Here is a 55,702-nt window from a genome sequence, read left to right on the forward strand (position 1 = left end):
TGACGATGCTCAGAACGAAGGTGTAGCCCGCGAACAGCGCGATCTGGAGTATCGATGGCCCCCAGGCGCCCAGATACATGTCACCCACCGACTTTCCGAGTTGGTCCGCGAGCACGATCAAAACCAGGGAGGGAGGCACCAGTTGGGTTATGGTGCCGGACGCTGCGAGCACGCCGGTGATGTAGCGCACGTTGTAGCCGTAGCGGATCATGACCGGCATCGAGATCAACGCCATCGCGATGACCTGCGCCGCCACTGTGCCTGTGATGGCCCCGAGGATGAAGCCGACGATGATCACGGAATAGCCGAGACCGCCGCGAACGGGGCCAAACAGCTGCCCCATCGAATCCAGCATGTCCTCTGCGAGGCCACATCGTTCGAGGATCGCGCCCATGAAGGTGAAGAATGGGATCGCCAGCAGCAGCTCGTTGCCCAGAACGCTGCCGTAGATTCGCTCCGGGATGGCCTGGAGGAAGCTGAACCCGAAAAATCCCAGGTGGATTGCCAGGAATCCGAACGAAAGGCCGAGGGCGGCCAGCGTAAATGCGACCGGAAAGCCGATCAGCATCGCCAGGACTAGGCCGCCGAACATCAGCGGCGGCATCATCTCGATCGTGATCATTGGGTCGGCCGTTCGTATTTCGCATCGATGGTGGCTTCACCGCGCAAGGCGGCCGCGCGCTTGATGACCTCCGAGATACCCTGCAAAGCCACCATGAAGAATCCGGCCGGCAGGACGAACTTGATCGGCCACCGCAGAAGGCCACCTGCATTGTTGGACATTTCGCCGATGACGAACGAGTTGTAGAACATCGCCCAAGACAGGTAGCTGAGGAGCAGGCAGGCAGGCACGAGGAAGACCAATGTCCCGATCAGGTCCAGCCACAGCTGGCCGCGTTCGGAGAGCATGAGATAAAGGATCTCGACGCGGACGTGCTCGTTGCGCTTGAAGGTGTAGGACGCGCCGAACATCACGATGACGGCGAACATATACCACTGCGTCTCTAGCCAGCTGTTCGAGCTGTAGCTAAACGCATACCGGATCATCGCATTGACAGCACTCACGACACAGGCCGCGAGCACCAGAATATTGCAGACGTTGCCGACCTTTTCGTTCAGCCAGTCGATAGCCGTACTCATCGCCAACAATGGGCGCATCGATGCCTTGTCCCGCTCACTGAGTACTATCCCCCAGGCGAACAGAAACATGGCGCGGCATCAGCTGCCTGCCACGTCTGCGCGGGAGCTAGTCCATCCCTCCTGATGCTTCCGCCCGTTATTGTTGTCGGTTTTCGGCAAGACATGTTCAGGTCTCACCCGCCGCGTGAAGCAGGGCCACCTTTACCGTCGGCAAATTCCCGGTCAACAGGAAAATGGACAGTTTGCCGCAGCAATGTCTAAGTTAGCGTCACTAGGCTTAATTGGGTTGACGTTCGGGGCTTGCCGGCGAGGCGACCGGCGGAGGATAACCTCCAGCGAGATATCACTGCTCCAGAGGAGGATTTCGTGATCGGCGCATTCCTGGTCGTCTTGTCGATCGCTCTCCTCTGGGTTTTCCTGCCTCGCAACGGGCAGTCACATCGGTGGATGGAGCTGCCATTCTTTGAGACTGGAGTCCCCCTGGTGATCATCATGGCCTTCTCAACTGGTCTGACGATGGTGATCGACCGCATCTTCTGACCGGTGTCGGCTATCGAGGCGCGCCTAACCCTCGACGTCGTACTGCCTGCAGAGGTGATCCCCAATCTGGACCAGCATGGCAACGCATTCAGGATAGCCCGGCCGATCAGAGGTCGCCTGATCAGCGCTGGCCCGAAACTCCCAGGATTTCCCGTCGCGGAGGATGGAAATCGTCATTCCATCGGACAGTCGGCGTGAACCTTCAATTCAGCCTTCGCCATGGCGATGAGTTCGCTTTCAGATTTTACGGGCTTGCTCATTTCGTTGGCCCTTGCTTACCTAGCGAACAACGCCGGCCGCATCATCGCCGTCGGGCATCACCCAGTCGAGGGCTAGTAAGCAAGCTTCGAGCAGAACAAAAGCAATGAGGCCGCCAACCAAACCGAAAAACACGAGGGAAAAAGTCCCCAGTAGAAGTGCACAGAAGATATCTGCAAGTACCTTCGAAGTGCGATCGGACTGGGTCTGGCTGGCTGTGAAGTACGGCATCTCATCCTCCGGAATTGACGCCAATTTATCCACATCAGTCCCCGGCCGTCTATTCCAAACGGCGGCTTAGCGGGTCCAACTAAGCCATCAATCGACAAAGGCCGCTCTCGGCAGCTCCACACTCCAACTCTCGGAAGCGCACCACGTGCCTATTTAGGCAAGTACCCACGGGCCACAAGCCGACGTTCTTGCCTGGGCTTCACGCAGCCATCTCAGGGGAATGCGCGGGCAAGCTCCGTTACACATGCCGCCGTGTTCGCAGAGGCTCCTTGAGCTCGCAAATTGCGGTGTGCTTTCCTGACTGCGCGCACAGGTCGCGGTGCCCATAGGTATCAAATTGTGTCAAAAGGCAAAAATGCCGCATGACACGCCTCTCATCGCCACCATCGTCACTGGACTTGGACTAGCCTTCGTACTTGGAACCATTGCCCAGCGATTCCGCGTGCCGCCGTTGGTCGGCTATCTCCTCGCGGGTGTCGCGGTCGGCCCCTTCACGCCGGGTTATGTCGCCGACCAAGCGCTTGCCACCGAGCTTTCCGAACTCGGCATCATCTTGCTCATGTTCGGCGTCGGGCTGCATTTTTCGCTACAGGATCTGATGAGTGTCCGCAACATCGCCGTGCCAGGTGCGGTCGTGCAGATCGCGGCCGCGACGGTGATGGGGCTTGGTCTTGCCGTTCTGATGGGCTGGAGCATTGGCGCCGGTCTCGTGTTTGGATTGGCCTTATCGGTGGCCAGCACCGTGGTCCTTCTTCGGGCTATTCAAGAGCGGCGATTGATGGAAACGGACCGAGGCCGCATCGCCGTTGGATGGCTCATCGTTGAGGACCTCGCAATGGTACTCGTGCTGGTGCTGTTTCCGGCGATCGCGAGCCTGCAAGGTGATTCGGATGGCAAACCTGCTTTCGATCCGCTCGCTGCGCAGCTGCGCCTCGGTTTGACCGGCGTCATGATGCTGACGGTGGTCAAGATCGTTGTGTTCATCGGACTAATGCTGGTGGTCGGACGCCGGCTCATCCCGGCGGTTCTGCACTACATTGCGCATACGGGCTCGCGCGAACTGTTCCGCCTGGGTGTGCTTGCGATTGCGTTGGGCGTCGCGTTCGGAGCTTCGAAGCTCTTCGGCGTCTCGCTTGCACTGGGCGCCTTCTTCGCTGGCATGATGCTACGGGAATCTCCGCTCAGCGCACGCGCCGCGCAGGACTCGCTCCCCCTGCGCGACGCCTTTGCGGTGCTGTTCTTTGTCTCCGTGGGCATGATGTTTGACCCTCTTAGCGTCATCCGCGAGCCCTGGCCGTTGCTCGCGACGCTTGCGATCATTATGCTCGGCAAGTCAGCCGCGGCATTCCTGATCGTGATCCTGTTCCGGCATCCAGTCCCGACCGCGTTGACGATTTCGGCGAGCCTGTCGCAAATCGGCGAGTTCTCCTTCATCCTTGCCGAGCTCGGTGTCGCCTCGCAGGTTCTGCCGAAGGAGGGCCGTGACCTGATCATGGCGGGCGCGATCCTTTCGATCATGCTCAATCCGCTGATGTTCGCGGCCGTGAGCTGGTTCGCGCCGCGTTTCGAGCCGCGCACGGACAAGCCGAAGGCCACGGCCGCCGTGCCCCAGCCTGTCCGCATGACGGACCTAACCGACCACACGATCGTAATCGGCTACGGCCGCGTCGGTGCGCTGGTTGGCGATGCTCTAATGCAGCGGAAAAGGCCTTTTCTCGTTGCCGAAGTCGGAGAGCGCGTCCTCGAGAAGTTGAAGCAGAGCGGCATCGAAACCGTCATGGGCAACGCCGCGAAACCCGAAATTCTCAGTGCGACCAACCTTTCCCGGGCGAAGCATCTGGTGATCGCGATCCCCGAAGCGTTCGAGGCGGGACAGATCGTGCAGCAGGCGCGTGCGGCCAATCCGGACATCCAGATCATCGCGCGGGCACATGCGGATGAGGAGGTCGCTCACTTAAAGGGACTGGGCGCGGATGTCGTGATCATGGGTGAGCGCGAAATCGCCCGCGGTATGATCCAGGAGCTGGAGAAGAGATATCCAGATGCTGGACAAGCTCCCCGTAACGTGGTGGCCGACTAGCACTGGCAGGTAGATTAAGCCATGTCAGCAATGGGTCAGAAGCATCGATTTGACGTTTGGCTGCAAACTTCCGGTCAGCCCTTGTGAGCCGACATGCGGGGGGACCGCGTCGACGGAAGCGTTGGGCCAATCGCTGGCATTGTAGTCGGCGCAATGCCTGGGCTTGCGATTCCGGAAGAAGCCTTCATCTCGGTAAAGCTCTGAGCGAGAGACCTGAGGCGCGCGGCGACCTACAGCTCTCCGGGCGCAACTTCCGCTCCGGTTCATAGGCCGGCCCCCGCGGCTCCGCTTTGGAACGGCCCTTGGGCCATTCCGAATCGATGCGAAGAAGGGGATCAGGCCTTGGCCTTGACCGGGAGCCGAAAGGGCGCCCCCAACCGGTTGAACGCGTTCATGGCCGCGATCGTGATCGTGAGGTCCACGAGATCCTTTGGCGCGAAAGCCGCGCTTGCGGCCGCATAGGCCTCGTCGGAGGCGTGCGTCTCGCTGACGAGCGTAACTTCCTCCGCCCATGCGAGGGCAGCCCGGTACTTGTCGGGAAACAGGTGGGGCACCTCGGCCCAGACTGGAACGAGGGCGACTTTTTCAAATGACATCGTGGCCAAGAGGTCCCGGGTGTGCAGGTCAATGCAGTGCGCACAGCCGTTGATCTGCGAAACCCGCAGGAAGACGAGGTGGATCAGTTCGTGGGGCAGGTCGGTATCCGTGGTGATGTAGTGATGGATGCTGAAGAGCGCCTTTGCACCGTGGGGTGCCACTTCGTTCCAGACCAGCCGCTTGTTCTCGCTCATGACGTGCCTCGTTGTTCGGAACGCCGGAGATTCGACGCTCGGAGCCATGACGGGCCAAGCGGTCAGGGTGTGACATGGCACTCGGCGGTTCCATTCAAAGCGGCCGATGTCACATCCACGCAGGTCCGATCGTCTTATTCTCGGGTTCGGGATGCGCGAGCGACGGTGACAGCGGATATGATCTGCGAGGAAACTGGGCGGATGGAGGCGATGGACGATCAGCGGACCACCGAGTTCGAAGCGGAGCGCAGGCGCCTGACACGCTTGGCCTATCGGATGATGGGCTCGCTCACCGAGGCGGAGGACGTCGTTCAGGACGCATGGCTACGGTGGGTCGGGGTGGAGGGTGGCGTCGATTCGCCTCCCGGCTATCTGACCCGCATTGTCACACGCCTGTGCCTCGACCGACGCCGCTCCGCGCGGGCGCGCCGGGAAACCTACGTCGGCCCCTGGCTGCCAGATCCTCTCGTGGGTTCCGTGGACCCGAACGAGACGGTCGCCGACGACGTCACGGTCACGTTGATGCTGGCCCTTGAGCGCCTGTCGCCTCTTGAGCGGGCCGCTTTCCTTCTCCACGACGTCTTTGACGTGCCGCTGACCGAAGTGGCCATCACCATCGGCCGCGAGCCGGCAGCTGTTCGTCAGCTCGCGGCGCGCGCCCGCAAGCACGTGCAGGCCGCACGTCCCCGCTTTGACGTCGAACCCGCGGATGCGGATCGGATCACCCGAGCTTTCTTCGCCGCAGCACGCGACGGGGACGTGGCGGCGCTTTCGGCGCTGCTGGCAAGGAACGTCGAGATCCATACCGATGGCGGCGGCAAGGTCCTTGCTTTCCGCAATGTCATTCGGGGGGTCGAGCGGGCCCTGCGCCTTTTTGCGAGGCAGCGGCGCAAATACGTCGTACCGCCGAAGCTGCTTCGTGTCGTCACCATCGACGGCCTGCCAGGCTACGTTAGCCTCGATGGAAGCGGCGTACTGCAGACGACTGCGCTCGACATCCGCGAGGACGGGATCACCGCGATCTACATCGTCAAAAACCCGGACAAGCTGTCGCACTTAGCGACAGAAATGGACTTTCCAGCTCGCATCTCGCCGATACCGCCAGATTCATGAACTGCCCGAGTGACTGCGGCAACGTGGAGAATCGTTCGATGGGCTGCATATGAGGCTCGCCCACGGTCGACGTCCGCTCCGGGTCACTAGCGGCGGTCGAGGCAAGCGCAGCCCCGCGTGCGGTCCACCGCCGATAGCCGACATCACAATGGCCTCAGCCCCGTTCGGCTGAGGGCCAGAACGAGACATTGCCGGCGGTCAGCGAGTGGGCGTCCGGGGTGTTGGCTCGTTCCGGCGGTGTGACAAATCTTCCCGCACCGCTGCATCGTTCTAACTTTGCAAGATCAAATTCTCGCCAACTGCAGCGCAGCCTCAACGCCGCCTTCCAGGATCTGCTCTGCCTGGATGGTGTCGGGGACGGCCCGCGCGAACTGGAGGGTGCCCACCATGAGACCGAAGATGGCGGTCGCGCGACGGCGGCTCGCTGCAGAGTCGGCACCTGGGAGTAGTGCAGCCAGTGACGAAACGTAGCTTCGCAGCGCTTTCTCGTAGTCCTGCCGAGTGGACAGGGGCTGGCGGGCGACTTCCGGGAGCAACGCCGCCGAAGGGCACCCGTTCGCCGGGTCTTCGAGGTGAGCGCGGTTGAGGTATCTCCGGATCGCGCCCTCAAGGGCTAGGCCCGTCCGCCGATCCTCATCGAGGCGATGTTGTTGGTCGCTGAGCGCGCTCGCCAGCGCCTCGCGAACGAGTGCGTCTTTAGACTCGAAGTGCGGAGAGAATGCGCCTTTGGTCAGACCGGCCTCGCCCATGATCCCGGCGATCCCGGCGGCGGAGATACCGTCCTGGCGTATGCACTTCGAGGCTACATCGATGATGTGTCGTCGCGTCGCTGCCTTGTGTCCTTTCTCGAAACGCATCTTCTCTCCACTCCATCAATATCCGTTAAGCTGCGGCCGCTTCCAATAGGACCTGGAGGTCGCGATCAAGTTGCTGGGCAACTGCATTCACATGTTCGCTGCCAAACTGACTGAACAGGGATGCCGGCCGATCATATTCAAACGCGACACCGCCATCTTCATTCTCGCGCAGAAGGACGCGAATGGGTGCATAGAGCCCCGCCGACAATCGATGGCGGGTCATCTTGGATGCGGTGAGCGGATTTCCGATATCAAACTGGATGGATCGGCGTGTCAGCCCAGCAACAGCTAGGAGCGCGCCGTGGTCACGCTGCCCGAAAATAGTGAGCGGCGGACATGCCTCCAACTCTCGAAGCGCGCGCTCACTTTCACCGTATCGCAAGAGAGTGAATATCCCGTCATCGATGCGTGGCGCCAAGGTCGCGAGCTTGGCTCCAACGTCCTCGAAGGGCTTTGTTGAGCGGATGGTAACGTGCTCGACCGGAATGGCACGCGTTGAGTGCAGTGCATTGGACATCTGGTGATCCTCTAATCTTTAGTCGCTGTCTGCAGGACCCCTTCGCCCCGCGATGCAACCATGACACTAGGTTGAACCGGACTTGGCACCCAAGATGCCTTCGATACCGCGGGCAAGGTTTAGAAGCCGCTGATCACTTCTTAGGGGGCCATCCAGTTCGAGCCCAATCGGCAGCCCGGCGCGAGACAGGCCGACAGGAAGGCTGATAGCGGGCAGTCCCACGCTGCTTGCCGACACGGTGTGGTTCGCCAGAGCGAGGTAGCTGACGTTCTGCCCCGCGATGTGGACGGTCGCCTGTTCCCCGATCGAAGGCGCCGTGCAGGGCGTGGTCGGTTGCAGAATGGCCAACGCCCCATGAGCGACGAACGCCGTGTCGAGGCGACGCTGAATTTCCGGCCGACTCACGTTGAGCGCTACCTGATAGGCCTCTGCGGAGGTAGCACCTGCACCACCTGGCAATACGATGTGCTCCCACGCCTGCCGAAGCTGAGGCTTAAGGCTTTCGTAAATGGCCTCAAACGTCGTTGGAAGCGCGTGGCGCCGAAGAAACTCCGAAATCGCGCCCATCGTCTCATGAGCGAAGATGCCCCATGTAGCCGATTGGACGAGGGAATTGAAGTCGTGGCCAAGGTCAATTTCCACCACCTCGGCGCCGGCGTCCTGCAGTTGCCGCACCACCGCACGGAATCGGGACTCGACTTCGGGGTCAACCAGATCCAGGAACTGTCGCGGGGCGAAGGCAAGCCGGACTCCCTTCAAGCCGTAGTCGCCCTCTGGGGACTCCGCAGCCTGTTCGCCAGTCACGACGTCGTCAACCAGAATGCAGTCCTCAACGCTTCGGGCAAATACGCCCGTTGTGTCGAGTGTATGGGAGATCGGAGCAACACCGTTGCGCGGCCAACGCCCCGTGGTCGGCTTGAAGCCCACAACTCCACAGAACGATGCGGGCACCCGGATGGACCCCACGGTGTCACCGCCCAAGGACGCGGGAACGAGTCCAGCAGCCACGGATGCGGCGGAGCCGCTTGAGGAGCCCCCTGACATGTGATCCCGCGCGTGCGGATTCTTCACCTGACCATAACGCGCGTTGTGACCGGTCAAGCCGTAAGACATCTCGACAAGATTGTTCTTGCCGAAGATCAACGCGCCCGCCTCCCTAATGGCCCGGACAGCGTCGGCATCTTCGCGCGGCACAAAATGAGCCAGACTTTCGATTCCCAGACTAGTTGGTAGCCCTTTCGTCAAATAACTGTCCTTCACCCCAAGCGGCATGCCAAGGAGCGGGGCCGCCAATCCGGCCGCACGCAACTTGTCTGCGGCCCTCGCGGCCGCCAGCACCTCCGCCTCGTTGATGATGATGAAGGCGTTCAGTTCGGCAAGCGCTCGGGCGCGCTGCAAAAGGGCCGCGGTGTAGCCCTCGGAGGTGATGTCGCCGTTGCGAACCGCTGCTGCAGCGGCTGCGAGCCCAAGCGAGCTGACATCTGCGGTTTGTCGTGATGAGGCAGTGGTCGTGTCGTCCATGAAATCCTCGTCAGGAGCTGTTTGGCGGCACCCAGCCGCCGCCCAAGAGCGGTCCAGCTCAATGCCATTACGGTCATAATATAAAATTACGAGCGTAATTCAATGAAGACGGCGATTTGCTAGGGACACAAGCGCGTGAAGTGCCGATGGACGATTGCGGGCAATGATTGGTTCAGCGACTTCTGCATTGGGTCATGAACAACAAGACTCACTCTGAGCACAATAGGTCCGCTATCGGGTGCACAGCGACCAGTTGAGCTTGCGCCCCGAACCATGATTCAAGCCCTCCACGTCATCAGGGGCTCGAATCATGCGCTACGAACTCGCGGACCATGAATGGACCGCCATCAAACCGATGTTGCCGAACAAGCCGCGTGGCGTCCCTCGGGTGAACGACAGACGGGTCCTAAACGGCATTTTCTGGGTCCTGCGATCAGGAGCGCCTTGGCGTGATCTACCTACGGCGTTTGGCCCGTACACCACTTGCTACAACCGCTTCGTCAGGTGGCGGCGGGCCGGTGTCTGGGGCCGCATCATAGAAGCGCTTGCCACTGCCCATGATGCCGCTGTCCAGATGATCGATACCTCTATTGTCCGCGTGCATCAGCATGGAGCCTGCATCACAAGAAACCAACGCCAATCGATGGGAAGGTCCCGCGGCGGCTTGACGAGCAAAATACATGCCGTGGTCGATAGCAATGGTTTGCCGGTACGCCTCGCGGTGAGCCCAGGTGAGGCGCATGACGTTCGACTTGCCGGAAAACTGCTCTCTCGTCTGAAATCCGGGTCAATGCTGCTTGCCGACCGAGGCTATGACGCGGATTGGATCAGGGACCTTGCCATGAAGAAGGGCGCGTGGGCCAACATTCCACCGAAAAGCAACCGCAGCGCTCCGATCTGCTTCAGCCCCTATCTCTATCGTGCCCGCAACCAGGTCGAGCGGTTCTTCAACAGGATCAAACAATGTCGTCGGGTGGCCACGCGCTACGACAGGCTGGCCGCCAACTATCTTGCCTTCGTTCAGCTCGCGTCAATAAGGCTATGGCTGCGTCTTTATGAGTCCGCGTCCTAGTGGCGTCTCAGCTTACAACGAGGCGCGTAGATTTTCACTCTGCCGAGCGGCTTGTAGTTCGCTGCGGAGCGCTCGGCTCTCAAGTACAGCCAAGCGGAGATGGGCAATGGCTACAACAACCCACGAAGAAACGCACACGGTTCATGTCTCGCCGATTGCGACTTTGGCGCGGGCAAGAAGCGTATTTGTCATTCCTAGAGAGAAGCCTGTCTAAGCGGCGCCAGCCTTCTTCGCGCTCTCATCCGCCGCGCAGGACGCGATCGCATCCTGATTCGCGGGACCGCCGCAGCATCGGGAGGCGCCGGCAGGGCCATCGACCCCACCGCGCGTGCAGACGCCGGTCTCAGGCAGCTCGAGCTGGACGCGCCCGGCGGCCTCTCTGTCTCCCGCGATGCCGGCAGCGATAGAGCGGACCTGTTCGTAGCCGGGGATCATCAGAAAGTCGGGGGCGCGGCCGGACACCTTAATGCCCGCGAAGTAGAAGCCGCGATCATTCTGGCCCCCCTGTCAATCTTTGACCCACATCAGACACGCACGTCAGTGTGTTCCAAGGCCTGGAGTGTCGACAGCATGTTTGGGAAGTGCGCTCGTCAAGCAGACCACCGTCTGTTCAACCGCCCAAGAACAGCTCGTTACGGTGCCTTGGCATCGCGTGCCAGCCGCTGCGCCTTTAAGCGCTCGCGATTTTCCTGGAAGGACCGCTGCGCCTTTGCGTAGTCGGTCGCTGGGGTCAGCGGCTCGCGAGCTTTGAATGCTTTGTTGGCCTCGCGAATGGCCCGATCGCGGGCGAACTCTCTTTCTCTCATCATCTCTCAAACTCCAATTGAGCGGCGGCGCTTAGGCGCCATTCACGCTCGGTTATCGCTCGCCGCGGTCAGCAGATCGACTTGCCTTTCGGCGGTCGACGCGAACGCGGCTAAACTCTTCAGGCCCGTCAAGCAGGTGTCGCTTGCTCGCAGCTTTAACGTCGGCGGTCATGTTGGCACTGATCATATCGTCTATCGTCTCGCCGGCCATCTTGCGGGCGCGCCGCTCTTGCCTGTGTCCGGATGGGTCCGCTTCTTTCACCTTGAGACCACTTTCGACCAGCTCACACACCGCCTGCGACAAGGTGAGCCTCTCGGCTTGGCGCTCCGCCCACTTGACGATCGCCGCTCGCAGCAGAGGTGTCGGCCGAAAGACCATTGAGGCGGCGCGATTGCTACGGCTCTTCAATTTCGCGCTCATCTGCACCGCAGGTTTGTGGTGGGAGGTGGGATGGTCGGCGTCGCTTTACGTACCAGGGACAACAGGTGGCGCCTGCATCGGTTCCTCAACGTGGAGGGACGGACTGGCGCACTGAAGGACAGCTGAGCCTCGCACGCGCTCGCAATGCGCCAAGCCGGGTGAGCTGCTCGTTCGCCTACAACATCGGCAGCTTGATCAAGCCGTCTTCGATCTGGCCAAGCGCGAACCGCTCGCGGGCTAGTTGCTCGAACCGCTTGCGGTGCTTGTGCAGATAGTTGAAAGCCTGATTTTGCGACGCGAAGTTGGTCTGAAGGCGGCACATCTGCCGCACCGTGCCGATGGCCAGCACAAAGGTGACAGAATGTCCGTTACGCGAGTTGACTTCGGGAGCGATCCGCACATCGTTCAGCATATGCCGTCTTCCACCTTTTGACGAAGCCCTGACTTCTATCGGTGCTGATAGCGGCTGAACTCGGCAGCGCTATCCAGCATTCCCTTTGCTGCGCTTCTTCTTTGGTGGCGGCAGAGCTGTCCGCGCACTCGCTTCCTCCAACAGCCTGGCTTCCCGCAACGCGCGAAGCCGCTGCATGTTCAGACGGACTTCGACGGCCCGGCGGTTCGCATCTGCCAGAGCTTGCGCGCCTTCCTCCCGGGCCACACGCTGCCGGTTGGCGCGCGCGACGCTATCAGGGGAAGGCTCGCCCGTCCTCTTGCCAGTCATGTCTCATCCAATCGAAGCGTGCAACGCCCGCTCAACCCTGTGATCGAGCGGGCCGCACTGCCGTCTCAGTACATCCGTGAAACGGCGCTACGATATCAAGCCAGCGAGAGGTTCTCAGCGCTGACCTTGCCTCGCATCTTGTCGGTCTTGATCTCGAAAGCGACCTTCTGACCCTCTCCGAGTCCGGAAAGACCAGCGCGTTCGACAGCGCTGATGTGAACGAACACATCGTTGCCGCCGTCGTTCGGCTGAATGAAACCGAAGCCCTTTTGGCCATTGAACCACTTAACAGTACCTGTCGTCATTTTCTTCTCCAAAGCGCGCAAGCGCGTGCCGCGTGACAATCACACGGTGATCTTCAACTTCGTCGATGTCTTTGGAAAAGGAGCCCGCGGGCGCATTCAACAAGGCACAGCGGCTAATCGAACAACTCCTAATATACATCACTTTTCGGATTCTGCAAGGTGGGAAGCCATTTTGTTTTCGTCCGGCCCTTTCTGGCTTTCCGGTGTCCGTAGGTCTTCATGAAGGCCTTCTTGATTGACAGCGGTCAATTAAAGTGGGCACGTTGATGTCACCAGGCTGCATCGCTGCTGCAAGCAGATCAGCACGTCAACTCCGTGACGAATGTCGCCGCCGCTATCCTCAAAATCGCAATGAAGCTCCTGCGCATTTGGCTGCATGCAGGAAGTACCGCATTTGCAGCCACAAGGGAGGACAATCGATTGCAGGTACTTGTCAGAGACAACAATGTTGAGCAGGCCCTTCGTGTTCTCAAGAAGAAGATGCAACGCGAGGGCGTGTTCCGCGAGATGAAGCAGCGGCGCTCCTACGAAAAGCCGTCGGAGAGAAAAACCCGCGAGAAATCGGAAGCTGTTCGTCGAGCGCGCAAGCTCGCCCGCAAGCAGGCGATTAGGGAAGGACTGCTGCCCGCGCCGCCGAAAAAGAAGCCTTTCGAGCGCAAGCCGCCCTTGCCAGAGGTCAAAGCACGCGTTTCTACGACCTGAAATCGATGCCTCGCAGCACGATGCCCGGTGGCGTGCCTTCGAACTCCGTCGCGCGATATTTGCTTGCGGCACATGCTTCGATACGATCCCGCAGGCGGGTGAACTGGGCTTCGCGCTGCTCGGGTCTGACTTGCGGCCCGCCCTCGAGATGGTCCATCGCCGAGGTCGAGATCGCGCAGGGAACCTCTTTGGCTCCATCGTGCATCGAGAACCGAACAATCATCCGGTCGTATTCGTGGCCGATGAAGCGGCCGCTGGTTAGTGTCATGGCTTACTCCGTTAGGCTGATCGTGCGTCGGCATTATCGCGCGCTCAAATCACCGCCCGCGACGGCGCCGCTTCCCGTCGCGCCGGATGGCACGGGTCGCTATGCAGGCAGCGCTCGTTCGCCTCAGTCCTCCCCCGACAACCGGACGAAATCGTCGAACAGTGCTGCCACTAGCGCGCGGTGGCGCGTGTCCTCGGGGGGCAGGCTTGCAGCATAGAGGTTGAGAAGATACCGCGCTTTGGCTGCGGCCTCGGGCCACGACGCGGCCGCCACTGTCAGCAGGCGGTTCTCCAGATCGGCCTCGCGCTCGCGCAGCTCGCGGACATTGTTCTCGACCTCGGCCAGCGCTCGGCGCAAATCGGTCGCTTTCTGCGCGGCCATGCCGCGATGCTTGTCGAGATCGACAGTGTGGTCAGTCATTGGTGACACCCGCATCCCGGTTGGGCCCTGCGGACACAAGCCATTCGATGCCGCGGATGCGGAAAGAATGCCCGAACGCGATGGTTTTGCCGCGAGCGGATAGTCATGCACGCTTGCCCTTCGCAGTGAAGTTGATGCCGACCGGGACGACCATGCTCCCATGGTCCGACAATAGCCAGCACTATCCTCATCCCGCGGTAAACGACCTCGTCACGACGCGACCGTCGCCTGCGACGCATTTAGCGCTCGCTAAAGGCGCCGCGGGGGCGTAGGGTCGCTGCCATCACCGCACTTCTCAACGGCTTCGACCGGTGACTGAGGGTCACGTGTGCTCCCGCCGAAGGATTCGCAGGAGCGTTCGATGCAGCGTTTTCGCTTTTCGGAATGGATCGTGCCGCCGGTGATCGTTCCGTTGTTCCTACTGCTTCTCGTGTGCGGAGCCGCTGTCCTCAATGGTTAGGGCAACCCGGGTGCCGTATCTGGTCAGTGGGACCAACGAATACGGCAGCTCCAATCTCGGGCGTGGCAGTGCATCAGTCGCGCTGCGGCTCGCCAGAAGATTTCTGCGTGAAGGCTACATGGACGTCAGGGTCTGCACTCCGCGGGGCCGCGTGCTGCAGTCGGATGAACTCGACGAACTCAAACCACCAAAGGAGAGCGACATGGCGAAGGGACAGCAACGCGGCAATCGCGAAGCCAAGAAACCGAAAAAGGAAAAGGTCAAGGTGATCGCCGCAGCGCCGAGCCGCAAGGAAGCGGCTTGGCAGCCTGATTTCGGGCCTGCAAAGAAGAAGTAGCATAGAGCCGAGCAGACGAATCCTATCTCGCTAGTCAGGCGAGCGGATCACTGAACTCATTGCCCACGCCCCCTTCAATGGCTCCGATCGCAGGTCAACCTTTAGGCGACACCGTATTTTTGGGCGTCTATCGGCTCGGCGGCGATCCGGACTCAGAAAATAGGAACGGCTCGTCGAGGACTCGCGTTGGCCCTGCCATTGGTACTCTGCCCAAGAAAAGTAAATGCAGAGGCAGCGCTGTATTGTATTGGGGGCTTTGTTCTCGATCGCAGTGATCGCGGGGATCTGCGCTGTGGCTCTGCCGAAAGCTTCGTTTGACCATGGAGGCGTGCCGCACACCGATCCATCTATTGCTTCTGGAGTCTGAGAACAGCCCATACATGCGGAACGAGCGCTAGGTACTCTAGATCCTCCTCGCCCACGCACTCTCCGTGTTTGCCGTCGTTTCTCCGGTCACCAAACCTATGCGTACGGCGGCACGTTCACGAGGGTCCCAATCAGACGGAGGAGGGCCTGGTGCTCCGGTCCTTTCGGCTCGCTGCGCAAAAAATCGCCGAGTTCGATGTGCGTCAGTCGACCGCCAGAAGGTGCATTTGGCTGATGAATGACGAAAGCCTGGCCATTGGCGGGCTCGCGCCCGAGAAACCAGGCATCGCCGTTGGTACTTCGATAGAGCTCACGTCGTTCGCTCATCTGAGGCTCCCTGTAGGGCTAGTTTTGTAATCATCCGGCCTTCCCGAACCGTTTTCGTTGTTGCCGATGGCGGATCACACCAGGGGACACATTTCAGGTAAGGCCGATTCCTCTGCTTACCTCGCGGACTTCTCCCGGCGCGAGGCCGCCGGTTAAGGGGAGTGCCGCAGCTTCGTCGCATCCGCCGAACCATCCACGATCGATCACTTTGGCAGTCCACCCCTCTGGGATGGCATCCAAGACCAGTTGAACGGCCTCTTCCTCCGTACCGGCCGCTAACCAAAACCGGCACTCGCCATCGTCAGTAATGACCCGAAGAAGATGCGCTTCCATGCATGTGAACAGGCTGACGCATGCTTGGTTGCTATCCACGCGCTTGCTCGCGCGGCAGCGCCCGCTGTCCTAAACCAACGCCACAACACGTCATCAGGAGGGGGGATGCCTTGAGCTATTTGAGGTTCGGCAGACGCATCACGAACCATTGCGAGAATGCGCTCCTTAACTCTGCGATGTCCATCTCTTCAGGGAGATCGACCATGTTTGATCCTACCCTCCCGAGCTGAATTGCGAGGCTTTCTTTTTTAACATATGTTAAAGTAGGGCAGACGGCGGTGATACCGACATGCCTTACGACAAGCAGGCTTTCGCGAGTTACTTGCGACGGAAGCAGGAGCGCCACCGCGCGGCCGAAGACATGACCCGCCGGATGATCAAGCGCTCAGTAAAACAGATTGCCCACTCCAAAGAACTGCTTTCGAAAGAAGTACCGAAGGTTTGGCACCCCGAGGGCCCGGAACACCAGGTATCCCACGTTTGCTCAAAGACCAGCTAACTTGGATCAAGAAATGTCGATTGCTTCTGGAGGGCCACGGGCGAATTAAACCTATGATGTGGCACAACAGCTGCGACGCAGCCATTGTCCGAAACATGATCGACCAACTCTTCGCACGTGCCCAACTCGCCATTGAAGAGAGCCGAAGCCTCCAGCAGTTGAGGCGCTCGCTCCACGAGCAGAACGAATACCAGCGCGGCGAGCTTCGTAGGGCGATGCTGGAAAGCGCTTCATGTCGTAGCGAGAGCAAGGCTTACCGCGAAAACAGAGAGTAAGGCAGCCTCGTTCTGACAGCTTGGTGGCTGGTGAGGCAAAGATTGCTGAGCCCTGGTTCACGCCAACGCTGACAGATTACCCGCCGGCACCGCAAGGCAAGTTGCACCTGTCGGTCCCCTAGGATCGGTCCAAGCCGGGTTTCGCTAATGCCGCGCCAGGCGATAGCTGTCCTGAAGGAGCGCACTTCTACCTAGCAGCCGGCGGCTTCAACGGCAGAATCAGGCTCCGCGTTGTAAAGTGCCGGTACTGGTTTCAGCACCTCCATGGACGCTCGAACAGGTGGAACCTAATCGATCCCATGGGAGCGGTTAGTCACCAATTCGCAGGTATTTTGAAACATCTCGGCCTGCTGGGCTTTAGTCCGCATCGCCCGTCTGGGTACGTGCCACACGCGGGCGGGCGGCGGAGAGATGCGCCCTGCCGCCTTTTCTTGAAGCGGAAACGTCGAATGTGTGCCAGATGTGACGCGGTCGATCTTCAGTTAGTCGATCTTAATTCCGTGCTCTATCGCGCGACAGAAGTGCTCGCGCAGACGCTCCTTCGATACGACATCAGTGAACTGACGGACGAAAAGGCGACCCTTCATTCGGAGCATCGGGTTTCCGCCCGCTATAGAATGTTAGCTCACCATTTGGAGGCTGCCTCGTCTCTCACGGAGGAATTGGGCCTCGCAAAGGCAGACGTTGACGCTGCGAGGGAGCGTTTCGACCGTTATCTGACTTAGCAAGTCGCCCAAACAAAATCGGGCGACCTAGTCGAGACGTGCTAACGGCAGGGATGAAGACACCTCTCATCGTCGCACTACTCATCCTGTGGTCGTCAGTCACGGCGGCTCAGACACCCATCTCTAGGCCAAGACCGGATGACGAGTCCGTGCGGGAGCAGATCAGGCAAGCCAGCCAAGAAGCCCAAGAAGGCGGCGAGCGGCCAGCGCGAGATGCTGATGCCGATCGAGGGCAAGAAGCCGGCAAAGGACGTGGCAGCCAAGAAGCCGGCCGCCAAGCCGCGCGGAAGTCGGCCTGAGACGCGTGCGAGCAACGTGAACCGATTGGAACTAACGGCTTCGCGAGGCGTCGAATCTCCGCCCCCGGCACTTCCCCAAAAGCCCCGCCGGGGGAAAACCTATCCACTAGGTTGGCGGTCCGAATGCGCAGCTATAGCGCAAGGACCGTTTGCGCCTGGAGGAGTGAGCAATGAGCAATCGCATATCGGACCGGAGAGCGCTGACCGCCGCGGAGCGCCAAGCTCGAAAGGTGTTTCGAGATGCAGGCGCCAAGGAGACCGCATCGGAGTATGAGCGCGACCAACAGGCATTCCATGCGAACCGGGAGCGCCTGAAGGCGGAGCGGCTGGCTCGCGAGTTGGCCGTCGAACACAAGCTCAAGACCTGATCGTTGCGTCCTCAGTGAAGCTAGTAGTTGCGTCTCCGCTGCAGCGAATGTTCGAGAAAGAAACGCAGCATCTCCCTCGTCGCATCCGGTCCGTCCGGATCGGTGTAGGAGCCGGCGGGGCTGCCTCCCGACCATGCGTGTCCGGCTCCGTGGATTTCCCAGTGTTCGAGGATTCCGCGCCCGCGGGCGTCGGCGTGGACGGTGCGGGTGTAGGCATGCCCTCCGGGTACCCGCCCGCGATGCACCTTCGCCTTCGTGCGGGATCCGCCGATCAACTGTCGGACGATCCGAGCGCCGTTTTTGGAATGCACCGTGGTGTCGCGATCGCCGTGGAAGACGATTGTCGGCACGGGCGGGCCGTCGCCCGGCGCTGCCTCAGGTCCGCCGCCTTGCTTCATGGCCATCAGCGCGGAGGGAAGGTCGCTGGCTGCTCCGCAGGCCAGTCCGGAATGAATGCCGATCGCTGCGTACAGATCGCCGTACGTCGATCCCATGACGGCCGCGGCCGCGGCCCCAGCGGAGAGTCCGGCGATGTAGACGCGTTCCGGATTGACCGAATGGTCGCGCATGATCTGGCGGGTGATGCCGGCGATGAGCGAGGGCTCGCCTCCGCCGCGCTGCTGGTCGGCCGGCCGAAACCAATTCCAGCATTTCGCCTGGTTCGCTTCCGCCCGCTGCGCGGGATAGGCGACGAAGCAGGTCTGTTCTTCGGCGATGAAGTTCATCCGCGTGCCGGCGGCGAAATCCTCCGGCGACTGCGTGCAGCCGTGGAGCATGACCACCAGCGGAATGGGCTGGCCATGATAGCCGCTCGGGATGAAGAGCCGGTAGGCGCGGCTTCCCGCGGCATTTGCGTACACGCCTTCAATGAACCTGGCGCCGTCCGGCACGATATCCGCCATGGACGGCGGGACGCGCCCCAGCGATCCTCGGAGTCCGAGCCCTTGGATGCTGTTGGCAAGGTCCACTGGCGGCCCGGCCGTGCGACGCGGACGCCTCGTTTCGGTGGCGCTCGCCTCGGCGTCGATGGTCGTCGGTTCCATTCCTGCGGCAGGGGCGGGGTGACCGGTCGTCGGTGCGGTAGCGCCCCGCTCTTTCTCGCCCCGAAGCATGCGCTGAAGCAGCGCGGTGGCCTCGACGAGTTGACCCGAGCGCGTGAGGCGTGTGGCTTCGCGAATGATGTCCTGATTCAGCATGACCTTACCTCGTCCTGTCGGCGAGAGCGGACTTGACCGCCGGACTGGCATGCAGGGCCCCCAGCACAGAGACCGAGGCAATCGTCGCGCGGGCCAGCTCGGGCGTGACGTCCTGGGCGATGGTGGCAAGACCCAGAACGTTGATGTGCAGCATCTCGCCCGCCCTCCGCGCCGCCTCGAGATCCTCGCGGCTGTAGTTTCGCAAGCCCAGGTCCAAGCTCTTTCGCGCCGTGGATTTCTTAACCACGTCGGCATGCCGCTCGAGCTGGTTGCGGATCGCGGTCCGGATGAAATCTGTGCGGTTCGAGTAGAAGCCTTCCTGCACCATCAAATCGACCTGACCGAGATCGACAAAACCTAGATTGATCGTGATTTTTTCCGTGTCGGACGGCCTTGGCCGGATTTCGTGAACGCTGCTCGGCATCATCTCACCATCCGGCTGACATCCATATGGATGGTATATGGATGGGAAGCCTTGGGCGTCAAGGGAGGTGTTCACACGCGATCGCGGCAGGCGGCGGGATGATCCAGAGCGCGCTGGCGTAGCTCACGCGTCTGCGGGCGGCCGCCTACGTGAGGACGGCCGGACGGGCGAAGCCGGCTAGACGGACTCCGTCGGGCACTCCGGGCACGTATCGCCGATCGAATCCAGGACACCGCGGACCTCGGCTACGGCCTCGGCAGGGGAGATGCCCGGCGGCGGATCCCGACGTGCGATGTCAAGGGCGCGCTCGCGCGCGTGCGGGTCGGCGCGGTCCTGCGCCCAGCCATGCTCCTCGCATTCGCGGATGGCGCCGGCCTCCTGCAGCACGCAGATCGCCCAGCCGCGCAGCGTCCGGAGTGCCGGTCGTCTTTCCCTCGTCATCAGCATCGAGATACTCCTGCCGGGACGAATCCTTCCGCCCGCCCGCTCGTTTCGGGCGGTTAGCACGGGTCAGGGAAGGACAATCCGAACAGGTGTCGCCAGTCGAATCCAGCGCGCAACTCAGCGACGGCTGCTTCCGGCGACATGCCGGGCAGCGGATCCTGGGGGGCGATATCGAAGGCGCGCTCGCGGGCGTGTAGGCGGCGTCGTCCTGCATCCAGTCGTGCTCCTCGCAAGGATGGTGCCGGCTTCCAGCACGACAATGATCGCCCAGCGTCCGGATCGCCGGTCGCCGTCCCTTCGTCATCAGCATCGAGATCGCTCCTGACCGGACGAATCGTTCCGCCAGCTTGCTCGTTCCGAGCGGTTAGAAGCCGCGCAAGGCCTCGGCCACCTAGCGGCGGGATTAACCAACCGCCGCAGGCCGCGGTCAGGCCGCATTCAACCTCCGCGCGTAAGCTTTAGAGTCAGGGTTGTGCGATATTTGAGTCAGACATATACGTTGTAGAGTCAGGGAAATGCGTTACCCGACAAAGCAGCGAGCCCTCAAATATCGATCGTCGCGCTCAGCGAATGTTCCTGAATGAAATCGCGGCGCGGCTCGACGACGTCGCCCATCAGCTTGGTGAAGATGTCGTCGGCCTCGTCGACCTCCTTGACCTTCACCTGGAGCAGCGAGCGTGCCTCGGTGTCGAGCGTCGTCTCCCAGAGCTGCTCCGGGTTCATCTCGCCGAGGCCTTTATAGCGCTGCAGGCTGATGCCCTTGCGACCCGAATCGGTCACGGCCTCGAACAGATCGACCGGGCCGTGGACCACGTGCTCTGAATCCTTGCGCCGTAGCTTGCCGGAGCGGGCGTAAACGTCCTGGAGCTTGGTCGTGTATTCGTCGAGCTTGCGCGCCTCGGCCGAGCCAAGCAGCGCATCGTCGATGACGGCGGCTTCCTTGACGCCGCGCACGGAGCGCTCGAATAGGAAGCCCTGGCCCTCGATGAATTGTCCGACCCAGCCGCGCTCGACCTCCTCGGCCTGGTTGTCCAGCCGGCTCGCGATGTATTGCGCGGCGGCCGCCGCCTTCTCGGGATCGCCGTAGATCTCCTTGTTCAGCACGCCGGTGATGGCGGCCTGCTCGACCACCTTGCGATTATAGCGGCTGTGCAGGTTGCGCAGGACGCTGCGGACTACGCGGGCGTCATCGACCAGCGCGCGCAGATCGCGCCCGGAGCGGTCGCCGCCGGTGCCGGGGATGTACACGCAATCATCGAGGCCGGCGTCGATGAGATAGTCTTCCAGCGCCCGCTCGTCCTTCAGGTACTGCTCGGACTTGCCGCGTGAGACCTTATAGAGCGGCGGCTGGGCGATATAGAGATAGCCGCCATCGATGATGTCGCGCATCTGCCGGTAGAAGAACGTCAGCAGCAGCGTGCGGATGTGGGCGCCGTCGACGTCGGCGTCCGTCATCACGATGATCTTGTGATAGCGCAGCTTCTCGACCGAGAACTCGTCGCTGATGCCGGTGCCGAGCGCGGTGATCAGCGTGCCGATCTGCTCTGACGACAGCATCTTGTCGGGACGCACGCGCTCGACGTTCAGGATCTTGCCGCGGAGCGGCAAGACGGCCTGGAACTCGCGGTTGCGGCCCTGCTTGGCGCTGCCGCCTGCCGAGTCGCCCTCGACGATGAAGAGCTCGGACTTGGCTGGATCCTTTTCCTGGCAGTCGGCGAGCTTGCCCGGCAGCGAGGAGACCGAGAGCGGGCTCTTGCGCGTCAGCTCGCGCGCTTTTCGCGCAGCTTCACGGGCCGCCGCGGCCTGGATCACCTTGCCGACGATCATCTTGGCTTCGCTCGGGTGCTCCTCGAACCAGGCGGCAAGCGCCTCGTTAAGGACGTTCTCGACCACGGGGCGCACTTCCGAGGACACCAGCTTGTCCTTGGTTTGCGACGAAAACTTCGGATCGGGCACCTTCACCGAGAGAACGGCGGTGAGCCCTTCGCGGCAATCGTCGCCGGTCAGCGCGATCTTTTCCTTCTTGGCATTGGCCTCGGCATAGCCGTTGACTTGGCGCGTCAGCGCGCCGCGGAAGCCGGCGAGATGGGTGCCCCCGTCGCGTTGCGGGATGTTGTTGGTGAAGCACAGCACGTTCTCGTGGTAGCTGTCGTTCCACCACAAAGCGGCCTCGACGCCGATGCCGTTGGCTTCCGAGCGCACCATGATCGGCGCCGGCACCAGGGCCTTCTTGTTGCGGTCGAGATATTTGACGAACTCCTCGACGCCGCCGGAATAGAACATCTCCTCGCGCTTCTCGACCGCGTGGCGCATGTCGGAGAGCACGATGTTGACGCCGGAATTGAGGAAGGCGAGCTCGCGTAAGCGATGCTCGAGCGTGGCGAAGTCGTATTCGATGTTCTTGAAGGTCTCGGTCGAGGCCAGGAACGTCACCTCGGTGCCGCGCCGGCCCGGCGCCTCGCCGACCACCTTCAGCGGTGCGACGGCATCGCCGTGAGCGAACTCGATATAGTGCTCCTTGTTGTCACGCCAGATGCGCAAGCCGAGCTTGCTCGACAGCGCGTTGACGACGGAGACGCCGACGCCGTGCAGGCCGCCGGAAACTTTGTAGGAGTTCTGGTCGAACTTACCGCCGGCGTGCAGCTGGGTCATGATGACCTCGGCCGCCGAGATGCCTTCGCCCTTGTGGATGTCGACGGGAATGCCGCGGCCGTCGTCGCGCACGGTGACGGAATTATCCGCGTTGAGGATCACCTCGACGCGCGAGGCATGGCCGGCGAGCGCCTCGTCGATGGCGTTATCGACGACTTCGTAGACCATGTGGTGCAGGCCCGAGCCGTCGTCGGTATCGCCGATATACATGCCCGGGCGCTTGCGGACGGCATCGAGTCCCTTGAGCACGCGGATCGATTCCGCGCCGTAATCGCTCGCGTTGGAGGGCTCGTTTTCGGCAGCGTGCTGCCGAGCAGGTTCTGTCATGAGAGGCCTTCGAGATGTCGCCCGAATCAGCGGCGCAAAAGGCGCTGATTTGCGGGGCTATTTGTGCCATGAAAGACCGCTTGCGCCTAGCGCAAAGTATCCTCCGGCAACCCTTTGAGCAGATAGGGTTTTTCGGCCGGTTTTCAAGGCGCCGGAGGGCCGATTCTGGGCGCCGCAAAAAGCCCGATTCGAGGGCAGTTTCTTGCCTCGAAAAGCCGTGGATTTTGCGGGGCCAGGAAGAGTGGTTTTGGGGCACCTGAAACTGATTCATCGATCGCCGTCATGCCCGGCCTTGTCCTGGCATCCACGTTCTTGGCGTCGCGGAAGACGTGGATGGCCGGGACAAGCCCGGCCATGACGATACCGCGAATCTGAAAGCGTGCAGCCTCAATACATCTGCAGCGGCAGCACGTCGCCGCTCGGGCCCACCAGAAGGCCCCAGGCCTCGCCGGCGGCAACGGTCAGGGACTCGCTACGCGCAGGGCGGCCGGGCAGGCGCAACGCGTACACGTATTTGCCGGGCGGTAGGTCGAGCATCGGGCCTTTCGGTGATTGCGGGCCGCCGGCGCCGGCTGCGATCTTCACCGTCTGCTTGTTGATCGTCAGCGCGACCTCGTTCGCTGCCATGTTTCCGAGCATGAGCCGCGCTTGTCCCGCCTTCGGCATGATCTCGGCCTTGGCCGCGGCATCGGCATTCTTCTGCGCCAGGCTGACCGTGGTCTCGCCCTTGGCGCGGCCGAGCTTGAGCACGGCGGGACCTTGCGGCGAGGTGAAGTCGATCTGCGCGCGTTCCGCGGACACGGCTGCGCCGTCGGTCTTCTCCTGCCAGCCCAGCTTTGCAAGCTCGGCCCGGTAGAAGGCGAGGACCTCGTCGAGCGAAGCGGGGATGCGGGCCTCGAGCTCGCGGCGGAGCGGCGCTTCGCCTCCGGGTATCTTGGTGGTCGCGAGCGATTTCGACGAACGCTGCGTCGGTACCGGCAGCGGGGACTCAGGATCGGGCTTGAGCGGCTCGGCGGATTTGGCCTGAACCTCCACCTCCGCGCCGGCCGCAGCCTTGGCCGCTTCCGTCACCAGGCCCGATCCGTCGGCGCGGACATTCACCTTCGGGCCCATCTGCATCACCGTCATCGAGATCGACTTGCCGCCCTTCGAGAACGCCATCACCGCCATGTTCGGCTGGTTGATGACGGAGGGCTGCTCCTTCCAGCCCGAGCTCTTCAGCGCCGTCCGATAGAAGCTGCTGAGCGCCTTCACGCTCGACTCCGAGGAGAATTCCAGGTGGCCGTCGCCGCCTTCGAACGTCACGGCTTCGGCGTTTTCGGGCAGCGGCACCGGCGTCTTGCCGTCAGCGAGCGCGGTGAGCGGGGCGTCCGACAGGGAGGCGGCCTGCGTCTTGCGCCTGATATCATCGGCCGCAATGAGCTGCTGAGCCGTACCCAAGGCATCGCTCAGGAACCTCGCGTCGGCCTCCTTCTTCGCCTTGGCGCGAGCGGCGAGCGCGGATTCCTTCACCTGCGCGGTCAGGCTGACCATGGTGAAATCATATTTGCGGCCGAGCCGCAGCACACCGGTTTCATCAGTGTTGGAAATCTTGATCGCCACCTCGTCGCCGGGCGCGAGCGGCGCGCGGCCGTCCTCCTGCCAGCCGCGCGCGGTGAGCTCGCGCTGGTAGAAGGCGAGCACGGCGGGCAGCTCGGCGATCGCGGCGGCCGAGATCTCGCGCTTGTTCGAGTTGGCGCTGCCGAGGCCCCGCGCAGATTTGGTTGGCTTCGGCCGTGGCAGGCCGGCCATGTCGTCGTCGGCCTCGAGCACCTCCGGCAGTGCGAACGGCGCCACCCTGATCTCGACATTGGTGCGGCCATCGTCGCGGCGCGTCAGGGTCAGCATCACCGGCTTCTGGTAGATGTGCGTCGCGTCGCGATCGGGGTGGTCGTAGAAGACGCGAACGCCGTTCGGAACGGCTCCGGCAAGATCGGCGTTCGGCCAGCGCGATGCCGTATCGGGGTTCAGCTTGCGCCATCCCATCGCCGCCATGTCCTTGGTAAAGAATGCTGCGGTCGCATCGAGCGCGCCGGGCGCAATGCAGCTGAGATAGGGCCGGGTCTCGTCGAACACGAGATCGATCGCACCTTCCGGAAAGGGCACGTTCGCATAGATCCGGTTCGGCGTGTAGAACACGGCGGACTGGTCGGGTCGCCCGCGCGCCTGTGTGAAGGAAACGCGCAGCCCCTGCCGTCCCTTCTTGAAGGTCAACGCTGCGCTTCTCTCATCCAGGGGATACACATAGGGCACCCAGCCGTCGGCGCTCAGCAGCTTCCTGGTCGCGTCCGACGTGGCGGCAAGCGGGGTCGGCACGGTGTAGATCACGCGATAGGTGTCGGGACGCGAAGTGTCCTCCACCGCACCGTCGAGCCGCGGCAGCGTATGGACGTCGACGATGCCATCGTCTGCCGCGCCGGCGGGACGCGAGGGGATCACTATCGCGAGAATGCCGCAGGCAAGCAGCAGCCATCTTGCCGGGACTTGCGCCCCGCGCCGGGTCATCGGCATCGTCAAAAAACTCCTGGATGTCGCGCGGGTCGTCTTGCCCTTGCGCATTGGCGGGCTGCGGCGCCGTCGGCGCGGCCTCAGACGAGAAGTCGCGCCGGGAACCGGAGAGGTTCAACAGGCTCAGTATAGCTGCAACGGCGGCCAGGCGTCACCGTCGCGCCCGACCGTGAGCTCCCAGGTGTCGCCGGCGGCGACGGTGAGGATGTTCGTGGTGGCGGGTTGGCCCGGGACGCCCAGCCTGTACGAATATTCGCCCGGCGCGAGGTCCAGCGCGACGGCGTTCGCGCCGGCCGGGCGCGGGATGATCCGCCCGTTGATGGTGAGGACCGCTTCCTTGTCGCCGATATTGCTGAACACCAGCTTCGCCTGGCCGGGCTCGGGCAGCACGTTCGCCTTCGTCGCCATGTCCGCGTTCTTCTGCACCAGATGAACCGAGGTGCCGGAATCCTTGCGGTCGAGCTTCAGCGCGGCCGGCCCCAGCGGCGAGACGAAGGCGAGCCGGACGTGATCGGCGTTGATCACGGCGCCATCATGCTGCTCTTGCCAGCCGAGCTTGCGAAGCTCGGTCCGGTAGAAGGCGAGCACGTCGCTGATCCCCGCGGGCACGGTGGCCTCCAGCCTGACGCGGAGCGGCGCGTCGACGCCCTGCATCAGCGTGGTGTGGATCCCCCTGTAAGTATAGCGGGTCGGTGCGGGCAGCTTGGCATCGGAATCCAGCGTGAGCGGCGTCGGAAACAGATGCGGCAGCGAGGCACCGGCGCTGGCCGCGAGCATGCACATCGCAAACAGGGCGAAGCCGCACGCAAACAACTGCCATCGTGCCGGGGCTTGCGCCCCATGCCTCACCGCCGTCATGCTCATGCTCCAAGGATGTCGCGCATGTCCGAGTGCTGCGCGATGGCCGCTTCTTGCGGCCTCAAGCAGCTAGTCGCGATCTGGAACAGGCGGGTTCAATGCGGCGGCCTAGCTGCGGGCCGAGACTCGTCCGCTCTCGACGTCAAACACTTCGCCCCCCGCGCCGATCTCGGCGAAGGCGGCAGGATCCGCACCGGTCAGCCACACCTGCGCGCCGAGCTTCTTCAGCTCATCGAACAGCGCCGCCCGGCGGTTCGGATCGAGATGCGCAACCACCTCGTCGAGCAGCAGCAGCGGCACGATGCCGGTCATCTCGGCGACCAAGCTCGCATGCGCCAGCACGAGGCCGATCAGCAGCGCCTTCTGCTCGCCGGTAGAGGCATCGCGCGCCGGCATGCTCTTGGGCGCGTAGATCACCTGGAGGTCGGTGAGATGCGGGCCGTCGGTGGTGCGGCCGGCGATCGCATCGCGCGGGCGGTTGTCGCGCAGGATCTGGCGGTAGCGGTCCTCGACCGAGGTCGCGGTCTCCTCGAGCAGCGCATTCTCCATCCAGCCGTCGAGCGCGATCTGAGCGGACGGAAATGCGAATGCCTGTGCGCGCGCGTTGAGCATGCCGGTGAGCCTTGCCGCGGTCTGGCCGCGCGTGGCCGCCACCGCGACGGCGAGTTCGGCCGTCTCGCGCTCGATCGCGTCGCACCAATGGTCGTCGTAATTGCGCGTCTCCAGCAGGCGGTTACGCGAGCGCAACGAGCGCTCGAGCGCGTTGATGCGGCTGGAATGCTCGCTGTCGATGGCGAGCACGAGACGGTCGAAGAAGCGCCGCCGTTCGGACGCTGCGCCCATGAACAGCCCGTCCATGGCCGGCGTCAGCCACACCATGCGGATATGATCGCCGAAGGCGCTGGCCGAGCCCACCGGCTCGCGGTCGATGCGGCAGCGCCGGCTGACCGTGGTATCCGCGCGCGGCGCATCGATGCCGGTGCCGAGCGTCGCCAGCCCCAGCGCGCCCTCGACCTGCGCCGACACCGCCCAGGAGCCGTCGCCCTGGTTGTCGGCGACATCCTCCAGCGTCGCCCGGCGCAGGCCGCGGCCCGGCGACAGGAACGAGATCGCCTCGATGCAATTGGTCTTGCCCGCCCCGTTCGGTCCGACCAGCGCCACCAGATCAGCCGCCGTCTCGAGCCCCGCCGCCCGGTAATTGCGAAAATGCGTCAGCGTCAGCCGATGAATGCGGGAGGGGGTCATGAGATCCGTTTTCCGTCATGCCCGGCCTTGTGCCGGGCATCCACGTTCTTGGCTCCGAAGACGTGGATGGCCGGGACATAGGCGGAGCAAAGCGACGCCGTCCTTTCGGACGGCTACGCCGGCCATGACGATGTAGTGACAGGTGTGGATGCCGGTAGGTCTCACACCCGCATCGGCATCAGCACGTACAGCGCGCTCTTGTCGTCGCGGTCCTGCACCAGGGTCGGCGAGCCGGGATCGGCGAGGCGGAGCGTGGCGACGTCGCCTTCGATCTGGGCGGCGATGTCGAGCAGATAGCGGGAGTTGAAGCCGATATCGAGCGCGTCGGAGGCGTATTCGACCTCGAGCTCTTCGGTCGCGCTGCCGGAATCCGGATTGGTCACCGACAGCACCAGCTTGCCCGCCGACAGCGACAATTTGACCGCGCGGCCGCGCTCGCTCGAAATCGTCGAGACGCGGTCGACCGCGTTCTCGAAATCCTTCTTGTCGACGATGAGCTCCTTGTCGTTGTTCTGCGGAATGACGCGGCCGTAATCGGGGAAGGTGCCGTCGATCAGCTTCGAGGTCAGCACGACGTTGCCGATGGTGAAGCGGATCTTGGCCTGCGACAGCTCGATCGTCATCTCGGCCTCGGTGTCCTCGATCAGGCGCTGCACCTCGCCGACCGTCTTGCGCGGCATGATCACGCCGGGCATGCCCTCGGCGCCCTTGGGCTGCACCAGGTCGAGCTGGGCGAGGCGGTGACCGTCGGTGGCGACACCGCGCAGGGTGGCGGCCTTTGGCGTGCCGGCGGCATGCAGATAGATGCCGTTGAGGTAATAGCGCGTCTCCTCGGTCGAGATCGCGAACTGGGTGCGGTCGATCAGCCGCTTGACGTCCTTGGCGGCGAGCGAGAACGAATGCGACATGTCGCCGGCGGCCAGATCCGGGAAATCGTTCTCCGGCAGCGTCTGCAGCGTGAAGCGCGAGCGGCCGGCGCGGATGGCGAGCACGGCGCGGTCGCCGTCGGCCTCCAGCACGATCTGCGAGCCGTCCGGCAGCTTGCGCACGATGTCGTAGAACATGTGCGCCGGCACGGTGGTGGAGCCCGCGGTCGCGGTTTCCGCCGGCAGCGTCTCGGTCACTTCGAGGTCGAGGTCGGTCGCCTTCAGCGACAATTTCGCGTTCTCGGCGCGCACCAGCACGTTGCCGAGAATCGGGATCGTGTTGCGGCGCTCGACCACGCGGTGGACATGGCCCAGCGACTTCAGCAGTTGTGCGCGTTCGACCGTAACCTTCATTGCACTACTCGCCCGATCCCTTAGGAAAACACAGCGTTGAGAAGGCCGGGCGGCGGGACGCGCGCCACGGCATCGAAGACCCCGACCGGCCGGATCATTCCTGCCGATATGACCAAAGCCGTCTGGGTCGCGCAAGGTGGCGCGGATGGCCCGCAGATTCAAGGGATTGGGGCCAGTTCCCCACGATTTACCGCCTCAAAACGAAGACCGCCGCCCAGGCAAGCCGGGGCGGCGGAGCAGGGCGGGAGCCCTAGGCCTTTATTCCTGAAGCTGGCGCTTCAGCGATTCCACTTCCTCCGACAGCGCGGTGTCCTTGGAGACCAGCGCCTCGATCTTGCGCACCGCGTGCAGCACGGTGGTGTGGTCGCGCCCGCCGAAGCGGCGGCCGATCTCGGGCAGCGAGCGCAGCGTCAGCGTCTTGGCGAGATACATCGCCACCTGGCGCGGGCGCACCACGTTGGCGGTGCGGCGCGAGGACAAGAGGTCGGAGCGGCTGACATTATACTGCCGCGCCACCACGCGCTGGATGTCCTCGATCTTGATCCGCTTCGGCTCCTGCGGCCGCACCAGGTCGCGCACCTCGTGCTCGGCCATCTCCAGCGTCACCGGCCGGTTGTTGAGCTTGGAATGCGCCAGCAGCCGGTTGATCGCGCCTTCGAGGTCGCGGCCGTTATGGGTGATGGTGCGCGCCAGATAATGCAGCACCTCCTCGGGCACCTCGAACGTGGCGTGATGGGCGCGGGCCGCCGCGACGCGCGACTTCAGGATGCCGTGGCGCAGCTCCTCGCCGAGCGATCCCATCTCGACCACGAGCCCGCCGGCGAGCCGCGAGCGGACGCGATCGTCGAGGCTTTCCAGATCCGATGGCGGACGGTCGGCCGCGATCACGACCTGGCGGCCGGCGTCGATCAGCGCGTTCAGCGTGTGGCAGAACTCGGCCTGCGTCGACTTGCCCTGCAGGAACTGGAGGTCGTCGATGACAAGCACGTCGATGCCGCGCAGCGCTTCCTTGAAGGCCAGCGCCGTCTGCGTCTTCAGCGCGGCGACGAAGCCGTACATGAATTTTTCGGCCGTGAGATACAGCACCTTGCGCTCGTTGCCGGAATTGCCGGCCCAGGTCACGGCCTGCAAGAGATGCGTCTTGCCGAGGCCGACGCCGGCATGGATGTAGAGCGGGTTGAACATCACGGGGTCGCCGCGACGTCCTTCGGCGACCTGGCGCGCGGCCGCATGAGCCAGCGTGTTGGAGCGGCCGACGACGAAGCTCGCGAAGGTCAGGCGCGGATCGAGCGGCGAGCCGCCGAGTGCGTCGTGATTGGCCGAGACCGGCGCGGTCGCGGTCGAACGCAATTCCGGCGTCGGCGCGCGGCGCGCCTCGACCGGCGCGGGCGCTTCCTTCGGCTGCGCCGAGGGGCGCACGGCGGACCGCACCGTGAGGTCGATGCGATGCACTTCCGGCATCTCGGCCTGCCAGCACGACAGCACGCGCTCGGCATAATGGGCCTGAATCCAGCTCTTCAGGAACCGCGTCGGCACCGAGAGCCGCACGCTCTCGTCCTGCACGCCTTCCAGATCCATGCGCGCAAACCAGCTTGTGTAGACGTCCTCGCCCACGCTCGAACGCAGCCGACCCTTCACGCGTGACCAGCGATCCTGTTCCATTGTCATCGTCAGAAAACTTCTCTTGAGAGATATAGTTGCGTTTGTGAGCGCCATGCAGGGTTCCTGCCACGGTCCCTGAAGTGGCGCGACCTCGAGCGAGTCCATCGTCGGGCATGGCTCGACCGTTCGGCGCGAACGCCGCGGGTCAGATCAGCGATGTCAGAGATGGTGGGGTCGCGAGGTCAGCGCGTACTCGGCGCTCCGTCACGCGCGGGAGGCTGGAAATCCGACGGGGCTGAAACGGCATCGTTGGAAAAGGAAACGTGCTGCAATACCGCGTTGAGTCCGTAAGACATGATACCTCCCCGTCCTGCCGTGATCGCTCACGACAAGGTCCTGCGTGTCCTAAAGACAACCGCGCCGTACTCCTGTCGCGGATGCCTGCCCAAATGTACTAGTCGTCCGCTCGACTTCGCCACCTTGCGTGCCGGGGTAGCTTCGCGATGTCTCTCATATGAGCCTGGCGCGAGTAGATGCGCCTGGCGCGAGCGGGAAAGGTCCCGCTTGGAAACATTCAGACAAAGAGCTACCATTCCCACATTGCTGTGGGTTTTGCACCGACATCACTTTTTGAAGCGTCGCCTACGTGCACACCGCCGCCGATTTGCACGCTCGCCCCGTTTCCTAAACCGCGCTGGTCTGAAGATCGTGGGCGCCGCTGACTGGGTTAAGGAATACACTAAGCGGAAAGACTCGCAACGAAATTGATTCACAGTTGAGCCGTCAAAAAACTTGACCTCGGTTAACGTCGCACAGGAGTTGTTCACAGGCTGCGAAGCAAGTTTTTGAATCCGTGCACAGAATCGAGAAGGCCGCGCGTCATGTGACAATTCTCGTTCAGCGCCAAATTATTTTTATAAATTCGTCATGCGCCCGACGTGCGGGCGAATTTTCCAAATGCTTGTCGCTGCTATGTTGATAAGTGATTATCGAGCCATCGCTTTTCGAGACTCGTTTTGCAGGGTAACTCCACCGTGACACACGTTCCGGTGAATCTACGGTGTGCAGAACTCTCATCGGCCATCGATTCAATTCGCGCCCGCCTCACAGGGGTTTTTTGCAACGCAGTGAAGTTTCCTCTGTTGCAGAACATCGGCAGGTAGAATTACGGAATGAAGACTGACGCAGACGATGTAAATCATCCAAGCGAGGCGTGAGCCTCGCGTGACTGCTTGCGTGAATGTGACAGTCAACAAAAAAGCCCGGCGCGAGGCCGGGCTGTTTGACGCGCTGACCGGATCGACCGATCAGACGATGTCGCCAAGATGACTTAGCAGATTTACTTCGCGAGCTTGGCGATCTGCGCGGTGAGGCGCGAGACTTTGCGGCTGGCGTTGTTCTTGTGAATGATGTTGCGCTGGGCGGCGCGCATCAAGGCGGGCTCGGCCGTCGCGAGCGCCTTCACGGCAGCGGCGCGGTCGCCGCTCTCGATGGCTTCCTCGACGTTGCGCACGGCGCCACGCATCTGGGTGCGGCGCGACTTGTTGACGGCAGTGCGGCGGGCGATCTTGCGCGTCGCTTTCTTGGCGGAAGTGGTATTGGCCATGGTCTCAATGTCCTTTGCGGGTACCGGTCGCGTCTTGGTCGGGTAGCGCCGGCTTGCTTGACCGCGGAATCGACGCTCGGATTTAGGGTGTTCGGTTGCTGGGCCGTTCCCGGAACATGAGCGACCGCCTTGCGGCTGTCTCTGAGGCTCCAAGGTGTCTTCAAGCTCGGATGAGTCCTGAAGCCCAGGGTGCCTGCAACTGCTCAAAGAACAGCGGCGGCGGGATTGCGCCCACCGCCAGTTGGCGCCCTTATAGAGAGGGTCTTTCGCACCGTCAACGCTTTCGGGCGCCGGAAACGCCCCTTTGGCGGCCTGGATGAGTGCCGTAACGCCCTGAAGAGGTTGAATTTCTGCCGTCGCCCGGGTATTGGCTGGCATCGTTCCGAAAAGGTCGTCCGCTTCGACGGCCATCTAGGTGAGGCATGATCCGCGGCTTTTTCCGACTGATAGGGCTGTTGCTGCTCGCCGGCGGGTTCATCTTCATGGTCTATGACGGCGCCCGCTGGGTGGCCGACCAGACCCTCAAATTCACCCGCTTCGGCCAGTTCTGGAACGATATCAATCAGGCCAGCCAATCGGCCTTCCGCACCTGGGTCGAGGCCAAGGCGCCCTGGCTCTGGACCTCGGTGATCCGCCTGGTGCTGGAGCAGCCGGTCTTCGCCGTCCTCGGCATTCTCGGCATCCTCCTGATGATCTTGTTCCGCCCGCGGAAACCGCTGATCGGCTATTCCCGGGATTGAGCCTGCAGCTGGCACCCGCGTAACAGCGCTGCCTCTTACCCTCCCCCTCCAGGGGAGGGTTGGAGCCCCACTCAACGCTTTATTAACCATAACCGGTGCATCACTGGAGCCGTCTCGTTTCGAGGATGGGTCCGGTGCCGGTTGCACGCGCGTTTCGATGGTCGAACTTGGCGTCCTTGGCAGCGTCCGCCGCGCTCGCTTTGGGCGGCTGCATGCAGACCGCAACTCCCGTCGCGATGGTGCAGCCTCGTCCCGATCTCGATGCCATGGCCTATGGCCAGCCCTATAATGCGCCGCGGCCGGTCGTCGTCGCCAATAACGGCGGTGGCGCGATCGCAGCGCTCAGCAATTCCTTTGCCGCTTCGCCCGCACCGATGCCTGTCGGCTACGCCGCGCCGATGGCGGTGCCGGTGCGCAATGGCCCCTCCTACCATCTCGACGCCGGCGACAAGCTCCGCGTCGTGGTCTACGGCCAGGAAGGTCTCACCAACAGCTATGCGATCGACGCCGGCGGCTCCATCACCATGCCGCTGATCGGCGCGGTGCCCGCCCGCGGCCGCACCACGGCGGGGCTGGCCGGCGAGATCGCCGCACGCCTGCGCAACGGCTACATCCGCGAGCCTTCGGTGGCGGTCGAGATCGAGACCTATCGTCCGTTCTTCATCCTCGGCGAGGTCCTCGCGCCCGGCCAATATCCCTACGTGCCGAACATGACGGTTGAGAGCGCGGTCGCCATCGCCGGCGGCTTCTCGCCGCGCGCCAAGCGCGACATGGTCACCGTCACGCACACCGAGAACGGCGGCGCCATGCGCGCCGTGGTGCCGCTCGGCACGCCGCTCGCGCCCGGCGACACCGTGTTCGTCGGCGAGCGCTGGTTCTAGGATTCAAGCCCGACTCTCTCCTTCGTCATTCCGGGGCGCGACGAAGTCGCGAGCCCGGAATTCATTCATCCACGAACGCTGACGCACGATGGATTCCGGGCTCGCGCTGCGCGCGCCCCGGAATGACAGTGGAAAGAGCCGCGCGCTACTTCGTCAAATGCGTCGCGAAGAACGCCATGCTGCGCGGCCAGGCGATGTCGGCGCTGGCCTTGTCGTAGCTGGCGCGCTCGTCGCAATGGAAGCCGTGCTGGGCACCCGGATAAATGTGGACTTCGACCTCGGGCCGCTTGGTCTTGACGGTCTCGACGTCGGTCAGCGGAATGCCGGCATCCTTCTCGCCGAAATGCAGTTGGGTCGGTACCTTCGGCACCTCGTCGGCGAAGCGCACGACGGCGCCGCCGTAATAGCCGATTGCCGCCTTCAGGCCGGTCAGTCGCGTCGCCGCGACGAAGGCGATGCTGCCGCCTAGGCAAAAGCCAATGATGCCGACGGGCCCGACGCTTCTGACCGCATCGATCGCAGCCTGCGTGTCGCGCAGCATCGCGGCCCAGTCCGGATTGGCCACGAACTTGCGCGCCTCCGCGATCTCGTCGGGCGAATAGCCCGACTGGAAGTTCGGCGCCGTCCGGTCGAAGATCGACGGCGCGATCGCGACATAGCCTTCCCCGGCAAGGCGGTCGCAGACCGAGCGGATGTGGTGATTGACCCCAAATATCTCCTGGATCACCACCACCGCGCCCTTCGGCGTGCCGGCGGGATCGGCGCGATAGGCGCCGAGCTGGAAATTGTCCGAGGCCGTCAGCTTGATGTCCTGTCCCACGCGGGTTGTCCTTCTTGGTTGTCGATCCGAAATTCAGCTCTCTCCCCTCATCCTGAGGAGCGCACCTGCGCGCGTCTCGAAGGATGAAAGGCCGAGATGCAGCAGCCGGGCCTGCATCCTTCGAGACGCTTGCGGTGCAAGCTCCTCAGGATGAGGGGTAACACCTCACTCCCACATCCAGTTCTCGCCGTAATCCTCCTTCCATCCGGCCAGCCGGCCGTGGCGGAATTGCAGGAACAGGCGATGGCGATAGGGGATCAGGCCGCTGCCGCCGATGTTGCGCAAGGCGAGATAGATCTCGTGGCCGGGACGTCCCCGCACATATTGCAGCTGCTGCCCGAGGGCGCGCGCGGTTTGTTCGGCATCCATGCCGAAGGCGAGCGGCGTGTTGTTCGACAAGGTCGCGGCGAAGGGCTTGCGCGGCGGCACGGCGCCGATCGGCTCGGCCTGTGCGGATAGCGACAGCAACATCGTCCCCGCAGCCAGCATCATCAGCTTCATCGCCTGTGTCCCTGCTCGATCGGCCTATGCCGGCAAGTTCTTCAGGAAAGGCACGACCGCGTCAACAAAAGCCTGGGGCTGATCGATGTTGACGGCGTGGCCGGCGGCGGGGATCACGACCTTTTGTGCGCCGGGGATTTTTGCGGCCATGTAGTCGGACGCGGCGAGGAACGGGGTGTCGTCGGCGCCGACCACGATCAGGCTGGGCACCTTGATCTCAGGCAACAGCTCCATCACGCGCGCATCGCGCTGGGTCAGCATGCCGCGCGCGGAGAGCGCAAGCCCGCTGGCGTTGCGATGGTTCGCGGTGGCGCGCTCGCGCGTCGCCGCTTTCAGCACATCGAGGCCTTCGCGGTCGAGCTGGTCGGCCGTGGCGAGCGCTCGCGCGTTCCAGGCTTCGCGCGCATCGTCCTTCCTGAAGCCGGGGCCGGTGTCGATGATCAGCAGCGCGCGGGCCCGCTCCGGATGTGCGCGATAGAACGCCAGCGACATGTAGCCGCCGAGCGAAAGCCCGCCGATGATGGCGCGCTTCGCGCCGACCGCATCGAGGATCGCCGCCATGTCACCGACCGTGAGGTCTTCGCTATAAGCACTCGCATCGTCAGGGTAATCGGACTGGCCGTGGCCGCGCATGTCCCACAGGATCAGCGTGTGGTCCTTCGCCAGCGCGTCGATTTGCCCATGCCACATCGCCGAGGTCGAGGAATAGCCGTGGGTGAGCAGCAGCGGCGGCCCGTTGCCATGAACCTCGTAGTAGATGTTGACGCCGTCGCGATTGATCTCCGGCATTGCTTCCCGCCCTTTCTTTTTCCTCGCCACGACACCGCTGCACCCTCTCCCCTTGTGGGAGAGGGTGGCTTCGCTGAAAGCGAAGCCGGGTGAGGGGTCTCTATCCGCGCATGACTCTCTCAATGCGAGTGCGCGGATACAACCCCTCATCCGGCGCTTCGCGCCACCTTCTCCCACAAGGGGAGAAGGAAGAAAGCGGCGGCAGCTGCACCTTAGCTCGCCAAGTTACCTCGAAGAAACTGCCTGAATGCGTAGCACGCATGCCGGAGGCATGCGCTGTTGTGTCCAGTGGCTGCGTCGACGCCCTTGGCGCGGCGCACAACGGGCGAGTGTGGCGAGCGCTTTTTCGACTCGTTCCAAATTGCATTTGCCTCCGCGCCGGAACGCGATCATTCTCGCCGGCAAGGCTGACGCCAGCCCGGTGGGCGTCCGCCATTCAAATTGCCGCCGTAAGCGGCTTCATGCACCGGCAGGGGAAGACGCCTATGCCAACTCTCACCATCAACGGGCGGAGTCTGTCCGTGGATGCGGCGAACGACACGCCGCTCCTCTGGGCGATCCGCGAACAATTGCAGATGACAGGCACCAAGTTCGGCTGCGGTGCCGGGCTGTGCGGTGCCTGCACCGTGCATGTCAACGGTGAAGCCGTGCGCTCGTGCCAGACCATGCTCAGTGACGTCGCCGGCAAGAAGATCACCACCATCGAAGGTCTCTCCGCCAAGGGCGATCATCCCTTACAGAAGGCCTGGATCGCCGAGCAGGTGCCGCAATGCGGCTATTGCCAGTCCGGCCAGATCATGCAGGCGGCTTCGCTGCTCGCCAAGAATCCCAATCCGACCAAGGAGGAAGTGGTCGCCCATATGGACGGCAATCTCTGCCGCTGCATGACCTATTCGCGGATCCAGAAGGCGATCATGCGCGCCGCATCCGAGATGCGCACGGCGTCCGCCACCTCGAGCGAGCGGAGGCCCACATGAACAAGCATGTCAAGAACGTGACACCTGAGACGACCGATCTCAGCCGCCGCTCCTTCCTCGTCGGCACCGCCGCGACCGGCCTCGTGCTCGGCTATGCCGGCGTGCCCGGCATCGAATCGGCAGCCGCCGCGCCCGCCAATTTCGAGCCGAGCGTGTGGTACGCGATCGCGCCGGACGGGCTTGTCACCGTGACCTGCGGCAAGGCGGATATGGGCCAGCACATCGCCTCCACCATGGCGCAGATCGTCTGCGAGGAATTGGGCGCGAAATGGAGCGACATGCGCGTGCAGCTCGCCTCCAACGATCCCAAGTTCAACGATCCCGTGCTGGGCGCGCAGATCACCGGCGGCAGCTGGTCGACCATGATGAACTTCGAAGCGATGAGCCGGGCCGGCGCCGCCGGTCGCATCGCATTGACCGAAGGTGCCGCCGCCGCCATGGGCGTGCCGGCATCGGAGCTCGTGGTGCGCGATTCCATGATCGTGCATCCGAAATCGAAGAAGCAGATGTCGTTTGCCGATGTCGTGAAAAGCGGCAAGGCGACGAAAACCTTCTCGCCCGACGAGTTGAAGGCGATCAAGCTGAAATCGCCGGACCAGTACACCATGATCGGCGTCTCGGTGCCGCAGCTCGACATCCCCTCCAAGACCAACGGCACGGCCAAGTACGGCATCGACGTGATGCTGCCGGGCATGGCCTATGGCGCGCTGGTCACGCCGCCGGTGCGCTTTGGCGCTACCGTGAACTCGGTCGACGACAGCGCGGCAAAGAAGGTGCCGGGCTTCATCAAGGCCGTCACGCTCGACGACAAGACCGGCACGACGTCGGGCTGGGTCGTCGCCGTCGCCAGCACCTATGCCAACGCCAAGAAGGCGGCGCAGGCGCTGAAGATCGCCTATGACGCGGGTCCGAATGCGAAAGTGTCGAGCCAGTCGCTGCTCGACGAGGCCAAGCGGCTGCAGAAGCTGGACGATTCCGGCCAGTTCTTCGTCAAGGACGGCGATCCCAATGCAGCCTTCGGTTCGGCGGCCAAGGTGGTGGAGGCGGAATACACCACCAGCATCAACATCCATGCGCCGCTGGAGCCGATGAACGCCACTGCGGAGTTCAAGGGCGACATCCTGCACATCTATTCCGGCAATCAGTTCGCAACGCGCTCCGGCGCGATCGCGGCGGGAGCTGCCGGCATCGACCCGAAGTTCGTGGTCATGCACCAGATGTGGCTGGGCGGCGGCTTCGGTCGGCGTCTCGATGCCGACATGATGATTCCGGCGGTGCAGGCGGCCAAGGCCGTCGGCAAGCCGGTGAAGGTGATCTATTCGCGCGAGAACGACATGACGATGGACTTCTCGCGTCCGCTCACCTATCAAAAAGTGAAGGCCGGCGTGGACGGCGATGGCAAGCTCATTGCGATCAGCCACGACGTGGTGTCGGCCTGGCCGACCGCGCGCTGGGGAATACCCGACTTCCTGACGCCCTCGGTCGACAAGAAGGGCCCGCTCGATTCCTTTACGGTGAACGGGGCGGACTTCTTCTACACCGTGCCCAACCATTATGTGCGCGCGATCAAGAACGAGCTCGCGCACAACGCTACGCCCTCCGGCCAGCTTCGCTCGGTGGCGCCGGGCTGGACCTTCTGGGCGGTCGAAAGCATGATCGACGAGATCGCGGCGGCGACGGGCAAGGATCCCGCCCAGTTCCGCATCTCGTTGCTCGACGGCGCCGGCAAGAACGACGGCGGCGCGCAGCGCTTGCGCAACACGCTGCTCGCCGCGATGGGACTGTCCGGCTACGGCACCAAGCAATTGCCGAAAGGCGAGGGCATGGGCGTCGCCTGCGTCTCGTCGCAGGAGCGGGCGACCGCGAGCTGGACGGCGTGCGTGGCTCACGTCGCCGTCGCGCCGTCGGGGGAGGTGACCGTGAAGAAGCTCACGGTCGCAACCGACGTCGGCACGCAGGTGCATCCCGACAATGTCCGCGCCCAGGTCGAGGGTGCGGCGCTGTGGGGCCTGTCGCTGGCGATGTACGAGAAGGCGACGCTGAAGGACGGTGGCATCGAGCAGACCAATTTCGATGGCTACACGCCCTTGCGCATGAGCCAGACGCCCGAGGTCGCGATCGCCGTGATCGCCAATGGCGAGAAGGCCACCGGCGTCGGCGAGCCCGCGGTCACCGTGGTCGCGCCGGCCATCGGCAACGCCATCTTCAATGCCAGCGGCGCCCGCGTCCGCGCCCTGCCGATCACCGCGGAAGCCGTGAAAGCGAGCATGAAGGCGTAAGTCGCGCTGCGATTGCCGAATGAGCTGATCCGCCGGAGGGCAACCTCCGGCGGATTTGTTTTGGAGCCGCCTCCACACCCTCACCGTCATGCCCCGGCTTGACCGGGGCATCCAGTACGCCGCGGCTTCTCGGTTTCAGCCGGACCGTCTCAGCGTACTGGGTCGCCCGGTCAAGCCGGGCGACGACAGCGGAGGGCGGGGCGATAGCGTCCAAAATTCCCCTTATCCATCAATGCCCGTTCTACTGTGCATGGGGTTGTTTTCGCCGGTTGTGAAATTCCCCCCTGAACCCCAATCCGTAAAATTGCGTGCAATTCCCCAAGGTTCCATTGAGCACGCCTCTTAAGGGCCAGAGAACCTGATCCGGCTTAGGCTCATCGGCCAATACGCCCGAGTTTCCGGTCCTTGTGGGGGAAGCCATGAACGCCACAGCCAAATCCGCCGCCAAACGCCGGCTCCTGCTCGCCTCCGATCGGAGCGACGGGAGCAGCGAGCTCGCCAGCATCCTGAAAGCGGTCGGCGACGTCTCCACGGTGAAGACGGACGAAATCCCCGCCCAGCCGTCGCGCGATCTCTCCGGGCTCGTGGTCGACATCAATCTGCGCTCGCCCGACAGCGTGCAGCGGGTCCGCAACAAGCTGCGCGGCGATGCCTATCGTTCGATGCCGCGGCTGTTCGTGCTCGCGGACGCCCTGCATCACGGCACCATGCAGGCCTGGGCGCTCGGGGCCACCGACACCATCTCGCGGCCGCTCCAGGCCGAGGCCATCCTGCAGCGCATCCGCGCCGCCTTCCCGGACACCACGGCCTATGACGCGACCGATCGCGGCAAGACGCTCAACCGCGGCGTCGAGGCGGCGCATGCGGTGCTGACCAAGATGTTCGAGAAGCTGCCACTCGGCGTGCCCCTGACCTTCGATGACGTCATCGCCGCCGAAAGCAAGATCCTGAAGGCGATCAAGCATTCCTCGCTGCGGGAATGGCTCACCACGGTCGGCTGTCACCATGTCGGCAGCTACCGCCATTGCCTGTTCGTCACCGGCTTCGCCGTCGCCTTCGCCCAGCATCTCGGCATGCGCGAGGACGACCAGCGCCGCCTGACCCGCGCCGCGCTGCTGCACGACGTCGGCAAGGCCTTCGTTCCGGCCTGGCTGCTCGACAAGCCCGGCAAGCTCACCGACGAGGAGATGGCTGAGGTCCGCCAGCATCCGCGCCGCGGCTATGATGCGCTCGCCGCGCAAGGCGGCTTCCCGCCGGAGATGCTGGACGTGGTGCTGCATCACCACGAATTCCTCGACGGCTCCGGCTATCCGAACGGCCTGTCGTCGAACCAGATCAGCGACATCGTGCGCCTGACGACAATCGTCGACATCTACGCCGCGCTCGTCGAGAAGCGCGCCTACCGCATGCCCTTCACCCACTCCCGCGCCTTCACGATGATGGAAGGCATGGGCGGCAAGCTCGACCAGCAGCTGCTGCAGGCGTTCCGCCCGGTCGCGCTGGGGTCGTTCTAGTCGGGATGCCGTAGTCGTAGGGCGGGTTAGCCTCGCGGCTGCGCGAAGCGCAGGCGCCAGGCGTAACCCACCATGCCTCCGCAATTGCCGAACGAAGTAGGTGGGTTACGCCTTCGGCTAACCCACCTACGAGATCACCCCACCAGCTTCCGCAGCTCCGCCTTCGCCACCTTCTCCAGCGTCGAGCGCGGCATGTCGTCGACGAGCCTGATCTCGCGCGGCAGCTTGAAGTCGGCGAGGCCCCTGCGGCAGGCTTCCATGACGCGATCATGCAAGTCGGGCGCAGCGCCTGCGACGCCGCCCTGCGGGATGATGAAGACCACCGGCACCTCGTCCAGCATCGGATGCGTCTTCGCCACGACGGCGGCCTCGCGCACGCCCGGCACCAGCGCGATCACCTGCTCGATCTCGGAGGCCGCAACGTTCTCGCCGCCGACCTTCAGCATGTCCTTGGCGCGGTCGCCGAACTTGATGAAGCCGTTCTCCAATCGCTCGACGCGGTCGCCGGTGAGGAAGAAGCCGTGCTCGTCAAAACTCTCGCGCGTCGCCGTCTCGTTGTGCAGGTACTCGGCGAACAGCGACAGGCCGGGGATGCCCTTGATCGCGAGATTGCCGGTGTCGCCGACCTCCGTCGGCCGTCCGTCGTCGTCGGTGATGCGGATCTGATATTCGGGCGCGGCGCGACCGATCGACATCGGGATGTTGGGCTGATCCACCTCGCCGACGATGCCGTGGGTGATGGTCTCGGTCATGCCCCACCAGCCGATCATCTTGACGCCGAAGGCGGCAAAGGCCGGCGGCTCGTTGATGGCGGTGCCCCACAGGCGGAACTTGTGGTCTTTCGGGATATCCTGCTCGAGCAGCGCCTTCATGCAGAACGGGATGGTCGAGGTCCAGGTTGCGCCATGCTCGCGCGCGACGCCCCAGAACCGGCTGGCGGAGAAGCGCGGCTGGATCACGCAAGTGGCGCCGACCCACAGCGTCGCCAGCATGGAATAGGCCAGCGCATTGGTGTGGAACAGGGGCAGGTACGCCTGGTGCACGTCGCGGGCATGAAGGTCCTCGTGCGCGGCGTTGATCTTGGCGCCCCACAGCGCGTTGGCATGGGTCCACAGCACCGCCTTCGGCCGCGACGTCGTGCCCGAAGTGTATTGCACGCTGCATGGCGCCAGCGGATCGGTCGCGCGCCGGGGACGATCGGCACTGTCGGCGAACAGCGATTCGAAGCTGTCGCTCCGCGAGACGCCCCGCGCGGGCGCCGCCCCCGCATCGTGCGAGGTCACCGCCAGCCAGCGTATGCTGCGGCAGTTCTGCGCGACGGCTTCCGCATAGGCCGGCTGCGTGATCGCGGCGACCGCGCCGCAATGATCGGCGAAATACGCGATCTCGGCCGGCGCCGAACGCGTGTTGGTGGTGACCGCGATGGCCCCGAGCTCGACGCAGGCGAACCAGGCCAGCATCGCCTCGATGCAATTGTCGAGATGAATGAGCACATATTGGCCCGGCTTGACACCGCGCCTGGCGAGGCCGGCCGCGAGCGCGCCGACGCGCTCGTGAAACTCGCCGTAGCTCCAGCGCCGCGCCGGCGCGTCGAACGGGGCCCAGATCAGGAACGGATGATCACGCCGGACCTCGGCGCGCAGCTTGAGCAGCCAGGGCACGTCGAGCCCGTCGAACGGGCCCACGATTCCAGCTGTGGTCTGTTGAACTGGCATGGCTCCTCCCGGTGCAGCCGCATCTTGCCGGCGGCTGTCTTTTGATGATTGCGTCTTCCTGCCATTGGACGACGCGGGACGCAAATCCGGGGAAGGGCCGAGCTCTCTCCTGCGTCATTGCGAGGAGCTCCCGCGACGAAGCAATCCAGACTGGTTCCGCGGAGGGGTTCTGGATTGCTTCGCTGCGCTCGCAATGACGGGTTTGGCTGGGGGCGCGCCTCAATCCTCGTACGACGAGATCTCGATCAAACTGCCATCCGGGTCCCGGCAATAGACCGAGCGCAACGTGCCGCGGGCGCCTTGCCTCGGGCCCGGACCTTCCTCGATCGCGACGCCATGTGCCCGCAAATGCGCCACCACCTCGTCCGGCGTGGCCGAGGTGAGAAAGCACAAATCTTCGCTGCCCGCCGTCGGTTGGTTCGCGGTGAACCACTCCACCTTGTCGGCATCGCGTTGCCGGACGTTGATCCTCTGGTTACCGAATTCAAGGAAAGTCCGCGGCGCTTTGCCGCCGCCGGGATCGAACACCTTGACTTCCATGCCGAGAATCTTGCCGTACCACGCAGCACTTGCCGCGACGTCGCTGACATTGATCACGAGATGATCCAGGGCATGAACCTTGACCGGCATGTCTCATCCTTTCGTCGTGATGTGCCCCGCGCACTTTCCGCACGCGGCAAGCTTTGTTACAACCGCAGCGACGCGGCTTTCAAGCCATCCGACTTCAAGAACAACACTGGGAGAACCCTTGAGATGATCACTCGCCGTACCGCGCTGGGCCTGCTCGCCGCCAGTCCGCTTGCAGCCACCCCGCTGTCGAAGGCCCTTGCCGCCGATTATCCGGCCCGTCCGGTGAAATGGGTGGTGGGCTATCCGCCGGGCGGCGCCACGGACATCCTGGCACGGCTGATCGGCCAGCGCCTGTCGGAAAAGCTCGGCCAGCAATTCGTGGTCGAGAACAAGCCCGGCGCCGGGAACAACATCGCGACCGAATCGGTCATCAATGCCGAGCCCGACGGCTACACGCTGCAGCTGGTCAACCCGGCCAACTACATCAACGCCTCGCTCTACAAGAATCTCAAGTTCAACTTCGTGAACGATATCGCGCCGGTCGCCTCGTTCCAGCGCGTTCCGAACGTGATGACCGTCAACAAGGACGTGCCGGCCAAGAACGTCGCCGAGTTCATCGAGTACGTGAAGGCCAATCCCGGCAAGGTGAACATGGCCTCGTCCGGCAACGGCACCTCGGTGCATCTGTCCGGCGAGATGTTCATGGCCATGACCGGCTGCAAGATGCAGCACGTGCCCTATCGCGGCGCCGCGCCCGCGATCACTGACATGCTCGCCGGCCAGGTGCAGGTGATCTTCGACAACATGCCCTCGATCATTCAGCACATCCGCTCCGGCAGCCTGCGCGCGATCGGCGTCACCACCACGGAACGCTCGCCGCAGCTGCCCGACGTGCAGCCGATCGCCGACACCGTCAAGGGCTATGAGGCGAGCGCGTTGTTCGGCATGGGCGCGCCGAAGAACACGCCGAAGGAAATCATCGCCAAGCTCAACGCCGAGGTCAACGCGGTGCTCAAGGAGCCCGACATGGCCAAGCGCCTGGTCGAGCTCGGCGGCGAGCCGCGGGTGCAGACGCCCGAGGCGTTCGGCGAGGAGATCAAGGCCGAGACCGAAAAGTGGAAGAAGGTCGTCGACTTCGCCGGCCTGAAGGTCGAGTAGAAAATTCGTTATGACGAGGAAGAGAGCCCTGCCGTTCGGCAGGGCTTTTTTCTTGGCTGCATTGCCAGCAACCCGATCACGCTCTCGTGCGGATCCGCGCCTGCGCCTTCCGGCTTGACGTTGTCGCGCTCGCGTCTATACTAAACCACATGGTTAAGTATCACGACGAGACGCTGGACCGGACTTTTGCGGCGCTGTCAGACCCGACGCGTCGTGCCTTGCTGGCGCGCCTCGGAGAGCAGGACGGCCTGTCGGTGAGCGAGCTGGCGGCCCCGTTTGCGGTATCGCTGCCGGCGATCATGAAGCATCTCGATGTGCTCACCGATGCCGGGCTGATCGTGCGCGAGAAGACCGGGCGCACGGTCGCCTGCCGGCTGACCGCGCAGCCGATGGAGCAGGCGATGAACTGGCTCAATCGCTATGCGCAGTTCTGGTCCCACAATCTTGATCGCCTTGCCGCCTTCGTGGAGGAAGAGACATGGCCAACGCAGCCGCCAACACCGCCGAACGCCCGGCAGAACGACCAAGCCTCACGCTCACGCGCCGGCTCCGCGCGCCGCCGCAAAAGGTCTACGCCGCCTGGACGCAAGCCGCGCAGCTAGCGCAATGGTTCGGGCCGCCGAACATGAAGCCGGCGACGCTTCAAGCCGAGCTCGACGTCCGCGTCGGCGGCCGGTTTCGCATCAGCTTCACGGGGGACGACGGCGAATACTTCGAGGCCGGCGGCCGCTATCGCGAGGTGGTGCTGAACGAGCTTCTGGTCTTCACCTGGGCCTGGCACTCGACGCCGGAGCGTGAGTCGCTGGTGACGATCTCGCTGAAGCCGGACGCTGCCGGCACCTTGATGATCTTCCATCACGCCCAGTTCTTCGACGAGACCGCGCGCGACAACCACCAGCGCGGCTGGAGCTCGATTTTCGACAAGCTCGATGCTTTCGTCGCCTGATCCCCAAGGAGAACGCCATGCAGCAACATCAGATCGTTTCGCGCGAGCAATGGATCGTCGCGCGCAAGGCCCTTCTGGTCCACGAGAAGGAATTGACCCAGGCTCGCGAACGGCTTGCCGACGAGCGCCGCCGGCTCCCCTGGGTCAAGGTCGACAAGGCGTACGCATTCGAAGGGGCGAACGGCATTGTGTCCCTGGGCGATCTGTTCAAGGGCCGGCCGCAGCTGATCGTGCAGCACGTGATGTTCGCACCCGATTGGGACGCGGCCTGCAAGAGCTGTTCGTTCTGGGCCGATGGGTTCGAGCGCATGGTGCCGCATTTGGCCGCGCGCGACACCGCCATGGTTGCGGTCTCGCTGGCGCCAAGCGCAAAGCTCGAAGCCTTCAAGAAGCGGATGGGCTGGACCTTCGACTGGGTTTCCTCAGGCCGCAACGACTTCAACCGCGATTACGGCGTGACGTTCTCACAGGAAGAGGTCGCGACCGGCAAGCCGATGTACAATTTCGGGACCACGCCGTTCTACGGCCCCGAACTGCCCGGCATCAGCGTGTTCTTCCGCGACGAGGCCGGCGCGATCTTCCACACTTATTCCTGCTTCGCCCGCGGCCTCGACATGATGAACGCTGCATATCAATATCTCGATCTCACCCCGCTCGGCCGTCACGAGGAAGGCCTGCCTTATCCGATGGACTGGGTGCGCCTGCGCGACCAGTACGAGCCGCAGCCGGCGAAGGCGGCGTGCTGCCACGGGTGAGGGGAGCGCTCGACGCACATCAAAGGTGTCGTCGCCCGGCTAGACCGGGCGATCCAGTATTCCGAGACGGCAGTGATGAATCGAAAGGCCGCGGCGTACTGGATTCCCCGCCTTCGCGGGGAATGACAGCTACGGGTGAGGTGCAGGGTGTGCCTTGCCCCGATAGCTACCGCTTCGCCTCCGCCTGCTCCGCCGCGTTGCACGAGATCAGCATCGTGTACGGCCGGGCGTTGGTGGCGATGTCGGTGGTCTTGAGCTCGCTCTTTGGCTCGGCGGTCTGATAGGGCACGATCGAATTGTCGAGGAAATCGCGCAGCACTCCGGTCTTGATGGCGAAATTGATGTTTTCAGGGATGTTGCCGGTCGCCACCGCGATCCGCAAGGCTGGAATCTTGCCCGTGACCACGCCCACGACCTGACCCGTGTTGTCGAACAGCGGCCCGCCGCTGTTGCCAGGCTGCACGGGTGCGCTGATTTGCAGGAAGCGCGAGTCGTTGCGCATGCCGCTGAGCGAGCTCACGATGCCGGTGGTCACGCTGAAGTCCGAGGTCAGGATGCCGTGATAGGGAAAGCCGATCGCGACCACGGAATCGCCGGAGCGGATCGAGCGGTCGCGGATCCGGGCAAAATCCTTGAAGGTCGTCGTCGACGGCGCCTGCAACAGGGCGAGATCGTTGTTGGCGTCGCTCGAGACGACGCGCAGCACCATTGCGGCTTCGCCGGTGAGATTGCCCCTGACGTCGCCGACGCAGCCGTCGATCACATGATGGTTGGTGACGACGTGCCCGCTCGCGCTGACGACGAAGCCGCTGCCGCTCCTGGCTCGGGCGGGTTTGCCGCCGGCCGGCGCTGCCGTCTGCTTCTCCGCCGTCGCCGCCGGCTTGGCCGCACCCTTGGTGAAATCGCCGGCCTTGCTGAGCCCGTCTGCCTTCACCCGCGTGACGCAGTTCGCCAGCGCCGCGATCAGGGGGGCCGTCGACGTCAGCACAAATTGGAGTGGCTTGCTCCCGTTGGTCGTGATCACCATCAGGCTTGCCTTCTGGAAGGTGCGAGCGACGTTGGGGGGCAGGATGGTCGTCACCATATTGGTGGTGCCGGCGGTCGCAAACAACCTCGCCTGCTCCTGGCCGTCGAAGATGAAGTCGATGGGCGCGGTATCGCCCTTGTTGAAGCGAAAGCTGGGGCTGGCAAAGCTCAGCAGCCAGGAGCCGGCCGCATTCTGCGCGACGAAGAGACTCACGCCGTTGGCGTAAGGTGCGGTCGCCGCGCAATGGGAGAACGCGCCCGTCTCGTCATTGCTGAATGCGCCGCCGGCCCAGTTGCCGACATTGACGGTGCCGAACGGCCCCGCCGCGTTCGCCCCGAACACACTCACCTGCAACACGAACGCAACGACCAACGACCTCAACCACATACCTCAGCCCCCGGCAAACGCACTCGCATCCATCTTATCCGCGAGGGCAGGTGAGGCGCAACCGTCAGTTGTCCGCACCAGTCGGTTCGGCTGACCGCAACAATTCGGGCTTGCATTTACTTTGCAGTGCCATATACTTTGCAATACAAAGTAACGGGACCGGTGTCCCGCGAAAGCCGGGGTGGAACGAGGTTTTGGCGTTGCCGATGCGCGATCTCGACAAGGCGCTGGCCGACATCGTGACGATCCGTAGCCAGATCGCGGCAGGCACCGCTTTCCGCGGTTACGGCCCGGCGACGATGGCGGCGACCGGTGCTGTTGCGCTCATCACCGCCGTCCTGCAATTCTGGTTGTTGGATGATCCCACCGGCGAGCCGCTCGTTTTCTTCATCGGCTGGTTCATCGCCGCCGCGCTGTCTGGATTGATCATCGGCATCGAGATGCGCGCCCGGTCGCGGCGCCATCATTCCGGCCTCGCCGACGCGATGATCCACCAGGCGGTCGAGCAGTTCCTGCCGGCGGGCGTTGCCGGCGTTCTGCTCGCGGTGGTGATGTGGAAGTTCGCGAGCGAGACGCTGTGGCTGCTGCCGGGCCTGTGGCAGATCCTGGTGTCGCTCGGCATCTTTGCCTCGGTCCGCTCGCTGCCGCGCACGGTGGCGCTCGCCGGCGCCTGGTATTTCGTGACCGGTTTCGCGGTCGTGGTGCTCGCGAGCCGAACCCACACGCTGTCGCCATGGACCATGGGCCTACCTTTCCTGATCGGCCAATCGCTGATGGCGGCCATTCTGCATTTCGCGTCCGGAGACAACGATGTCGAAGACTGACAGCGCGCCCTTCTCCTATGAAGGGCTCGACCGCGTGATCCACGAGAAGGCAAGGCTCGGGCTTCTGACCTCGCTGATGGCGCATCCAAAGGGGCTGGCGTTCGGCGATCTCAAGCAGCTCTGCGGCCTCACCGACGGCAATCTCAGCCGGCACCTCGCCGTGCTCCAGGAGGCCGGCCTCGTCGAGGTGACCAAGGGCTACGAGGGCAATCGCCCGCACACGACCTGCCGCCTCACCAAGGCCGGCCGCCGCCGCTTTCTCGACTATCTCGCCGTGCTCGAGCGGCTGGTGCGCGACGCGGCGAAGGCCGCCGGCCGCGAGGCGCCGCCGCTCGGCCGCCTCGGCATCGCCTCGACCTGATCTCCCCCCTTTTTGACCGGAGACTTTGCAATGCAAAGTGACATCACGTCCCGCGACGAGAAGCTTCATGTCGGCATCATCATGGACGGCAACGGCCGATGGGCGACGCGGCGCGGCCTGTCGCGCGTGCGCGGCCACGAGGCCGGCGTCGAGACCATCCGCCGCATCGTCGAGGCCGCGCCCAAGCAGGGCATCGGCACGCTGACGCTTTACGCCTTCTCCACCGACAATTGGCGGCGGCCGAAGGCCGAGGTCGCGGCGCTGATGACCCTGCTGCGCTTCTACCTCGCGAACGAAGTGCAGAGCCTCGTCAAGAACGGCGTGCGCCTCTCCGTCATCGGCCGCCGCGATCGCCTGCCCGACGGCATCGCCGCCGCGATCGCGCGCGCCGAGGCGGCCACCGCCGATGGCCGCGCGCTGCATGTGCGCATCGCCGTCGATTATTCCGCGCGCGACGCCATCCTCAATGCCGCGGCCAAGGCGGCCGCGCTGACCAGCCTGACGCGTGAAGCCTTCTCGCAGCTCGTCACAGGCGAGGCTGGCCTTCGCGACGTCGACCTCATCATCCGCACCTCCGGCGAGAAGCGGCTGTCGGACTTCCTGCTTTGGGAAGGCGCCTATGCCGAGCTGTACTTCACCGAGCGGATGTGGCCCGAATTCGACGCGGGCGATCTTGCCGAGGCGCTCGCCGCCTTCCATGGCCGCGAGCGCCGCTTCGGCGGGCTGCAAGCCATTATGCCCGGAGAGGCGCCCTCGCTCTCGCAGGTGTGAGGCGCCTCGGCGCCCGCCGGCTCCCCCACCGATTGCCGCCCGGCATGGATCGTGCTCTAGTCTTCCGGCGTTGTGTACCCCTGCGACGGGAGCGTTCGCACCATGCGCGCAGTCCTCGATTACTGCACCGGCGGAACGGAGCGGCAGCTTGCCGCCGGCACCATCATCGTCGCCGAGGGGGGCACCTCCGGCCATCTCTACGTGCTGATGCAAGGCAGGCTCGAGGTGCTCAAGGCCGAGATGGTGGTCGCCACCGTCACCGAGCCCGGCGCGGTGCTGGGTGAGATGTCCGTGCTGCTGGGCCAGCCGCACACCGCAACGGTACGGGCCTGCTCCGACGCCATCGTCTACGAATTCGAGGATGCCGCCGCGTTCCTCGAGAGGGAGCCGGGCGTGGCGCTGCTGATCGCAAAAATGCTGGCGCAGAGGCTCAACGGCGCCAACACCTACCTCGCCGATCTGAAGCGGCAATATGCCGGCCACGGCACGCATCTGGCCATGGTCGGCGAAGTGCTCCAGAGCATGATCAACCTGCCGCCGGCTGAGGTTTCGCCCGGCTCTGATCGGCAATCCGATCCAAGAATGTGAGCCAGTCGGGCGGCGCCTCGATGGGGGCGGCGGGCCGCCGCAACGGCGCATTCAGGTCGATCCATTGCGCCGCGCCGGCCGCCAGCCAGAACGCCTTGTCGGCATCGAGATCGAGCACGATGCAGGTTGGGGGACGGCCGGGTTGCAGGCCCGTGTTGAAGACCCAGGTCTGGCCCAGCCGGTCGAACCACGATCCATTGCTGATGAAGGGCGATTGATGCACATGGCCCGAGATCACCATCGACGGCTGGTATTGCATGATCCACTGCACCAGCTCGACGTCGCCGAAGAAGCGCTTGCCGCCCCAGCTCGTCGGTGAATCCGCCGGCGGCGCATGATGCGCCCAGATCCAGCGCTGCGGCCTGACGGCTGCGGCATCGCGCAACTGCTCGATGAGGCGTTGCTTGACCTGGGGTCCGTCCCACCATGGGCACACCGTGAACAGGGTATCGCCGACCGTCAGGCCGTCGCCGTCGCAGGCGATGCCGAGCTCGCGCACCTCCGAGATCCAGCGCGAAATCTTCTCACCTTCGGCGTTGCGCTCGTCGAGATCGTGATTGCCGGAGCAGAGGATCACGCGGGTCGTCGCGGCCAGCAGCGCGAGATACTTCTTCACCACCACGATCTGGGCGCGGAAATCCACCATCGAGCCGATGTCGAGCGCGTCGCCGGCGAAGATCACGAGGTCGAATTGCGGCGCCGCGCTGACCAGCCAGTCGAGCTGCGGCAGCGAATAGTGTAGGTCGGCCACGACCAGGCAGCGCATGGAAAATCCGACGGCCAGAGATCAAAATGTCAGGGAATTCCAAAAACGGCATAAAGCAAGAAGCAGACCAGCCCGGCCGCCCCTTTGCATCAATCCAATGAGCGACAGCATGCTGCGTCCCGTCGCAGGGCGCAAGGGGCGGCAATGCGGGGCTGGACCGGATCGCCGAATTCTGGTGTCGTGGCCTGCTCTCAACACCTGTGTTCACATGACCTCCTTCAAGACCATTCGCGCCCGCGCCGAGAAGCGCAAGGGCGGGCCCAAGGCGCTGGACAAGTTGATGCCGGCCAAGCCGGACCTCAAGCAGCTGGCCAAGCTCGGCGACGATCGTATCCTCGCCGAAATGACCAAGCGGGTGTTCTGCGCCGGCTTTGCCTGGAGCGTGATCGATTCCAAATGGGACGGCTTTGAGCAGGCCTTCCTGCATTTCCAGCCCGCCAAGCTCACGTTCCAGCCCGAAGATTATTGGGAGGGCCTACTGCGCGACGCGCGCATCGTGCGCAACGGTGCCAAGATCATGTCGGTGCGCGACAACGCCGCCTTCGTGCAGGAGATCGCAAAGGAGCACGGCAGCTTCGGCAAGTTCCTGGCGAAATGGCCGTCCTCCGACGAGATCGGCCTGCTCGACCTCCTCAACAAACGCGGCAGCCGGCTGGGCGGAAACACCGGCCAGATGCTGCTCCGCTTCGTCGGCTGGGACGGTTTCGTGACGTCGAAGGACGTCGTGGCCTGCCTGCGCGCTGCCGGTCTCGACATCGCGGAGGAGGTCAAGTCGAAGGGCGATCTCGCCAAGGTGCAGGCGCAGTTCAACGCCTGGGCCGAGGAGTCCGACCTGCCGTACACATATTTGTCACGCATCTGCGCGCTGTCGGTCGGCGAGAACAGCAGCGAGTAGCGCGTCGATCGATAGATCGTGTGCATCCTGTGGCGATCTTGTGCCGCGAACGCGGCCGATGAAACCCCGCGATCACGAAATACATTTCGCAGGAACATTTGTCCGCAGCACCTGTTCGGGACTCTGAGCCAGGCGCATAAGGGCGCAGGGAATGCTCGCTCCCGCCTGGCTCGATGAAACCGGATACAACAACGGAGCAGCTCATGAAGCTCACATCTGAACAGGTGAAGCAGACCGTCAACCAGCTCGGCGCTCAGGTGCTGCCCGACGAACATCCGGCGATGCCGCAGCTCAACAGCATGTTCGGCGAGCACACCTTCTTCGTCGACGAGATGGGCCTCAAGGTGCTCGAGCCGACGGGATCGCTCGGCAGCGACCGCCAGAGCGGCGAGGTCGTCAGCCTCGCTGATTGGGGCGATTCCGACCTGACGCGCCTGATGGCGCATGAGCCCGAACCGACCGGCGTGATCGTGGTGTTCGAGCATGTGAGGCATTGAGCAGCCCGACGGGACGTTTTGGAGACACGTGCGCCACGGCACTCCCGTGGCGCGCGGCTTTGGCGTGACTGGTGACGTGGTGATCAGCTCCGCCGTCTTGCGAACGGTCTGGTGCCGGTCGCATTATCTGTCGCGAATGCTCTGTGCGTAGCGCCACATTTCTCCGCGACAGGCCGGAAACAGCGCAACGATCGTGAGCGAAACCGCATATGAAAGGCAGAAGCAGGCTGCCAATTCCGGGATCCCTCCGATCGAACGCGCCAGCAGCCAGCGATGCAGCAGAGACACCGTCACCACGGAAGCGAGGGCTCCGGCGAGATGTGGCCCGACCACTTCCATGAGGTCTCGATGACGCACCGGGCCGCGTCGCCCAATCAGCCACCACAGGATGGGCGTGCGCACGCACTCGCTGATCGAGTATGCGCTGGCGACGCCGACTGGTCCGAACGGCAGCCCGCATATGAAAGCGAGAATCGATGTTGAGACATTGAACAGGCCCCAGCGCATGTATTCCTTGGTGCGGCCCTGGCTGAGGAAAAGCCAGTTGGCGGGGCTGTTGCTGGTCTGCAGCAGACCGGCGATGCTGAGGGCGACGAAGATCGGCGCAGCCTCGCTCCATTGGCCGCCGAGCAGGGTTTCGACCAGCGTATCGGCGGTCGCGATCATGAAGCCGACGCCAGGCAACACGAGCAGGAGCGCCGGCAGCACCGCGCGACGGAACGAATCCCGATAGCGCTCCGGCTCCTTCAGCAGGCCCGACAGCGTCGGCAGCATGATTCGCACCATCGGATTGCTGACTTGCTGAAGCGGAAACAGCAGCAACCGGTAGGCGCGGTTATACGCGCCAAGCGAGGCAGCCCCCCAGACCTTGCCGATCAACACCCCGTCGGTATTGCGGGACAGGAATTCGGCAAGATTGTAGCCGGTCACGCCGAGCCCGAAGTTCAGCATGTCGCGTGCAGCCTTGATCGAGCCGGGCCTCGACGGCAACCATCCCGAACTCAGCCACGCGCCGCTCGCGAGCACCAGACCTGATGTCAGGCTGCCGGCGAGAATGGCCCAATAGCTGTGATAGACGTACGCGACCGCGGCAGAGGTCAGTAATCCAGTCAGTGCGGCCGCGGACTCCAGGCCTGCCAGCGTCCAGAATCTCATCTGTCGCGTCAGCAACGACAAATGCTGGACGTCAGCGCCGCTGAGCAGCAACGTGACGCTCATACCAGATGTCAGTGGGGCGAGATTTGGCGCGCTGTAGAACCTGGCAACGAGCGGCGATAGCGCCACCTGTGTGGCCGCCAGTAGCGCGCCGACCGAGAGGTTCACCCAGAACAGCGCACTCAGCTCGTTGTGCGTCAACTCGTCCTTCTGCACGGTCGCGTGTCCAAGACCGAGATCCTGGAACAGCACCGCGAAGGCGAGCACCGGCGAAGCCATTGCATAAGTACCAAAGTCGACTGGCGTCAGCAGGCGCGAGAGCAGGATCACAGATCCGGTCTGCGTCGCTACACGCACAACCTGAGTGACGATCGCAGCGAGCGCACCTTTCCGTACGTTCCGGGACTGCTCGTCCTCGGACAAGCGCATGTTGAGTTGAGTCACGATCAGCTCCTCGAGCGGCGAACAACGAAAATTTCAAGCGCAGTTCGAAAGCAAGACGGTGAATCAAACGACAGTTTATCTTTTCGATTTCATGCGATTGGCGCTTCATTCATGTGCGATCAACCGGACGCCCTCATGCGCGGACCACCGCACGAGAGAGACATCGAGGCTATCGCGCGTGAGCAGCGTCGCGAAACGCCGACGACTATCCGTCAGTACGTGTCAATTGAATGGCGCGACCAAACTGCGTTCGCAAAAAACTTTACGTCGATCGCGCTCGAACGAACAGCCAATGGAGTGCATCTTGTTCAGAGCAGCGCGTCGAAATCGAAAAAGAGGCTGGTCTGTCAGCTTCACGTCAGGCAGTGCCTCGAAGATCGACACAGAACCGCTCGCAATAGTGTCAAACCTCTAGTCTTCGCGGTCCTCTTGCAACGTGTTCTTCAACGGGAATTTCGATGACGATCTGAGTTCCCGGACTCGCCTTGCTCTCGAGCAGCAAGCGCCCGTTGAGCGATGAGGTGACGAGATTGAACGCGATGTGCAGTCCCAGACCGGCATTGCCTTTCTCGCGACTTGTCGTGACGAATGGATCGAAGATGTGCGCCTGCAGGTGGTCAGGGATTCCGACGCCTTCATCAGCGCAGACAAGGCGGACTGATCTCGGATTCGGTTGGTTTACCGTGATCACGAACCGGCCGCCTCTCTTGTCAGGATACGCATGCGCTGCAGTGTTGAGGGCGAGATTGCTGATCACCTGAGCAAGCGCTCCGGGATAGCTGTTGAGCTTGATTCCCGCCGGGCAGTGTACCTCCACGGTCAGGGCATGATGCGACAGCAATGGCCCGAGCCGGGACATCAACTCCGATAGCCAATCCCTGAGCTCGAAACTGCGCCGGTCCTCATCGGCTTGATGGACCGCGACCTGCCTGAAGCTGTGCACCATTTCGGATGCGCGGTGCAGATTTTCGAAGGTCAGGTTGAGCCCCTGCTTGAGCCGGTCGATGCCCTTGGTTAGATCGGACCGCCGGACCGATGCTCCGCCCAATGCATCACTCATCGTTTGCAGGTCATCCTGCATGGCCGTCGACGTCGTCAAGGCGAGGCCGAGCGGGGTGCTGACCTCGTGAGCGACACCTGCCACCAATTGCCCGAGCGAGGCGAGCTTTTCCGCCTGCACGAGATGCTCCTGGGTCGCGCGCAGATCGCGCAACGATTTCTCGGAGCGTTCCTTTTCCTGTTGCAGCGCCTCGGATGTCCGGAACTGCTTTCGCGCCCGGTACTCGCGCGCAGCCACCGCGTAGAGCGACAATGCGTAGGCGTTGCCGACGAGAGAATGGTTGATGAAGCTCAGGCCGGTCGGCATTGTCGACGCGAATGTCTCGGCGACCAGCAACGCCACCCACGACAGCAGGCAGAAGATCGCCAGCGAGCCGATCCGCAAGGGCAGCATGGTCGAGACGAACAGTATGATCATCATCATGCCGGGCGCGGCAAAGGTGAAGCCCGAGGGAAGCACGAGATAGATGCTCGGCAAAATGCAGCCCGGGATGACGCAATAGATGAGAAAGATCGTCTCCGCCCATGGCTTCATCCGGCGCCGCGACAGCAGCGCCGTCAGCGGGAGCAGGATGACCACGGCGGTTCCACCGCGGATTGCGAGCGTGGTCGGCACGACTTCGGGGTAGAGCACCCAATCCCAGAGCGTGTAGCTGGCATAGGTGGCGGCGCCAAGCAGCATCGCGATCTGCGTCCATCCGAGACTGCCCCGGACATATTGGTCGACAAACCGGCGTTCCTCGATGCGGTCTTCGAAGCGCAGTCCGAGGCGTATCAATAAGGCAAGCATCCAAACTCAATCGCGAAAAGTCATGTCTGGTGTATCTACGACAGGTTTGGCGCCGCGTCGCGGATAAAGATGCCGCGTTCACCGAAGGGGCCTCAAGCCGCGTTCAGATGCCCAGCGTCAGCTGCGGCTCCGACTCGCCGGCGGGGTGGAGCGACGACAACGAGACCCCAAGCAGCCTGACGCGCTTGGGCAGCGGCATCTCGGCTTCGAGCAGGCCGCAGGCCAGCCGCTCCAGATCGTCGCGTCCGGCAACGGACGCCGCGACGGATCGGCTGCGCGTGATGATCTCGAAATCGGCGAACTTGATCTTCAGGGTGACGGTGCGGCCGCGATTGCCCGTCGCCTCGCAATGCCGCCAGACCTTGTCGACGAGCGGCCTTAGCTCGGCGGCAAGCGCGTCGAACGCATCGAGGTCGGTCGAGAACGTGTTCTCCGCGCCGACGGATTTGCGGATCCGGTTGGCGCGGACCGGCCGCTCGTCGACGCCGCGCGATATCCAATAATAATACGCGCCTGACTTGCCGAAATTCGCGTTCATGAACTCCAGGGATTGGTTGCGG

General features: G+C 63.5%; 55 protein-coding genes and 3 pseudogenes (1 of these 58 cut by a window edge). 23 read left to right on the plus strand and 35 right to left on the minus strand.

Translation table 11 applies throughout. From position 1 onward, the window contains the following. Both I6F28_RS32615 and I6F28_RS32620 read right to left on the minus strand, forming a co-directional pair. Nucleotides 1-622 (minus strand): TRAP transporter large permease subunit (locus I6F28_RS32615; RefSeq protein ID WP_225142962.1); only part of this gene is annotated, 622 nt, incomplete at its 3' end. Further along, the gene (locus I6F28_RS32620; protein WP_225143057.1) at nt 619-1,158 is read right to left on the minus strand and encodes a TRAP transporter small permease subunit; all 540 of its coding nucleotides are present in this window, start codon (nt 1,156-1,158) and stop codon (nt 619-621) included. The genes I6F28_RS32620 and I6F28_RS32615, both read right to left, overlap by 4 nt. Before the next feature lie 348 nt (nt 1,159-1,506). Between I6F28_RS32620 and I6F28_RS32625 the strand changes: the two genes are divergently transcribed. After that, nucleotides 1,507-1,680, plus strand: a complete 174-nt coding sequence (locus I6F28_RS32625; protein WP_225142964.1) for a hypothetical protein — start codon at nt 1,507-1,509, stop codon at nt 1,678-1,680. A gap of 24 nt (nt 1,681-1,704) precedes the next feature. Here I6F28_RS32625 and I6F28_RS32630 read toward each other — a convergent pair. Next, nucleotides 1,705-1,940 (minus strand): annotated as a pseudogene (locus I6F28_RS32630) (hypothetical protein). Between the two features lie 19 nt (nt 1,941-1,959). Continuing rightward, nucleotides 1,960-2,169 (minus strand): hypothetical protein, encoded by a 210-nt coding sequence (locus I6F28_RS32635; protein WP_225142966.1) that lies wholly within the window; start codon nt 2,167-2,169, stop codon nt 1,960-1,962. Nucleotides 2,170-2,524: 355 nt separating this feature from the next. On the opposite strand from I6F28_RS32635, the gene ybaL reads away from it, so the two are divergent. Continuing rightward, nucleotides 2,525-4,249 (plus strand): YbaL family putative K(+) efflux transporter, encoded by a 1,725-nt coding sequence (gene ybaL / locus I6F28_RS32640; RefSeq protein ID WP_225142968.1) that lies wholly within the window; start codon nt 2,525-2,527, stop codon nt 4,247-4,249. 335 nt (nt 4,250-4,584) lie between these two features. On the opposite strand, the gene I6F28_RS32645 is transcribed toward ybaL, so the two are convergent. Then, a complete protein-coding gene (locus I6F28_RS32645) occupies nt 4,585-5,040 on the minus strand; it encodes a carboxymuconolactone decarboxylase family protein (RefSeq protein ID WP_225142970.1) in 456 nt (151 codons plus the stop codon). Nucleotides 5,041-5,250: 210 nt separating this feature from the next. Here I6F28_RS32645 and sigJ point away from each other — a divergent pair, with 210 nt between their 5' ends. Continuing rightward, nucleotides 5,251-6,153, plus strand: a complete 903-nt coding sequence (gene sigJ / locus I6F28_RS32650; protein ID WP_225143059.1) for an RNA polymerase sigma factor SigJ — start codon at nt 5,251-5,253, stop codon at nt 6,151-6,153. Between the two features lie 284 nt (nt 6,154-6,437). Here sigJ and I6F28_RS32655 read toward each other — a convergent pair whose 3' ends face one another. From I6F28_RS32655 to I6F28_RS32665, 3 genes are all read right to left on the minus strand, one after another. Beyond that, nucleotides 6,438-7,010, minus strand: a complete 573-nt coding sequence (locus tag I6F28_RS32655) for a TetR/AcrR family transcriptional regulator (RefSeq protein WP_225142971.1) — start codon at nt 7,008-7,010, stop codon at nt 6,438-6,440. Between the two features lie 25 nt (nt 7,011-7,035). After that, a complete protein-coding gene (locus I6F28_RS32660) occupies nt 7,036-7,527 on the minus strand; it encodes a DUF302 domain-containing protein (RefSeq protein WP_225142973.1) in 492 nt (163 codons plus the stop codon). A 66-nt stretch (nt 7,528-7,593) separates the two neighbouring features. Then, entirely contained in the window at nt 7,594-9,048 is a 1,455-nt protein-coding gene (locus tag I6F28_RS32665) for an amidase family protein (RefSeq protein WP_225142975.1), read from the minus strand. Nucleotides 9,049-9,358: 310 nt separating this feature from the next. Between I6F28_RS32665 and I6F28_RS32670 the strand changes: the two genes are divergently transcribed. Beyond that, complete coding sequence (locus tag I6F28_RS32670; RefSeq protein ID WP_225142977.1) at nt 9,359-10,120, plus strand: IS5 family transposase; 762 nt, start codon at nt 9,359-9,361, stop codon at nt 10,118-10,120. A gap of 210 nt (nt 10,121-10,330) precedes the next feature. Here I6F28_RS32670 and I6F28_RS32675 read toward each other — a convergent pair. From I6F28_RS32675 to I6F28_RS32695, 4 genes and pseudogenes are all read right to left on the minus strand, one after another. Further along, nucleotides 10,331-10,615 (minus strand): annotated as a pseudogene (locus I6F28_RS32675) (FAD-dependent oxidoreductase); the annotation flags it as partial. Nucleotides 10,616-10,978: 363 nt separating this feature from the next. After that, nucleotides 10,979-11,347, minus strand: a complete 369-nt coding sequence (locus I6F28_RS32680) for a hypothetical protein (RefSeq protein ID WP_225142979.1) — start codon at nt 11,345-11,347, stop codon at nt 10,979-10,981. A 175-nt stretch (nt 11,348-11,522) separates the two neighbouring features. Continuing rightward, nucleotides 11,523-11,759 carry a hypothetical protein gene (locus I6F28_RS32685; RefSeq protein ID WP_225142981.1) on the minus strand — a complete coding sequence of 79 codons (237 nt, stop codon included), beginning with the start codon at nt 11,757-11,759 and terminating at the stop codon, nt 11,523-11,525. Nucleotides 11,760-12,163: 404 nt separating this feature from the next. Next, on the minus strand, nt 12,164-12,373 hold the full coding sequence (locus I6F28_RS32695) for a cold-shock protein (RefSeq protein ID WP_080140125.1): 210 nt from the start codon (nt 12,371-12,373) through the stop codon (nt 12,164-12,166). Between the two features lie 420 nt (nt 12,374-12,793). On the opposite strand from I6F28_RS32695, the gene rpsU reads away from it, so the two are divergent. Continuing rightward, nucleotides 12,794-13,075, plus strand: a complete 282-nt coding sequence (gene rpsU, locus I6F28_RS32700) for a 30S ribosomal protein S21 (protein WP_225143062.1) — start codon at nt 12,794-12,796, stop codon at nt 13,073-13,075. Here rpsU and I6F28_RS32705 read toward each other — a convergent pair. Next, nucleotides 13,065-13,343 carry a DUF1488 family protein gene (locus tag I6F28_RS32705; RefSeq protein WP_080140094.1) on the minus strand — a complete coding sequence of 93 codons (279 nt, stop codon included), beginning with the start codon at nt 13,341-13,343 and terminating at the stop codon, nt 13,065-13,067. The two genes, rpsU and I6F28_RS32705, sit on opposite strands and share 11 nt — an antisense overlap. Before the next feature lie 123 nt (nt 13,344-13,466). Beyond that, complete coding sequence (locus I6F28_RS32710) at nt 13,467-13,763, minus strand: hypothetical protein (RefSeq protein ID WP_128947567.1); 297 nt, start codon at nt 13,761-13,763, stop codon at nt 13,467-13,469. Between the two features lie 470 nt (nt 13,764-14,233). Between I6F28_RS32710 and I6F28_RS32715 the strand changes: the two genes are divergently transcribed. Then, on the plus strand, nt 14,234-14,560 hold the full coding sequence (locus tag I6F28_RS32715; protein ID WP_225142983.1) for a hypothetical protein: 327 nt from the start codon (nt 14,234-14,236) through the stop codon (nt 14,558-14,560). A gap of 462 nt (nt 14,561-15,022) precedes the next feature. Here I6F28_RS32715 and I6F28_RS32720 read toward each other — a convergent pair whose 3' ends face one another. Next, the gene (locus I6F28_RS32720) at nt 15,023-15,253 is read right to left on the minus strand and encodes a hypothetical protein (protein WP_225142985.1); all 231 of its coding nucleotides are present in this window, start codon (nt 15,251-15,253) and stop codon (nt 15,023-15,025) included. Between the two features lie 622 nt (nt 15,254-15,875). Between I6F28_RS32720 and I6F28_RS32725 the strand changes: the two genes are divergently transcribed. Both I6F28_RS32725 and I6F28_RS32735 read left to right on the plus strand, forming a co-directional pair. Continuing rightward, nucleotides 15,876-16,085: a hypothetical protein gene (locus I6F28_RS32725; RefSeq protein WP_225142987.1), complete on the plus strand. Its 210-nt coding sequence runs from the start codon at nt 15,876-15,878 to the stop codon at nt 16,083-16,085. 1,469 nt (nt 16,086-17,554) lie between these two features. Continuing rightward, a complete protein-coding gene (locus I6F28_RS32735) occupies nt 17,555-17,752 on the plus strand; it encodes a hypothetical protein (protein WP_225142989.1) in 198 nt (65 codons plus the stop codon). Nucleotides 17,753-17,772: 20 nt separating this feature from the next. Here the strand turns inward: I6F28_RS32735 and I6F28_RS32740 are convergent, their stop codons facing one another. The 10 genes from I6F28_RS32740 to rpsT form a co-directional block, all read right to left on the minus strand. Next, the gene (locus I6F28_RS32740) at nt 17,773-18,948 is read right to left on the minus strand and encodes an extracellular catalytic domain type 1 short-chain-length polyhydroxyalkanoate depolymerase (RefSeq protein WP_225142991.1); all 1,176 of its coding nucleotides are present in this window, start codon (nt 18,946-18,948) and stop codon (nt 17,773-17,775) included. A 4-nt stretch (nt 18,949-18,952) separates the two neighbouring features. After that, the gene (locus tag I6F28_RS32745; RefSeq protein WP_225143064.1) at nt 18,953-19,372 is read right to left on the minus strand and encodes a ribbon-helix-helix domain-containing protein; all 420 of its coding nucleotides are present in this window, start codon (nt 19,370-19,372) and stop codon (nt 18,953-18,955) included. Between the two features lie 177 nt (nt 19,373-19,549). Next, on the minus strand, nt 19,550-19,819 hold the full coding sequence (locus I6F28_RS32750) for a hypothetical protein (RefSeq protein WP_225142993.1): 270 nt from the start codon (nt 19,817-19,819) through the stop codon (nt 19,550-19,552). 540 nt (nt 19,820-20,359) lie between these two features. After that, the gene (gene gyrB, locus I6F28_RS32760) at nt 20,360-22,795 is read right to left on the minus strand and encodes a DNA topoisomerase (ATP-hydrolyzing) subunit B (protein WP_225142995.1); all 2,436 of its coding nucleotides are present in this window, start codon (nt 22,793-22,795) and stop codon (nt 20,360-20,362) included. A gap of 387 nt (nt 22,796-23,182) precedes the next feature. After that, entirely contained in the window at nt 23,183-25,345 is a 2,163-nt protein-coding gene (locus I6F28_RS32765; protein ID WP_225130199.1) for a hypothetical protein, read from the minus strand. A 120-nt stretch (nt 25,346-25,465) separates the two neighbouring features. Beyond that, nucleotides 25,466-26,200, minus strand: a complete 735-nt coding sequence (locus I6F28_RS32770) for a hypothetical protein (protein ID WP_225142996.1) — start codon at nt 26,198-26,200, stop codon at nt 25,466-25,468. 108 nt (nt 26,201-26,308) lie between these two features. Continuing rightward, nucleotides 26,309-27,445 (minus strand): DNA replication/repair protein RecF, encoded by a 1,137-nt coding sequence (gene recF / locus I6F28_RS32775; RefSeq protein ID WP_225142998.1) that lies wholly within the window; start codon nt 27,443-27,445, stop codon nt 26,309-26,311. A gap of 161 nt (nt 27,446-27,606) precedes the next feature. Further along, entirely contained in the window at nt 27,607-28,725 is a 1,119-nt protein-coding gene (gene dnaN, locus I6F28_RS32780) for a DNA polymerase III subunit beta (RefSeq protein ID WP_225143000.1), read from the minus strand. A 258-nt stretch (nt 28,726-28,983) separates the two neighbouring features. After that, a complete protein-coding gene (dnaA, locus tag I6F28_RS32785; protein WP_036002610.1) occupies nt 28,984-30,393 on the minus strand; it encodes a chromosomal replication initiator protein DnaA in 1,410 nt (469 codons plus the stop codon). 1,273 nt (nt 30,394-31,666) lie between these two features. Further along, nucleotides 31,667-31,933 carry a 30S ribosomal protein S20 gene (gene rpsT, locus I6F28_RS32790; protein ID WP_036002606.1) on the minus strand — a complete coding sequence of 89 codons (267 nt, stop codon included), beginning with the start codon at nt 31,931-31,933 and terminating at the stop codon, nt 31,667-31,669. Nucleotides 31,934-32,355: 422 nt separating this feature from the next. On the opposite strand from rpsT, the gene I6F28_RS32795 reads away from it, so the two are divergent. Beyond that, a complete protein-coding gene (locus I6F28_RS32795) occupies nt 32,356-32,673 on the plus strand; it encodes a hypothetical protein (RefSeq protein WP_025033220.1) in 318 nt (105 codons plus the stop codon). A 134-nt stretch (nt 32,674-32,807) separates the two neighbouring features. After that, entirely contained in the window at nt 32,808-33,554 is a 747-nt protein-coding gene (locus I6F28_RS32800; RefSeq protein ID WP_036002627.1) for a polysaccharide biosynthesis/export family protein, read from the plus strand. A 145-nt stretch (nt 33,555-33,699) separates the two neighbouring features. On the opposite strand, the gene I6F28_RS32805 is transcribed toward I6F28_RS32800, so the two are convergent. The 3 genes from I6F28_RS32805 to I6F28_RS32815 all read right to left on the minus strand — a co-directional run bounded on the left by I6F28_RS32805 (nt 33,700) and on the right by I6F28_RS32815 (nt 35,664). Further along, the gene (locus I6F28_RS32805; RefSeq protein ID WP_225143002.1) at nt 33,700-34,374 is read right to left on the minus strand and encodes a dienelactone hydrolase family protein; all 675 of its coding nucleotides are present in this window, start codon (nt 34,372-34,374) and stop codon (nt 33,700-33,702) included. Nucleotides 34,375-34,539: 165 nt separating this feature from the next. Next, nucleotides 34,540-34,875 (minus strand): hypothetical protein, encoded by a 336-nt coding sequence (locus I6F28_RS32810; protein WP_225143004.1) that lies wholly within the window; start codon nt 34,873-34,875, stop codon nt 34,540-34,542. Nucleotides 34,876-34,899: 24 nt separating this feature from the next. Further along, nucleotides 34,900-35,664, minus strand: a complete 765-nt coding sequence (locus I6F28_RS32815; protein WP_225143006.1) for an alpha/beta fold hydrolase — start codon at nt 35,662-35,664, stop codon at nt 34,900-34,902. A gap of 485 nt (nt 35,665-36,149) precedes the next feature. Between I6F28_RS32815 and I6F28_RS32820 the strand changes: the two genes are divergently transcribed. The 3 genes from I6F28_RS32820 to I6F28_RS32830 all read left to right on the plus strand — a co-directional run bounded on the left by I6F28_RS32820 (nt 36,150) and on the right by I6F28_RS32830 (nt 40,434). Beyond that, entirely contained in the window at nt 36,150-36,641 is a 492-nt protein-coding gene (locus tag I6F28_RS32820) for a (2Fe-2S)-binding protein (RefSeq protein ID WP_025033225.1), read from the plus strand. Continuing rightward, nucleotides 36,638-38,920: a xanthine dehydrogenase family protein molybdopterin-binding subunit gene (locus I6F28_RS32825; RefSeq protein ID WP_225143008.1), complete on the plus strand. Its 2,283-nt coding sequence runs from the start codon at nt 36,638-36,640 to the stop codon at nt 38,918-38,920. The genes I6F28_RS32820 and I6F28_RS32825 overlap by 4 nt, the downstream gene beginning before the upstream one ends. A 419-nt stretch (nt 38,921-39,339) precedes the next feature. Then, nucleotides 39,340-40,434, plus strand: a complete 1,095-nt coding sequence (locus tag I6F28_RS32830; protein ID WP_225143010.1) for an HD-GYP domain-containing protein — start codon at nt 39,340-39,342, stop codon at nt 40,432-40,434. A gap of 134 nt (nt 40,435-40,568) precedes the next feature. On the opposite strand, the gene I6F28_RS32835 is transcribed toward I6F28_RS32830, so the two are convergent. Both I6F28_RS32835 and I6F28_RS32840 read right to left on the minus strand, forming a co-directional pair. Next, nucleotides 40,569-42,149 (minus strand): AMP-binding protein, encoded by a 1,581-nt coding sequence (locus tag I6F28_RS32835; protein ID WP_225143012.1) that lies wholly within the window; start codon nt 42,147-42,149, stop codon nt 40,569-40,571. 219 nt (nt 42,150-42,368) lie between these two features. Next, complete coding sequence (locus tag I6F28_RS32840; protein WP_225113275.1) at nt 42,369-42,779, minus strand: VOC family protein; 411 nt, start codon at nt 42,777-42,779, stop codon at nt 42,369-42,371. Between the two features lie 123 nt (nt 42,780-42,902). On the opposite strand from I6F28_RS32840, the gene I6F28_RS32845 reads away from it, so the two are divergent. The 4 genes and pseudogenes from I6F28_RS32845 to I6F28_RS32860 all read left to right on the plus strand — a co-directional run bounded on the left by I6F28_RS32845 (nt 42,903) and on the right by I6F28_RS32860 (nt 45,578). After that, nucleotides 42,903-43,877 carry a Bug family tripartite tricarboxylate transporter substrate binding protein gene (locus tag I6F28_RS32845; protein ID WP_036002523.1) on the plus strand — a complete coding sequence of 325 codons (975 nt, stop codon included), beginning with the start codon at nt 42,903-42,905 and terminating at the stop codon, nt 43,875-43,877. 86 nt (nt 43,878-43,963) lie between these two features. Beyond that, nucleotides 43,964-44,479, plus strand: coding sequence for an ArsR/SmtB family transcription factor (locus tag I6F28_RS32850; RefSeq protein WP_225143014.1), 516 nt, complete (start codon nt 43,964-43,966; stop codon nt 44,477-44,479). A gap of 8 nt (nt 44,480-44,487) precedes the next feature. Then, a pseudogene (locus I6F28_RS32855) lies at nt 44,488-44,823 on the plus strand (SRPBCC family protein); the annotation flags it as partial. Nucleotides 44,824-44,840: 17 nt separating this feature from the next. Next, on the plus strand, nt 44,841-45,578 hold the full coding sequence (locus tag I6F28_RS32860; RefSeq protein WP_225130185.1) for a DUF899 domain-containing protein: 738 nt from the start codon (nt 44,841-44,843) through the stop codon (nt 45,576-45,578). A gap of 166 nt (nt 45,579-45,744) precedes the next feature. Here I6F28_RS32860 and I6F28_RS32865 read toward each other — a convergent pair whose 3' ends face one another. Then, nucleotides 45,745-46,992, minus strand: coding sequence for a S1C family serine protease (locus I6F28_RS32865; protein WP_225143017.1), 1,248 nt, complete (start codon nt 46,990-46,992; stop codon nt 45,745-45,747). 206 nt (nt 46,993-47,198) lie between these two features. Between I6F28_RS32865 and I6F28_RS32870 the strand changes: the two genes are divergently transcribed. The 4 genes from I6F28_RS32870 (at nt 47,199) to I6F28_RS32885 (ending at nt 49,536) form a co-directional block, all read left to right on the plus strand. Further along, on the plus strand, nt 47,199-47,816 hold the full coding sequence (locus tag I6F28_RS32870) for a hypothetical protein (RefSeq protein WP_225130181.1): 618 nt from the start codon (nt 47,199-47,201) through the stop codon (nt 47,814-47,816). Beyond that, on the plus strand, nt 47,803-48,177 hold the full coding sequence (locus I6F28_RS32875; RefSeq protein ID WP_025033235.1) for a transcriptional regulator: 375 nt from the start codon (nt 47,803-47,805) through the stop codon (nt 48,175-48,177). Before I6F28_RS32870 ends, I6F28_RS32875 begins: the two co-directional genes overlap by 14 nt. Nucleotides 48,178-48,207: 30 nt before the next feature. Beyond that, on the plus strand, nt 48,208-48,948 hold the full coding sequence (locus tag I6F28_RS32880) for a di-trans,poly-cis-decaprenylcistransferase (RefSeq protein WP_225130180.1): 741 nt from the start codon (nt 48,208-48,210) through the stop codon (nt 48,946-48,948). 102 nt (nt 48,949-49,050) lie between these two features. Beyond that, on the plus strand, nt 49,051-49,536 hold the full coding sequence (locus I6F28_RS32885; protein WP_225143019.1) for a Crp/Fnr family transcriptional regulator: 486 nt from the start codon (nt 49,051-49,053) through the stop codon (nt 49,534-49,536). On the opposite strand, the gene I6F28_RS32890 is transcribed toward I6F28_RS32885, so the two are convergent. Next, the gene (locus I6F28_RS32890) at nt 49,475-50,302 is read right to left on the minus strand and encodes a metallophosphoesterase family protein (protein ID WP_225130178.1); all 828 of its coding nucleotides are present in this window, start codon (nt 50,300-50,302) and stop codon (nt 49,475-49,477) included. The genes I6F28_RS32885 and I6F28_RS32890 overlap by 62 nt on opposite strands. A 208-nt stretch (nt 50,303-50,510) precedes the next feature. Here I6F28_RS32890 and I6F28_RS32895 point away from each other — a divergent pair, with 208 nt between their 5' ends. Together I6F28_RS32895 and I6F28_RS32900 are read left to right on the plus strand one after the other, a co-directional pair. Next, complete coding sequence (locus tag I6F28_RS32895) at nt 50,511-51,197, plus strand: DNA-3-methyladenine glycosylase I (protein WP_225130175.1); 687 nt, start codon at nt 50,511-50,513, stop codon at nt 51,195-51,197. A 203-nt stretch (nt 51,198-51,400) separates the two neighbouring features. Then, entirely contained in the window at nt 51,401-51,694 is a 294-nt protein-coding gene (locus I6F28_RS32900) for a hypothetical protein (protein WP_036024052.1), read from the plus strand. Nucleotides 51,695-51,817: 123 nt separating this feature from the next. Here I6F28_RS32900 and I6F28_RS32905 read toward each other — a convergent pair whose 3' ends face one another. From I6F28_RS32905 to dinB, 3 genes are all read right to left on the minus strand, one after another. Further along, a complete protein-coding gene (locus I6F28_RS32905) occupies nt 51,818-53,272 on the minus strand; it encodes a lipopolysaccharide biosynthesis protein (protein ID WP_225130174.1) in 1,455 nt (484 codons plus the stop codon). Between the two features lie 424 nt (nt 53,273-53,696). Then, the gene (locus I6F28_RS32910) at nt 53,697-55,142 is read right to left on the minus strand and encodes a sensor histidine kinase (protein WP_225130172.1); all 1,446 of its coding nucleotides are present in this window, start codon (nt 55,140-55,142) and stop codon (nt 53,697-53,699) included. 103 nt (nt 55,143-55,245) lie between these two features. Beyond that, on the minus strand, nt 55,246-55,702 hold the 3' end of the coding sequence (gene dinB / locus I6F28_RS32915) for a DNA polymerase IV (protein WP_225143030.1). Its footprint extends 644 nt past the window's final position; only the last 457 of its 1,101 coding nucleotides appear in the window; the start codon falls outside the window, past its right edge; the stop codon is at nt 55,246-55,248.

The organism is Bradyrhizobium sp. NBAIM14, from assembly GCF_020193895.1.
Taxonomy (GTDB): Bacteria; Pseudomonadota; Alphaproteobacteria; order Rhizobiales; family Xanthobacteraceae; genus Bradyrhizobium; species Bradyrhizobium yuanmingense.

Bases quoted from the DNA above. Each gene is read 5' to 3' on its own strand.
- I6F28_RS32620 (WP_225143057.1), bottom strand. From the start codon at position 1,158: ATGCGCCCATTGTTGGCGATGAGTACGGCTATCGACTGGCTGAACGAA.
- I6F28_RS32635 (WP_225142966.1), bottom strand. From the start codon at position 2,169: ATGCCGTACTTCACAGCCAGCCAGACCCAGTCCGATCGCACTTCGAAG.
- ybaL (WP_225142968.1), top strand. From the start codon at position 2,525: ATGCCGCATGACACGCCTCTCATCGCCACCATCGTCACTGGACTTGGA.
- I6F28_RS32645 (WP_225142970.1), bottom strand. From the start codon at position 5,040: ATGAGCGAGAACAAGCGGCTGGTCTGGAACGAAGTGGCACCCCACGGT.
- sigJ (WP_225143059.1), top strand. From the start codon at position 5,251: ATGGACGATCAGCGGACCACCGAGTTCGAAGCGGAGCGCAGGCGCCTG.
- I6F28_RS32655 (WP_225142971.1), bottom strand. From the start codon at position 7,010: ATGCGTTTCGAGAAAGGACACAAGGCAGCGACGCGACGACACATCATC.
- I6F28_RS32660 (WP_225142973.1), bottom strand. From the start codon at position 7,527: ATGTCCAATGCACTGCACTCAACGCGTGCCATTCCGGTCGAGCACGTT.
- I6F28_RS32665 (WP_225142975.1), bottom strand. From the start codon at position 9,048: ATGGACGACACGACCACTGCCTCATCACGACAAACCGCAGATGTCAGC.
- I6F28_RS32670 (WP_225142977.1), top strand. From the start codon at position 9,359: ATGCGCTACGAACTCGCGGACCATGAATGGACCGCCATCAAACCGATG.
- I6F28_RS32680 (WP_225142979.1), bottom strand. From the start codon at position 11,347: ATGAGCGCGAAATTGAAGAGCCGTAGCAATCGCGCCGCCTCAATGGTC.
- I6F28_RS32685 (WP_225142981.1), bottom strand. From the start codon at position 11,759: ATGCTGAACGATGTGCGGATCGCTCCCGAAGTCAACTCGCGTAACGGA.
- I6F28_RS32695 (WP_080140125.1), bottom strand. From the start codon at position 12,373: ATGACGACAGGTACTGTTAAGTGGTTCAATGGCCAAAAGGGCTTCGGT.
- I6F28_RS32705 (WP_080140094.1), bottom strand. From the start codon at position 13,343: ATGACACTAACCAGCGGCCGCTTCATCGGCCACGAATACGACCGGATG.
- I6F28_RS32710 (WP_128947567.1), bottom strand. From the start codon at position 13,763: ATGACTGACCACACTGTCGATCTCGACAAGCATCGCGGCATGGCCGCG.
- I6F28_RS32720 (WP_225142985.1), bottom strand. From the start codon at position 15,253: ATGAGCGAACGACGTGAGCTCTATCGAAGTACCAACGGCGATGCCTGG.
- I6F28_RS32725 (WP_225142987.1), top strand. From the start codon at position 15,876: ATGCCTTACGACAAGCAGGCTTTCGCGAGTTACTTGCGACGGAAGCAG.
- I6F28_RS32735 (WP_225142989.1), top strand. From the start codon at position 17,555: ATGAGCAATCGCATATCGGACCGGAGAGCGCTGACCGCCGCGGAGCGC.
- I6F28_RS32740 (WP_225142991.1), bottom strand. From the start codon at position 18,948: ATGCTGAATCAGGACATCATTCGCGAAGCCACACGCCTCACGCGCTCG.
- I6F28_RS32745 (WP_225143064.1), bottom strand. From the start codon at position 19,372: ATGCCGAGCAGCGTTCACGAAATCCGGCCAAGGCCGTCCGACACGGAA.
- I6F28_RS32750 (WP_225142993.1), bottom strand. From the start codon at position 19,819: ATGCTGATGACGAGGGAAAGACGACCGGCACTCCGGACGCTGCGCGGC.
- gyrB (WP_225142995.1), bottom strand. From the start codon at position 22,795: ATGACAGAACCTGCTCGGCAGCACGCTGCCGAAAACGAGCCCTCCAAC.
- I6F28_RS32765 (WP_225130199.1), bottom strand. From the start codon at position 25,345: ATGCCGATGACCCGGCGCGGGGCGCAAGTCCCGGCAAGATGGCTGCTG.
- I6F28_RS32770 (WP_225142996.1), bottom strand. From the start codon at position 26,200: ATGACGGCGGTGAGGCATGGGGCGCAAGCCCCGGCACGATGGCAGTTG.
- recF (WP_225142998.1), bottom strand. From the start codon at position 27,445: ATGACCCCCTCCCGCATTCATCGGCTGACGCTGACGCATTTTCGCAAT.
- dnaN (WP_225143000.1), bottom strand. From the start codon at position 28,725: ATGAAGGTTACGGTCGAACGCGCACAACTGCTGAAGTCGCTGGGCCAT.
- dnaA (WP_036002610.1), bottom strand. From the start codon at position 30,393: ATGACAATGGAACAGGATCGCTGGTCACGCGTGAAGGGTCGGCTGCGT.
- rpsT (WP_036002606.1), bottom strand. From the start codon at position 31,933: ATGGCCAATACCACTTCCGCCAAGAAAGCGACGCGCAAGATCGCCCGC.
- I6F28_RS32795 (WP_025033220.1), top strand. From the start codon at position 32,356: ATGATCCGCGGCTTTTTCCGACTGATAGGGCTGTTGCTGCTCGCCGGC.
- I6F28_RS32810 (WP_225143004.1), bottom strand. From the start codon at position 34,875: ATGAAGCTGATGATGCTGGCTGCGGGGACGATGTTGCTGTCGCTATCC.
- I6F28_RS32815 (WP_225143006.1), bottom strand. From the start codon at position 35,664: ATGCCGGAGATCAATCGCGACGGCGTCAACATCTACTACGAGGTTCAT.
- I6F28_RS32820 (WP_025033225.1), top strand. From the start codon at position 36,150: ATGCCAACTCTCACCATCAACGGGCGGAGTCTGTCCGTGGATGCGGCG.
- I6F28_RS32825 (WP_225143008.1), top strand. From the start codon at position 36,638: ATGAACAAGCATGTCAAGAACGTGACACCTGAGACGACCGATCTCAGC.
- I6F28_RS32830 (WP_225143010.1), top strand. From the start codon at position 39,340: ATGAACGCCACAGCCAAATCCGCCGCCAAACGCCGGCTCCTGCTCGCC.
- I6F28_RS32835 (WP_225143012.1), bottom strand. From the start codon at position 42,149: ATGCCAGTTCAACAGACCACAGCTGGAATCGTGGGCCCGTTCGACGGG.
- I6F28_RS32840 (WP_225113275.1), bottom strand. From the start codon at position 42,779: ATGCCGGTCAAGGTTCATGCCCTGGATCATCTCGTGATCAATGTCAGC.
- I6F28_RS32845 (WP_036002523.1), top strand. From the start codon at position 42,903: ATGATCACTCGCCGTACCGCGCTGGGCCTGCTCGCCGCCAGTCCGCTT.
- I6F28_RS32860 (WP_225130185.1), top strand. From the start codon at position 44,841: ATGCAGCAACATCAGATCGTTTCGCGCGAGCAATGGATCGTCGCGCGC.
- I6F28_RS32865 (WP_225143017.1), bottom strand. From the start codon at position 46,992: ATGTGGTTGAGGTCGTTGGTCGTTGCGTTCGTGTTGCAGGTGAGTGTG.
- I6F28_RS32870 (WP_225130181.1), top strand. From the start codon at position 47,199: ATGCGCGATCTCGACAAGGCGCTGGCCGACATCGTGACGATCCGTAGC.
- I6F28_RS32875 (WP_025033235.1), top strand. From the start codon at position 47,803: ATGTCGAAGACTGACAGCGCGCCCTTCTCCTATGAAGGGCTCGACCGC.
- I6F28_RS32880 (WP_225130180.1), top strand. From the start codon at position 48,208: ATGCAAAGTGACATCACGTCCCGCGACGAGAAGCTTCATGTCGGCATC.
- I6F28_RS32885 (WP_225143019.1), top strand. From the start codon at position 49,051: ATGCGCGCAGTCCTCGATTACTGCACCGGCGGAACGGAGCGGCAGCTT.
- I6F28_RS32890 (WP_225130178.1), bottom strand. From the start codon at position 50,302: ATGCGCTGCCTGGTCGTGGCCGACCTACACTATTCGCTGCCGCAGCTC.
- I6F28_RS32895 (WP_225130175.1), top strand. From the start codon at position 50,511: ATGACCTCCTTCAAGACCATTCGCGCCCGCGCCGAGAAGCGCAAGGGC.
- I6F28_RS32900 (WP_036024052.1), top strand. From the start codon at position 51,401: ATGAAGCTCACATCTGAACAGGTGAAGCAGACCGTCAACCAGCTCGGC.
- I6F28_RS32910 (WP_225130172.1), bottom strand. From the start codon at position 55,142: ATGCTTGCCTTATTGATACGCCTCGGACTGCGCTTCGAAGACCGCATC.